Annotated in this window: 52 protein-coding genes and 6 pseudogenes (1 of these 58 only partly in view); 39 read left to right on the forward strand and 19 right to left on the reverse strand. The window is 68.8% G+C overall.

Features of this window, described 5'->3' with window-relative positions:
• The gene (locus tag ACY0PA_RS00290) for an IS3 family transposase (RefSeq protein WP_473081889.1) occupies nt 1-243 on the forward strand; it begins 1,010 nt to the left of the window's first position. Within the gene, nt 1-243 belong to an annotated coding region that runs on past the window's edge; the region does not span the whole gene.
• Here the strand turns inward: ACY0PA_RS00290 and ACY0PA_RS00295 are convergent.
• The 3 genes from ACY0PA_RS00295 to ACY0PA_RS00305 form a co-directional block, all read right to left on the reverse strand.
• Entirely contained in the window at nt 233-2,356 is a 2,124-nt protein-coding gene (locus ACY0PA_RS00295; RefSeq protein WP_473082770.1) for an ATP-binding protein, read from the reverse strand. The genes ACY0PA_RS00290 and ACY0PA_RS00295 overlap by 11 nt on opposite strands.
• A gap of 148 nt (nt 2,357-2,504) precedes the next feature.
• Complete coding sequence (locus ACY0PA_RS00300; protein ID WP_473082771.1) at nt 2,505-3,005, reverse strand: cupin domain-containing protein; 501 nt, start codon at nt 3,003-3,005, stop codon at nt 2,505-2,507.
• Between the two features lie 663 nt (nt 3,006-3,668).
• Nucleotides 3,669-4,172: a MarR family winged helix-turn-helix transcriptional regulator gene (locus ACY0PA_RS00305; RefSeq protein WP_193510559.1), complete on the reverse strand. Its 504-nt coding sequence runs from the start codon at nt 4,170-4,172 to the stop codon at nt 3,669-3,671.
• 286 nt (nt 4,173-4,458) lie between these two features.
• Between ACY0PA_RS00305 and ACY0PA_RS00310 the strand changes: the two genes are divergently transcribed.
• The 8 genes and pseudogenes from ACY0PA_RS00310 to ACY0PA_RS00345 form a co-directional block, all read left to right on the forward strand.
• Nucleotides 4,459-4,869 (forward strand): cupin domain-containing protein, encoded by a 411-nt coding sequence (locus tag ACY0PA_RS00310; RefSeq protein WP_473082772.1) that lies wholly within the window; start codon nt 4,459-4,461, stop codon nt 4,867-4,869.
• Nucleotides 4,870-4,918: 49 nt separating this feature from the next.
• The gene (locus ACY0PA_RS00315; RefSeq protein WP_473082773.1) at nt 4,919-5,494 is read left to right on the forward strand and encodes an NAD(P)H-dependent oxidoreductase; all 576 of its coding nucleotides are present in this window, start codon (nt 4,919-4,921) and stop codon (nt 5,492-5,494) included.
• Nucleotides 5,495-5,592: 98 nt separating this feature from the next.
• Nucleotides 5,593-6,537 (forward strand): NADP-dependent oxidoreductase, encoded by a 945-nt coding sequence (locus ACY0PA_RS00320; RefSeq protein WP_473082774.1) that lies wholly within the window; start codon nt 5,593-5,595, stop codon nt 6,535-6,537.
• 32 nt (nt 6,538-6,569) lie between these two features.
• On the forward strand, nt 6,570-7,520 hold the full coding sequence (locus ACY0PA_RS00325) for an alpha/beta hydrolase (RefSeq protein WP_473082775.1): 951 nt from the start codon (nt 6,570-6,572) through the stop codon (nt 7,518-7,520).
• 319 nt (nt 7,521-7,839) lie between these two features.
• Nucleotides 7,840-8,256: a hypothetical protein gene (locus tag ACY0PA_RS00330; protein WP_473082776.1), complete on the forward strand. Its 417-nt coding sequence runs from the start codon at nt 7,840-7,842 to the stop codon at nt 8,254-8,256.
• Nucleotides 8,181-8,780: an alpha/beta hydrolase gene (locus ACY0PA_RS00335; RefSeq protein ID WP_473082777.1), complete on the forward strand. Its 600-nt coding sequence runs from the start codon at nt 8,181-8,183 to the stop codon at nt 8,778-8,780. The genes ACY0PA_RS00330 and ACY0PA_RS00335 overlap by 76 nt, the downstream gene beginning before the upstream one ends.
• Nucleotides 8,781-9,090: 310 nt before the next feature.
• Nucleotides 9,091-9,666, forward strand: a complete 576-nt coding sequence (locus ACY0PA_RS00340) for an SRPBCC family protein (protein WP_473082778.1) — start codon at nt 9,091-9,093, stop codon at nt 9,664-9,666.
• 94 nt (nt 9,667-9,760) lie between these two features.
• Nucleotides 9,761-10,147, forward strand: a pseudogene (locus ACY0PA_RS00345) (transposase); the annotation flags it as partial.
• Nucleotides 10,148-10,177: 30 nt separating this feature from the next.
• On the opposite strand, the gene ACY0PA_RS00350 reads toward ACY0PA_RS00345, so the two are convergent.
• On the reverse strand, nt 10,178-10,663 hold the full coding sequence (locus tag ACY0PA_RS00350; protein WP_473086194.1) for a hypothetical protein: 486 nt from the start codon (nt 10,661-10,663) through the stop codon (nt 10,178-10,180).
• A gap of 98 nt (nt 10,664-10,761) precedes the next feature.
• On the opposite strand from ACY0PA_RS00350, the gene ACY0PA_RS00355 reads away from it, so the two are divergent.
• From ACY0PA_RS00355 to ACY0PA_RS00380, 6 genes and pseudogenes are all read left to right on the forward strand, one after another.
• A complete protein-coding gene (locus ACY0PA_RS00355; protein WP_473082779.1) occupies nt 10,762-11,637 on the forward strand; it encodes an aldo/keto reductase family oxidoreductase in 876 nt (291 codons plus the stop codon).
• A gap of 353 nt (nt 11,638-11,990) precedes the next feature.
• Complete coding sequence (locus ACY0PA_RS00360) at nt 11,991-12,635, forward strand: isochorismatase family protein (RefSeq protein ID WP_473082780.1); 645 nt, start codon at nt 11,991-11,993, stop codon at nt 12,633-12,635.
• 102 nt (nt 12,636-12,737) lie between these two features.
• A complete protein-coding gene (locus tag ACY0PA_RS00365; RefSeq protein ID WP_473082781.1) occupies nt 12,738-13,205 on the forward strand; it encodes a cupin domain-containing protein in 468 nt (155 codons plus the stop codon).
• Nucleotides 13,206-13,348: 143 nt separating this feature from the next.
• Complete coding sequence (locus ACY0PA_RS00370) at nt 13,349-14,227, forward strand: LLM class flavin-dependent oxidoreductase (protein WP_473082782.1); 879 nt, start codon at nt 13,349-13,351, stop codon at nt 14,225-14,227.
• A 211-nt stretch (nt 14,228-14,438) separates the two neighbouring features.
• Entirely contained in the window at nt 14,439-15,338 is a 900-nt protein-coding gene (locus ACY0PA_RS00375; RefSeq protein ID WP_473082783.1) for an alpha/beta fold hydrolase, read from the forward strand.
• A gap of 140 nt (nt 15,339-15,478) precedes the next feature.
• Nucleotides 15,479-16,639: pseudogene (locus ACY0PA_RS00380) on the forward strand (xanthine dehydrogenase family protein molybdopterin-binding subunit); the annotation flags it as partial.
• A 48-nt stretch (nt 16,640-16,687) separates the two neighbouring features.
• Here the strand turns inward: ACY0PA_RS00380 and ACY0PA_RS00385 are convergent.
• The 4 genes from ACY0PA_RS00385 to ACY0PA_RS00400 form a co-directional block, all read right to left on the reverse strand.
• Nucleotides 16,688-16,795, reverse strand: coding sequence for a hypothetical protein (locus tag ACY0PA_RS00385; RefSeq protein WP_473086195.1), 108 nt, complete (start codon nt 16,793-16,795; stop codon nt 16,688-16,690).
• Nucleotides 16,771-17,037: a transposase gene (locus tag ACY0PA_RS00390; RefSeq protein ID WP_473082784.1), complete on the reverse strand. Its 267-nt coding sequence runs from the start codon at nt 17,035-17,037 to the stop codon at nt 16,771-16,773. Before ACY0PA_RS00390 ends, ACY0PA_RS00385 begins: the two co-directional genes overlap by 25 nt.
• Before the next feature lie 24 nt (nt 17,038-17,061).
• Nucleotides 17,062-17,448 (reverse strand): winged helix-turn-helix domain-containing protein, encoded by a 387-nt coding sequence (locus ACY0PA_RS00395; RefSeq protein ID WP_473082785.1) that lies wholly within the window; start codon nt 17,446-17,448, stop codon nt 17,062-17,064.
• A 279-nt stretch (nt 17,449-17,727) separates the two neighbouring features.
• Nucleotides 17,728-18,936, reverse strand: coding sequence for an amidohydrolase family protein (locus ACY0PA_RS00400; RefSeq protein WP_473082786.1), 1,209 nt, complete (start codon nt 18,934-18,936; stop codon nt 17,728-17,730).
• Between the two features lie 108 nt (nt 18,937-19,044).
• Between ACY0PA_RS00400 and ACY0PA_RS00405 the strand changes: the two genes are divergently transcribed.
• Nucleotides 19,045-19,659: a TetR/AcrR family transcriptional regulator gene (locus tag ACY0PA_RS00405; protein ID WP_432947335.1), complete on the forward strand. Its 615-nt coding sequence runs from the start codon at nt 19,045-19,047 to the stop codon at nt 19,657-19,659.
• Between the two features lie 460 nt (nt 19,660-20,119).
• On the opposite strand, the gene ACY0PA_RS00410 is transcribed toward ACY0PA_RS00405, so the two are convergent.
• From ACY0PA_RS00410 to ACY0PA_RS00435, 6 genes and pseudogenes are all read right to left on the reverse strand, one after another.
• Nucleotides 20,120-21,085, reverse strand: coding sequence for a helix-turn-helix domain-containing protein (locus ACY0PA_RS00410; RefSeq protein WP_473082787.1), 966 nt, complete (start codon nt 21,083-21,085; stop codon nt 20,120-20,122).
• A gap of 433 nt (nt 21,086-21,518) precedes the next feature.
• Nucleotides 21,519-22,232: pseudogene (locus ACY0PA_RS00415) on the reverse strand (ISAzo13-like element transposase-related protein); the annotation flags it as partial.
• A 17-nt stretch (nt 22,233-22,249) separates the two neighbouring features.
• Nucleotides 22,250-23,608 carry an IS4 family transposase gene (locus ACY0PA_RS00420; protein WP_473079566.1) on the reverse strand — a complete coding sequence of 453 codons (1,359 nt, stop codon included), beginning with the start codon at nt 23,606-23,608 and terminating at the stop codon, nt 22,250-22,252.
• A gap of 59 nt (nt 23,609-23,667) precedes the next feature.
• Nucleotides 23,668-24,585, reverse strand: a pseudogene (locus ACY0PA_RS00425) (ISAzo13 family transposase); the annotation flags it as partial.
• Nucleotides 24,586-24,961: 376 nt separating this feature from the next.
• Complete coding sequence (locus ACY0PA_RS00430) at nt 24,962-25,144, reverse strand: hypothetical protein (protein WP_473082788.1); 183 nt, start codon at nt 25,142-25,144, stop codon at nt 24,962-24,964.
• Complete coding sequence (locus ACY0PA_RS00435; protein WP_473082789.1) at nt 25,141-26,457, reverse strand: hypothetical protein; 1,317 nt, start codon at nt 26,455-26,457, stop codon at nt 25,141-25,143. Before ACY0PA_RS00435 ends, ACY0PA_RS00430 begins: the two co-directional genes overlap by 4 nt.
• A 143-nt stretch (nt 26,458-26,600) precedes the next feature.
• On the opposite strand from ACY0PA_RS00435, the gene ACY0PA_RS00440 reads away from it, so the two are divergent.
• Entirely contained in the window at nt 26,601-27,695 is a 1,095-nt protein-coding gene (locus ACY0PA_RS00440) for an NAD-dependent epimerase/dehydratase family protein (protein ID WP_473082790.1), read from the forward strand.
• A gap of 5 nt (nt 27,696-27,700) precedes the next feature.
• Here ACY0PA_RS00440 and ACY0PA_RS00445 read toward each other — a convergent pair whose 3' ends face one another.
• A complete protein-coding gene (locus tag ACY0PA_RS00445; protein ID WP_473086196.1) occupies nt 27,701-28,531 on the reverse strand; it encodes a glycosyltransferase family 2 protein in 831 nt (276 codons plus the stop codon).
• A gap of 221 nt (nt 28,532-28,752) precedes the next feature.
• On the opposite strand from ACY0PA_RS00445, the gene ACY0PA_RS00450 reads away from it, so the two are divergent.
• Together ACY0PA_RS00450 and ACY0PA_RS00455 are read left to right on the forward strand one after the other, a co-directional pair.
• A complete protein-coding gene (locus ACY0PA_RS00450; RefSeq protein WP_473082791.1) occupies nt 28,753-29,349 on the forward strand; it encodes a hypothetical protein in 597 nt (198 codons plus the stop codon).
• 10 nt (nt 29,350-29,359) lie between these two features.
• Nucleotides 29,360-30,685 (forward strand): hypothetical protein, encoded by a 1,326-nt coding sequence (locus ACY0PA_RS00455; RefSeq protein ID WP_473082792.1) that lies wholly within the window; start codon nt 29,360-29,362, stop codon nt 30,683-30,685.
• A 117-nt stretch (nt 30,686-30,802) separates the two neighbouring features.
• Here the strand turns inward: ACY0PA_RS00455 and ACY0PA_RS00460 are convergent.
• The 3 genes and pseudogenes from ACY0PA_RS00460 to ACY0PA_RS00470 form a co-directional block, all read right to left on the reverse strand.
• Nucleotides 30,803-31,899 (reverse strand): annotated as a pseudogene (locus ACY0PA_RS00460) (ISL3 family transposase); the annotation flags it as partial.
• A 201-nt stretch (nt 31,900-32,100) separates the two neighbouring features.
• The gene (locus ACY0PA_RS00465; RefSeq protein WP_473082793.1) at nt 32,101-32,367 is read right to left on the reverse strand and encodes a hypothetical protein; all 267 of its coding nucleotides are present in this window, start codon (nt 32,365-32,367) and stop codon (nt 32,101-32,103) included.
• Complete coding sequence (locus tag ACY0PA_RS00470) at nt 32,339-32,779, reverse strand: ATP-binding protein (protein WP_473082794.1); 441 nt, start codon at nt 32,777-32,779, stop codon at nt 32,339-32,341. Before ACY0PA_RS00470 ends, ACY0PA_RS00465 begins: the two co-directional genes overlap by 29 nt.
• Nucleotides 32,780-33,814: 1,035 nt before the next feature.
• Here ACY0PA_RS00470 and ACY0PA_RS00475 point away from each other — a divergent pair.
• The 5 genes from ACY0PA_RS00475 (at nt 33,815) to ACY0PA_RS00495 (ending at nt 38,536) form a co-directional block, all read left to right on the forward strand.
• Entirely contained in the window at nt 33,815-34,696 is an 882-nt protein-coding gene (locus tag ACY0PA_RS00475) for a helix-turn-helix domain-containing protein (RefSeq protein WP_473082795.1), read from the forward strand.
• On the forward strand, nt 34,693-34,890 hold the full coding sequence (locus ACY0PA_RS00480; RefSeq protein ID WP_384267789.1) for a DUF397 domain-containing protein: 198 nt from the start codon (nt 34,693-34,695) through the stop codon (nt 34,888-34,890). Before ACY0PA_RS00475 ends, ACY0PA_RS00480 begins: the two co-directional genes overlap by 4 nt.
• A gap of 807 nt (nt 34,891-35,697) precedes the next feature.
• Entirely contained in the window at nt 35,698-36,300 is a 603-nt protein-coding gene (locus ACY0PA_RS00485; RefSeq protein ID WP_473082796.1) for a hypothetical protein, read from the forward strand.
• A 275-nt stretch (nt 36,301-36,575) separates the two neighbouring features.
• On the forward strand, nt 36,576-37,502 hold the full coding sequence (locus ACY0PA_RS00490) for a type IV secretory system conjugative DNA transfer family protein (RefSeq protein ID WP_473082797.1): 927 nt from the start codon (nt 36,576-36,578) through the stop codon (nt 37,500-37,502).
• A gap of 32 nt (nt 37,503-37,534) precedes the next feature.
• Nucleotides 37,535-38,536 (forward strand): GNAT family N-acetyltransferase, encoded by a 1,002-nt coding sequence (locus ACY0PA_RS00495; RefSeq protein ID WP_398378793.1) that lies wholly within the window; start codon nt 37,535-37,537, stop codon nt 38,534-38,536.
• A gap of 51 nt (nt 38,537-38,587) precedes the next feature.
• Here the strand turns inward: ACY0PA_RS00495 and ACY0PA_RS00500 are convergent.
• Nucleotides 38,588-38,917, reverse strand: a pseudogene (locus ACY0PA_RS00500) (M4 family metallopeptidase); the annotation flags it as partial.
• Between the two features lie 1,699 nt (nt 38,918-40,616).
• On the opposite strand from ACY0PA_RS00500, the gene ACY0PA_RS00505 reads away from it, so the two are divergent.
• From ACY0PA_RS00505 to ACY0PA_RS00575, 15 genes are all read left to right on the forward strand, one after another.
• On the forward strand, nt 40,617-41,420 hold the full coding sequence (locus tag ACY0PA_RS00505; protein ID WP_473082798.1) for a hypothetical protein: 804 nt from the start codon (nt 40,617-40,619) through the stop codon (nt 41,418-41,420).
• 121 nt (nt 41,421-41,541) lie between these two features.
• A complete protein-coding gene (locus ACY0PA_RS00510; protein WP_473082799.1) occupies nt 41,542-41,796 on the forward strand; it encodes a hypothetical protein in 255 nt (84 codons plus the stop codon).
• Entirely contained in the window at nt 41,775-42,863 is a 1,089-nt protein-coding gene (locus tag ACY0PA_RS00515; RefSeq protein WP_473082800.1) for a conjugal transfer protein, read from the forward strand. Before ACY0PA_RS00510 ends, ACY0PA_RS00515 begins: the two co-directional genes overlap by 22 nt.
• Nucleotides 42,864-42,875: 12 nt before the next feature.
• Nucleotides 42,876-43,232, forward strand: coding sequence for a hypothetical protein (locus ACY0PA_RS00520; protein WP_473082801.1), 357 nt, complete (start codon nt 42,876-42,878; stop codon nt 43,230-43,232).
• The gene (locus ACY0PA_RS00525; RefSeq protein ID WP_473082802.1) at nt 43,229-43,804 is read left to right on the forward strand and encodes a phage holin family protein; all 576 of its coding nucleotides are present in this window, start codon (nt 43,229-43,231) and stop codon (nt 43,802-43,804) included. The genes ACY0PA_RS00520 and ACY0PA_RS00525 overlap by 4 nt, the downstream gene beginning before the upstream one ends.
• Nucleotides 43,801-44,025, forward strand: a complete 225-nt coding sequence (locus ACY0PA_RS00530) for a hypothetical protein (protein WP_473082803.1) — start codon at nt 43,801-43,803, stop codon at nt 44,023-44,025. The genes ACY0PA_RS00525 and ACY0PA_RS00530 overlap by 4 nt, the downstream gene beginning before the upstream one ends.
• 5 nt (nt 44,026-44,030) lie before the next feature.
• The gene (locus tag ACY0PA_RS00535; protein ID WP_473082804.1) at nt 44,031-46,652 is read left to right on the forward strand and encodes an ATP-binding protein; all 2,622 of its coding nucleotides are present in this window, start codon (nt 44,031-44,033) and stop codon (nt 46,650-46,652) included.
• The gene (locus tag ACY0PA_RS00540) at nt 46,649-49,222 is read left to right on the forward strand and encodes a hypothetical protein (protein ID WP_473082805.1); all 2,574 of its coding nucleotides are present in this window, start codon (nt 46,649-46,651) and stop codon (nt 49,220-49,222) included. Before ACY0PA_RS00535 ends, ACY0PA_RS00540 begins: the two co-directional genes overlap by 4 nt.
• Entirely contained in the window at nt 49,219-50,421 is a 1,203-nt protein-coding gene (locus ACY0PA_RS00545) for a lytic transglycosylase domain-containing protein (RefSeq protein WP_473082806.1), read from the forward strand. Before ACY0PA_RS00540 ends, ACY0PA_RS00545 begins: the two co-directional genes overlap by 4 nt.
• Nucleotides 50,422-50,508: 87 nt before the next feature.
• Nucleotides 50,509-50,997 (forward strand): hypothetical protein, encoded by a 489-nt coding sequence (locus tag ACY0PA_RS00550; protein WP_473082807.1) that lies wholly within the window; start codon nt 50,509-50,511, stop codon nt 50,995-50,997.
• Nucleotides 50,998-51,163: 166 nt separating this feature from the next.
• Nucleotides 51,164-51,502 carry a hypothetical protein gene (locus ACY0PA_RS00555; protein WP_473082808.1) on the forward strand — a complete coding sequence of 113 codons (339 nt, stop codon included), beginning with the start codon at nt 51,164-51,166 and terminating at the stop codon, nt 51,500-51,502.
• A complete protein-coding gene (locus tag ACY0PA_RS00560; RefSeq protein ID WP_473082809.1) occupies nt 51,502-54,288 on the forward strand; it encodes a type IV secretory system conjugative DNA transfer family protein in 2,787 nt (928 codons plus the stop codon). The genes ACY0PA_RS00555 and ACY0PA_RS00560 overlap by 1 nt, the downstream gene beginning before the upstream one ends.
• Nucleotides 54,288-55,238 carry a replication-relaxation family protein gene (locus tag ACY0PA_RS00565; RefSeq protein ID WP_473082810.1) on the forward strand — a complete coding sequence of 317 codons (951 nt, stop codon included), beginning with the start codon at nt 54,288-54,290 and terminating at the stop codon, nt 55,236-55,238. The genes ACY0PA_RS00560 and ACY0PA_RS00565 overlap by 1 nt, the downstream gene beginning before the upstream one ends.
• A gap of 82 nt (nt 55,239-55,320) precedes the next feature.
• A complete protein-coding gene (locus ACY0PA_RS00570) occupies nt 55,321-55,617 on the forward strand; it encodes a hypothetical protein (RefSeq protein WP_473082811.1) in 297 nt (98 codons plus the stop codon).
• On the forward strand, nt 55,614-56,630 hold the full coding sequence (locus tag ACY0PA_RS00575; RefSeq protein ID WP_473082812.1) for a hypothetical protein: 1,017 nt from the start codon (nt 55,614-55,616) through the stop codon (nt 56,628-56,630). Before ACY0PA_RS00570 ends, ACY0PA_RS00575 begins: the two co-directional genes overlap by 4 nt.
• Nucleotides 56,631-56,663: the final 33 nt, after the last annotated feature.

Consider the following 56,663-nt stretch of genomic DNA (forward strand, 5'->3'; position numbering starts at 1 on the left):
TCGGTCGGCGACGCGTACGACAACTCCCTGATGGAGTCCACGATCGGACTCTTCAAGACCGAGCTGATCAAGCCCCGCCGACCTTGGAAGACGCTGTCCGAGGTCGAGTTGGCCACTGCTGAGTGGGTCGACTGGTACTGCCACCGCCGACTCCACGGTGAGATCGGGCACATCCCACCCGTCGAATACGAGAACAACTACTACCGAGCAACCACGAAACCCCAGGTCACAGTCACAGCCTAGAGTCTCGATCGAACCCGGAACGGTTCAGTGTGGCGGAGCCTTCGCGAGTGTGGCGGGGTCGGGGTGATTGTCGTGGTTGGTTTCGCAGCAGTTGTTCGATGAGGCGTTCCTTGGCCAGGGCGAGGTGGCGACGGTAGGTGCCGTAGGGAACCCCGAGTCGCCGGGCGGCGGCCTTGTGGGTGCGGGAGGCCGTGATGTAGGTGGCGGTGAGAGCCTCGTGCGCTTTGACGCCCGCGGGATCGATCTGCAGCGCGTCGAGGGCGGTGATGATGGCGCCGCGCAGGTCCGCGGCCGGGTCGGGTGAGCCCGGCGGCACGAGATGGGAGTACAGCAGGACGCTGGTCGCGAATGCGCGGGGGGTGTGCCAGGTGCGCAGCGCCTCGAGCACGCCTTCCGCGAACGCGGCGCGCGCCGACTGGTCGCCCGGGCCACTCGCGGCGGCAGTCGCGGGCCATGTTGCTACGGGCATGACCGCGGTGCGAGCCCGGTGTTGCACCCACTGTTCCACTGTTTGCCGTCGCCAGTCCCGGCCGAAGACGTGCTGTTGCCTCCCCCCGACGTCCACGGCCGCGACCTCCGGCATCCCGGCCTCGGCGAGGTAGCGCCCCCACCGGTCGGCGTCTTCGAAGACGGTGAAGGTCACCGCGCGTTTGTGGGTCCGCATCTCCTCGCCGATGGTGCGCCGGCTGGTGAGCTCCATCAGGGGCGAGGGCCGCTGGTGCCCGCCGGGTTGCACCGCGAAGCGGCGGATGCCCAAGTGCTCGCCCGGCCCCAGGGGAGCGGCCGCCTCCACAAGGTCCCAGACTGCCGCGATCACCGGGTCCTCAGCGCGGTCCTCGGGCAAGGGTGCGTCCAGCCGCAGAATGGCCATGAAGGACGCGGGTGCGGAGGAGCCCGCATAGCGATGGACGCGGAAGGCCTCCGGTTGGCGGCGCACCCAGTGCGCGACCGCTGCCGCCGATGCCGGGCCCTCCGCTTCCTCGGCCATGCGCAGCACACCGGGGACGTCTTCGGCCCGGAGCGGAGTGTCTTCGATGTGCGGGTGCGTTCGGTAGTTGTACAGATCATCCGGTCCGCCCTGGTTACGGAAGAGGAACATCCACTCCGCGACCCGCAGCAGCACGTCCTCCTCGGCAGCGCCGCGCACGGCCTGCAGGCCCGCGAGCGATATGCGGGCGCGGACGTCGTCGTAGCGCTCGGGGTCCCGCCAGCGCAGGTCGGCCTCAAGGGTCGCCCGCACCGCGTCGTGCGGGTGCAGCCCTTCGGGTGTGGCCTCGATGTAGGGCAGCTGGCGCAGCCAGGAGAACACCGTGTCGGTGTCCTCGTCACCCAGCACTGCGCGCAGCAGGGGCTCGCGGGTGACGTAGGCCTGCGCGACCACCTCGAGAGCGCGCCGGTGGACGGCGCCGGGCAGGTCGCCCACCAGCCGCTCGACGAGGGTCCTCAGGACGTCGCCGGTCGGCTCCCACGGTGCGCCGGGTGCGGCCGGGGGGACGGAGGCGGCCAGCGAGAGAGCGAGCGGGCTGCCTCCGGCGAAGGCGACGAAGGCGCCGCGCTGCTCGGCGGGGACACCCCGGGCAGCGAGCAGGGCGTGGGACTGAGCGGCGTCGAACGGCCGCACGGCCAGTGCGGTGAACAACTGCGCCCATCCAGGGTCCAGCGACCATTCGGCGTCGGGGGGGACCCTGCTGGCTACCACCACGATCCCATGGTCGGCGAGCCGCAGCAGAAAGGTCTCGCGCAGCCATGCCTCGAGTGGCTGACACTGCTCGAAGGTGTCGATGAGCAGCACCGCACCGGGTTCGGCACACGCCGGGGCCGCAGTCTCCTCGAGCCGGCGCGGATCAGCGTCGAGGAACCGTCCGTCCACGTGCACCACGCGGCGGCCGGTGAGCTCGGCCTGCCGGGCGGCGTAGCGCACCAGCGAGGACTTGCCAATGCCGCCGGGACCGTGCATGTACGCCACGAGCGGAGCGTCCGCCGCGCCCGACAGCATCCGGTCGAGCACCGCCCGCTCCGGCTCCCTGCCCACCAGCGCACCGGCTCGAGCCTGCGCCAGCCGGCCCGCCAGGCCCAACGCTCCCAATCCAAGCCCCTCTCTGGTTTCCGTCATGCCTCCACGGTCGGACAGGAGACGGATGGTCAAGGTCCGGTCACATCCGTGACCAGAGCGGGACCGGGCCTGGCCGAGGTCGAGCTGTCGAAGGCCGCCCAGGCTCGGTGAGCTTCGGCCGACGGCCGGGCTTGTCGGCCCCTGCGGGCTACAGGAACTCGCTTCGGTAGGTCAAGGCCAGCTCGGCCGCGCGGCGGCGGCGTTCCGCGAGCTCGTCCTCCGACAGCTGCGGCGGCGGTGCGTCCTTGCCCGCGACGACATCGCCGATGCGCATGAAGTACTCGTCCTGGCCGGCGGGGGTGCACATGCACAGCATGCGGGCCGGCGCACCCGAGGCGTTGCGGAAGTTGTGCGGCGCGTTGGCCGGGATGTTGATCGTGGACCCGGCCCTTACGGTGTGCTTCTCGCCACGGAAGGTGAACTCGATCTCGCCTTCGAGGATCGTGAACATCTCCTCGAAGTCGTGCCGGTGCGGCGGTGGGCCGCCGCCGTCGGGGATGCGCATGTCGATCAGGCAGTATTGGCCGTTGGTCTGCTCGCCGGTGACCAGCATGGCGTACGTGTTGCCCACCAGAGAGATGTACGTCGTGCCGGGGTCGTCGGGGTTCGCGACGGTCAGCGAGCGGGATAGATCGTCGTCGGGGATCATCGCGGTCGTCTCCTCAGATGTCGGTCAAGGGGGAGTCGGTCGCCTGGCGCGACGACGACCTTGCCGCTGGGCAGAGCGCCCGCGGTGTCGGCGTGCAAGGCCCATGCTTCAGTTGGGTGCACCCGCGGGCGGTTGGTTGTTGACGGTTGAAGTGCAGCCAAGAGTAGGAACGGCTATGCGTAGTAAGCGTGTACGTCTGCGACACCGGATGGGATTGCGGCGACATCTTCGTCGGCGCGGAGGACACATGAGCAGCAGGGCGCGTTTCCTCGGCCCGGGCGACAGGATGGGCACGTTCACCGTCGACGCCGACTCCACCGGCACCGGCCGGGGGACGGGGAGCCGTTCATCGACATATGGAACACCGCTTGGGGGACCTGTGCCCCTTGCCGGAATTCAGCGCTTCCACGATCGACGGCTTCCAGGGAACGATGTGCTGGGTGACCCCGCAGCACACCGCTGCCAACGAGCGCTGAGCTCTTCGCCCTTGACTGTCTCCGAAGCCGCCGCACGCCGGCACTTCACCGACAGCAGCCACTTCATCCGCGCATTCAAGAAACACCCGCCCAGTTCGCCCGCCGACCAACCTGACGCCTCGGCTTCCCCCGTCCCGGTTGACCGGCGACTGCCGCGGCCAGCCCGGCGTCTCGCCCTGTCGAGTCCTTATGCTCCGCCTTTGCGGCGGCGAGGCGTGGCCGAGCGGGGCGGTGTCGAGCGCATATGGTCGCGTACCGGCGCCAGCAGGCTCGCGAGAGCCTTGACGTCGTCGCGCGAAAGCGGCTCGAACAACAGGCCGCTGACCACCTCGACATGCCCCGGCAGCACCTTCGCAAGCAGCTCACGCCCGGCATCGGTGATGGTCACGGTGATGCTCCGCTCATCGTCCAGCGAGGGAGCGCGGACGACCAAGCCCTCCTTTTCGAGTAGACCTACCTGGTACGTCAGGCCACTGCGGCTGTAGACGACGCCGTCGGCGAGGTCGGTCATGCGGTGGCTGCCCGTCGGCGAGTCTCCGAGGCGGGCCAGCAGCTGGAACTGTACATAGCTGAGATCACCGGTCTCGCGCAGCTGCTGCTCGACCGCATGCCGGAGCAGGCTGGTCACCTCGACGAGGTCGAAGTAGGCGCCGAGTTGCACACGGTCGAGCGACGGCGGTGAATCAGGCATGCCCGGAGTCTACTGCTTCGAATTCGAAGAGTGTGGAGTGCCGCCGTTCCAGCCACCTCGGCGGAGTCGGAACTGCACTTTTCCGTGAGTTCCGGTGCCATCCCAGGCGGGGGGACTGGGCGGAGGCGAGGGTCTCACCGGTCCGATGTGGTGGCCTCGTGAGCGCACGGTGTGGGCAGTGTTGGGCCCGAGTGAGCACCGCGGAAGGTGGAGACCGGGCAGTGGCGCGGTGCAGGGTTGCGGAAGGGAGGACGGCGCCGCCGCCCACGGATCCCGAGGACCGGCCATGAGTATCTCCAGTCTCGCGCAACGTGAGGACCAGCAGCAGCTCGAGTGGATCGGCGGGAGTGTCTTCAGCGTCCTGCTCGACGCCGAGGCGCCGCCATTCCACGTGCACAACAACGAGGATGTGGTCTTCCTGCTGCTGTCCGGTTCGGCGCTGGTGTGGGCCGGCGAGGAGGGGCACGAGTTGCGGGAGGGCGGCATCCTGCCCCGGCGCATTCCGCACGGCTACCGCATCACTTCAGAGAAGGCGGACCTGCTGTTCATCTCGACCCCCGGAGGGCTGGAGAAGATGTTCCGCCACGCGGGCCGTCACCTTCGTGAGCCGCGCCCGGAGGGCTTCGAGATCCCCGCTCAGCTGCTTGCCGAAGCCGCAGAACTGTCCGGCAACGTCGTCCTCGGCCCTCCCCGGTGACGGCACCACAGCCCGGCCGCGGGGAAGAAGCCGAGAACACGATGCCGAGATGAGCACCGCCGCGTGGAGTCCGGTGTCCTTGGCTGTGGTGAGCGCCGGTGCCGGCTATCCGCGTCCGACTCGCCGGCTCGCGGACTGGGTGGCGGAGGCTGTGTGCCGGTCGCTGGCGGCCGGAGGTGCGCGCGCCGAGGTGGAGGTGCTGGAGCTGCACCGGCTGGCGCCCGACCTCGCTCAGCACTTTGCCCAGCGCCGCGCCAGCCTCGACCTGCGGGAGGCGATCGCGGCGGTCGTGGCGGCCGACGGGCTCGTGGTGGCGACCCCGGTGCTCGCCGCATCCCCGAGCGAGGTATTCGACTCGTTCTTCGCCGTCCTCGGGGACGGAATCCTCTCCGGCATGCCGGTGCTGCTGGCGCTCAACAGCGGCTCCCGCTGGCAGCCGCCCGACCTCACGCAGGTGATGCGCAGACGCCTGACCGACGTGCACGCCGAACCCGTGCCCACGATCGTCGTCGCCGACCCCGCCGACTGGCAGGCCACGGCGCGCAGCGACGCGGCGCGGCTGCGCGCGTGCATCGACCAGGCCGCCGCCGAACTCGCCGGGGCGATGAGCTCGCACCGGCAGTGACCGACAAACACTTGCTTCGAATTCGAAGCAGAGGTACCGTCGTCAACAGTTGCTTCGAATTCGAAGCAACATCGATCGCAGTGAAGGCGAGAACCGAAATGAAGGCAGTACGTTTCCACGAGTACGGCGACCCCGACGTCCTGAGCTACGAGGACGTGGAGCAGCCCGTCCCCGGGGCCGGTGAGGTCCGGATCCGCGTCGCCGCGACGTCGTTCAACTCCGTCGACGGCAACATCCGCGGCGGCTTCATGCAAGGCCCCATCCCGGTGGTGCTGCCGCACACTCCCGGCCTCGACGTCGCCGGCACGGTCGACGCGCTGGGCGAGGGCGTCGACGGCATCGCGGTCGGCGACCAGGTTGTCGGCTTCCTGCCGATGGGCAAGCCCGGCGCCGCAGCGCAGTACGTCATCGCCCCGGCCGAGATCCTCGCGGCGGCGCCGAAGAGCGTCCCGCCGGCCGACGCCGCAGCGCTGCCGCTGGTGGGCCTGACCGCGTACCAGGCGCTGTTCGACCACGCCAAGCTGACGGCGGGTCAGCGCGTGCTGGTCAACGGCGCGGGCGGAGCGGTCGGCGGCTACGCCGTGCAGCTGGCCAAGAAGGCCGGCGCGTACGTGATAGCCACCGCCGGCCCGCGCAGCAGCCAGCAGGTCAAGACGGCGGGCGCCGACGAGATCATCGATCACACCACCACCGAGGTGACCGCGGCGGTGACCGAGCCGGTCGACGTCGTGCTCAACCTCGCGCCGATCGACCCGTCGCAGCTGGCCGCGCTGCCCGCCCTGATCCGTCCCGGTGGAGCGCTGGTGAACACCACGGTGTGGATGCCCGCACCCAGCGACGAACAGCGCGGCGTGCGCGGCATCGACCTGTTCGTCCGCAGCGACGCCGACCAGCTGTCGCGGCTGGTGGCACTGATCGACTCCGGCGAGCTGCGCGTCGACGTCGCGCAGCGAGTGCCGCTGGCGGAGCTGCCAGCAGTCCACGCCCAGGCCGCCACGGGCGAGTTGCACGGCAAGGTCGTCATCGTCGCGCCCGCCGCCTGACACCGACTGACCAGCCTCGAAAGGAAACGACCATGACACTGTCCCTGGATCCCGAAATCGCCGAGGCGCTGGCCCCGATGGCCAGCGCGATGGCCGAGGCCAAGCCGCCGGCTGTGGGCGACATCGCGGGCCGCCGCGTCATGTGGGAACCGATCATCGGCGCCGCGGGAGCCGCGCAGCCGATCCCGGCCGACGTGACGACCCACGAGCACTACGCGACCGCGGACGACAGCACACAGATCAAAATGCGCTGGTACGTCAAGGACGGCGCCAAGCCCGGCCCCGCCGTACTGTTCTTCCACGGCGGCGGATACATCTTCGGCCACATCGACCTGTTCGACGGCCCGGCCTCCCGCTACGTGTCCTCCAGCGGCGTGCCGATGCTGTCGGTCGAGTACCGCCGCGCCCCCGAGCACCCCTTCCCGACACCGCTCGAAGACGCCTACGCCGCACTGCGCTGGCTGCACGAACACGCCGCCGAGCTGAACGTCGACGCCAACCGCATCGGCGTGATGGGCGACAGCGCCGGAGGCGGCATGGCAGCCGCCCTGACCATCCTCGCCCGCGAGCGCGGCGGCCCGCAGATAGCCCGGCAGATCCTGCTCATGCCGATGCTCGACGACCGCACCACCACACCCGACCCCCACATCGAGCCTTATCTCCTGTGGTCCTACGACGACAGCCTCACCGCATGGCCGGCACTGCTCGGCAAAGCCGCCGGCGGCCCCGATGTCCCGCCCACGGCAGCTCCCGCCCGTCTCAAGGATGCGACCGGCCTGCCTCCGGCCTACATCGAGGTCGGCCAACTCGACGTCTTCCGCGACGAGGACACCGCCTACGCGACCAAACTCAGCCGCGCCGGCGTGCCCGTGGAGTTCCACCTCCACCCCGGCGCCCCCCACGAATTCGACTCCATCGCCTTCGACACCGACGTCGCTCGGCGTGCCATCGCCGATCGGGTCCGAGTCCTCAAGTCGATCTGAACCTACGCCGAGCGTGTTCACCTGTCCCGCTGGAGGCAGCGGGAGGGCCTGGCATGCGGTGGGATCGATCTGTTCGTCAACGGGGGCGTCACGCAAGTTGTCCGAACCCGTCACCTGTATCGACCCCGACGGTCTCGCCGTCGACGTCACTCAACGCGTTCCCCGGTGAACTGCCAGGGGTCCACGCCGCACAGCCGCCGGCTCAGGCCAGGTCAAGATCGTCGTCTTCCCGGATGTCGGCTGAACTCAGCCGCCCTCCTGCTCGACCTGGCCATCGACCCGTTCTACCACTCACACCACGCAGCGAAAGACCGAGATCATGACACTCAATTTGGACCCCGAAGTAGCCGAGGTCCTGGCTCAGATGGGCGGGATCAAAGCAGTCCAGCCTTCGCGCGACGATGTCGAAGGTCGTCGAGCCTTCTGGGAGCCGATCCTCGCAGCCTCCGGCGCCGCCCAGCCCTTCCCTGAAGAAGTCCAGACGCGCGACAGCTACGTCACCGCAGACGACGGCACACAGATCCAGATGCGCTGGTACACCAAGAAGGGCATCACACCGGGTCCCGCAGTGGTGTACTTCCATGGCGGTGGCTATTTCTTTGGCCACATCGACCACTTCGACGGTCCCGTCGCCGCTACGTCTCCGCCAGCGGCGTACCCATGCTCTCCGTCGAATACCGCCGCGCCCCCGAATACCCCTTTCCCACCCCGGTCGAAGACGGCTATGCGGCGCTGAACTGGCTGCACGAGCACGCCGTAGAACTCGGCGTCGACCCCGGCCGGATCGGAGTCATGGGCGACAGCGCCGGCGGCGGCATGGCCGCAGCCGTGTCGATCCTCGCGCGAGAGCGAGGTGGGCCGCAGATCGCCCACCAGATCCTCATCATGCCGATGCTCGACGACCGCACCAGCGCCCCTGACCCCCACCTCGCGCCCTTCGTCAACAACTCCGGTGACCTTGTCGCGGGGTGGCAAACGTATCTCGGCGACGCCGTCGGAGGGTCCAACGTCCCTGCCGCGGCTGCGCCCGCACGGCTCGAGGATGCAACTGACCTTCCCGCGGCCTACATCGAGGTCGGTCAACTCGACCTGTTCCGCGACGAGGACACCGCCTACGCGACCAAGCTCAGCCGCGCCGGCGTGCCGGTGGAGTTCCACCTTCACCCCGGCGTCCCGCACGAGTTCGACTCCATCGCCTTCGGCGCCGACGTCGCGCGACGTGCCATCGCCGATCGGGTCCGGGTGCTCAAGTCGATCTGAGCCGTGACCAGCGGCCTGCTGTCACTTGCCAACCCACATCTCCAGCCACATATCGCTGCACCCCGCCGGAATGCCGGGCTGTCCCTACCTCGACGTCGCCGCTGAAGCGCCTCGGCGCCGGCACGCAGGTGCTCGTCCACCCCGTACTGCGCCAGGCTGCTGACCGCCGTCAGGAGGTGAAGCAGGCACTCGATATTCAGGCCGGTGGTCGGATCACTCACGTCACGAATGTGCTTGCTTCCCATTCGAAGCATTTCATGTTCGTTAATGCTTCACAGTGGATTCACATCACCAAGACAGGAGAACATCGATGTCCGACAAGAAACCGATCGCGGGGAAGAAAACGACCGAGCCTCAGGGGGCCGCAGTGGTCCAGGCGATACCCCTCCTTATCGGCTCAACCGACAACACTGTTCCGATCACAGTCCAACGGCGAACTTCGGTGGCGCCCGCCAACGCGTTCCGATTGATCGTTCCCATCGACCTGTCGAGCGTTTTCCACCGGGTGGCACCCTTTCCCGGTGTCAAAGGTGTGGCAAACCAGACCGAAGCATGGGATCACGTCGGTCCCACCAGGAACCCGCAGTTCGACGACGGGTCACAGGCCGACGAACAGTTGATCGAGTACACGGAAGGCTCTAGTTTTGCGTATCAGCTGACGGGATTCACGAACATCCTCTCTCGACTCGCGGCAGGCGTTCGAGGTGAATGGAACTTCAATCCCGACGGCGATGGCACCCTCATTCGGTGGACCTACGAATTCAAGCCTCTTCCGGGTCGTCGCTGGATTCTCGCCGGTCCATTCACTCCCCTCTGGCGCCGATACATGGTGGCCGCCCTCGAGAGGTGCCTGCAAGTGATCGAATCGGAAGAAAGCCGCTCGTAGGGGTAGTTATCGAGCCCTTCACAATCCAGGGTGCAGTCGTGGCCTGAAGCCGCCGATTTCCATCCTTGACCAGCCCAAACTCTTCGCTACGAGGATCGAGGAACTACTGGATACCCACCCTCTTTCGAAGGTCCTGATCTCCATGCCAGGAATCGGAGTCAGGACCGTAGCCCGCATCCTCATCGACGCCGGCGACGCCAGCACCTTCCCCACCGCCGGCCCCCTGGCCTCCTACGCGGGCCTGGCTCCCGCGGCCAGAAGTTCGGGCTCCTCGATCCGCGGTGAACAGCCCTCCCGCCGCGGCAACAAACAGCTGAAACGGGCCTTCTTCCTCTCCGCCTTCGCCGCCCTGGCCGACCCGGCATCACGGGCCTACTACGACAAGAAAATCGCCCAAGGAAAGCACCACACTCAGGCCCTGCTCTGCCTCGCCCGCCGCCGGGCCGACGTGCTCGTCGCGATGCTCCGCGACGGCACCTTCAACGCAACGAACCACAGTCGGCATCAGCGGTCAGCTGACCGGCCGTTCAGCCAGGAGAACGACCCAATCGGCTTCAACATCGAACCCGAGAACCGGATACCCGTAACCGCCCTCCGGATCCATCAGCACCGGCTTGCCCAGCCGTCGCCCGATCGCCCGCAGAAAGCCGCAGAACACATCGAGTCGCTGCTGGCCCTGCAACTCACGCAGATCAACATCGAAATCGATCTCCTCCGGCGCATGAAAGCGGAAAATCACCAGCACATCGGCTGCCGGCCAGACCCGCAGGTCCGGGCACTCGGCGTCGGCCGGGCGGGACAGCACTGCCTCCGCCCGGGGCACCGGCATCACGACCTCGCCCTCGGAGTACCGGCACTTCCAGCCACTCGCGCTGATCAGATCGAGAACCGCCTGCCGGTCCTCCACCGAGGTATCAGGGACGCGCACGTCCGGCAGCGTCCCCATCTCATCCAGGTCGAAGAAGTACTGGACGTCGTCCCACGGCAGATCAGACACACCGCCATGCTGCCTGGGCTCACGTCTCTGATGCAGCCCGATTTCCTTGACGAACCACATAGGGGCACCCCCCCACGTGCACGACGAAAGGCAACAGCATGAGCACCCCCTCCCTCTCTCTTCCCGGCGGCACCTGGACTCTGGGTGACCTGTTCGTCACCCGGTTCGGCTACGGCGCCATGCAACTGGCCGGCCCGTGGGTCATGGGGCCGCCCACCGATCGCGAGGGCGCCCTGGCCGTTCTGCGCGAAGCGGCGGTCGACCTCGGTATCACCCACATCGACACCAGCGACGCCTACGGGCCGCGCGTCACCAACGAGTTGATCCACGAGGCACTGCACCCCTATCCCGAGTCGCTGCACATCGTGACCAAGGTGGGCGCGACCCGCGACGAACAGGGTGGCTGGCCCACGGCCCGGCGACCCGAAGACCTGCGCCGCCAGGTCCACGACAACCTCAAGTCCCTCCGGCTCGACGTACTCGACCTGGTCAACCTCCGACTCGGCAACGCCGAAGGTCCCCAGCCCGGCTCGCTCGCCGAGGCGTTCGAGACGCTCGTGGAACTCCAGCAGCAGGGCCTGATCCGCCACCTCGGGGTCAGCAACGCCACCGAGGAGCAGGTCACCGAGGCACAGAGCATCGCGCCGATCGTGTGCGTGCAGAACATGTACAACCTCGCCCACCGCCACGACGACAAGCTCATCGACCGGCTCGCCACCGAAGGCGTCGCGTACGTGCCCTTCTTCCCCCTCGGGGGCTTTACCCCGCTCCAGTCCTCGGCGCTCTCGGCGGTCGCCGCTCGATTGAAGACGACACCGATGTCCGTCGCACTGGCCTGGCTGCTGCAGCGATCACCGAACATCCTGCTCATCCCCGGCACGTCATCGACAGCGCACCTGCGCGAGAACATCGTCGGCGCGGGACTCTCCCTCTCGCATGAGGACTTGACCGAGCTGGACGACATCGGCCGCTGAATGCCCCGTAGCTGAACGGCCCACAAGCCACAAGGAGTCGTTGCCGCCGCTGAGGGTCATGCGTCGGACGTATGAGCGGGCTCTGCGCGTCGGCATCGACTTGGGATCGCCGGCCACCTGTGCCATCAGCGTGCGGGGACTGGGCACCGCGGCCCGTCGGCGGCTCGACGATCTCGCCGCTCGCGGTGTTGCTCCCTGTCGGCGATGGTCCCTCCATACCGAAAGTGCACATCCGGTTACCAATTCATGCCCGAGTGGAGAGTGACTGGTCAGACAAAAAGCTTACAAACCCGCCCACCGCTGCGCGATCAACGCGTCGCTGTCCTCCTCTTTGATCAGAAAGAAGTCATGTCATGACTCCTGAGCCCCTCACCCCCGCCAACACCACCGTCGTTCTCGTCGACTACGCAGTCGGTTTCGCAAACCTTCTGCGCTCCCACAACCTCGCTGAACACATCGACAACGTCGTGGGCCTGGCGAAGACGGCGAAGTGGTACGAAAGCGGTCTGGTCGTGACCAACGGCCAGTCGAGCAAGCCGTCCGGCCCGCTGTACCCGGAGCTGTTGGAGGCCATCGGTGACCAGCCGGTCATCGAGCGTGCCGTCGACTTCAACTCCTTTTTGGATAAGTCGTTCGCCCAGGCGGTCCGGGAGGAAGGCCGGGAGAACCTGGTGGTCGGTGGCATCGCCACGGACGGATGCGTGCTGCAGACGGTGCTGGGCGGCCTGCGCGAGGGCTACCGCGTGCACGTGGCCGTCGACGCCTCCGCCAGCCCCTCGCTCGAGGCACACAACGCGGCGGTGCAGCGCATGGTCCAAGCCGGCGCAGTACCGGTCACCTGGTTCTCCTTGGCCGCCGAGTTCCAGCTCGACCCCAAGTTCCACGACGCCCCGCACCGCATGCGGCTGATGCAGGAGAACGTGCCGTCCATGGGCATGAGTGCCCGGACCTTCTTTCACGCCCTCGAACTGGGCAAGCGCGCCGTCACGGCCGTCTGAACCCCTGGGGGTGGGCTCCGGCCCGCCCCCACCCTGCGGGGCCCGCCCTCCCCCGGCCTTCAGGAACCAGTTTCCCCGCCGACCTCCAAGAACGGACTTCTCATGACGATGGCCTATCTGGCGCAGCCCGAACAGCAGCAGAAGCTCGAATGGCTCGACGGGGGAACGTTCTCCGTGCTGCTCGACAAGGAAGCCACCGAGGGCAAGCTGACCGTGGGCCGCTTCGACGTCGCCAAGGGCGAAGCCCCGCCGTTCCACCTGCACACCCGCGAGGACGAGGTGTTCATGCTGATCAAGGGCACGGCCCTCGTGTGGTCCGGGGAGGAGGAACACGAACTGAGCGAAGGCGGGATCGTCTACCTGCCCCGCAACGTCCCGCACGGCTACCGCATCACCTCCGACCGCGCCGACCTCCTGATGATCACCACGCCCGGCGGCATCGAGGGCATGTTCCGCCACGCCGGACGCGACCTCACCACCCCGCGCCCCGACGGCTTCGAGATCCCCAAGTCCCTCCTGGCGGAAGCATCCGAACTCTACGGCGGCGTCATTCTCGGGACGCCGCGCTGAACCGCTCACGGACCCAAGCGGTGCCGCCCCGGCTGCTGCCTGCTCTTGAAGGCGCTGCCTTCGGGACGACAGCGGGTCCGTTCCCTTCCTCACCTGCGACCACCGCCGGCCGGCGTCGAGCGCCGGTTGCTCAGGAGACCTTCATGCCCCTCCCTGTCCTGTTCGGCGCGAACGTAGAGCCGAACGCCCTACCCGTCGGCCGCTCCAGTGAGCAGGCACTACTCATCGACAGTCTCGGCCTCGACCTTCTCACCATCCAGGACCACCCGTATCAGGCGGCGTTCGACGACACCTGGACACTGCTCACCTTCCTGGCCGCGCGGACGCGACACGTCACGCTCGTCCCGACGGTCAGCTCCCTGCCGTTGCGTCCGCCGGCGGTGCTGGCCAAGGCTGCGGCGACCTTGGACAGACTGACCGGCTCCCGGGTCCAGCTCGGCCTGGGCGCCGGCGCCTTCTGGGAAGCCATCGAGGCCATGGACGGCTCCCGACGCACGCCGAAGGAGGCCGCCGACGCACTCGAAGAGGCGATCACCGTCATCCGAGCCATGTGGAGTGGCGAGCGCAGTGTGCGGACGCACGGCGCGCACTACTCACTCGCCGGCGTCCACCCCGGCCCGGCGCCGGCCCCCGGTCTGGGGCTGTGGCTGGGCTCGTACGGGCCCCGCATGCTGGCCCTGACCGGTGCAAGAGCGGACGGCTGGCTTCCCTCGCACGCCCACCTCGGACTCGACGCACTGCCCACGGCCGTCCGCCGCATCGACGACGCGGCTCTGACGGCGGGCCGCGATCCGGACACGATCCGCCGGGTCTACAACATCGCCGGTGTCATCCAATCGGAGTCGGCCGGCCCGTTCGAGGGGCCCGCCGCCCAGTGGACCGAGCACCTTGTCGCACTCGTGCGCACCGTCGGCATGAACGGTTTCGTCATCTGGCCCGAACGAGACCACAGCCGACAGATCAGCGCGTTCGCCGCCGAAGTCGTACGCGCAGTCCGCGAAGCCCTCGCACTGGAGGCCTGAAGGAGCACGGACCCACACGAGGGTCGGCGTCCCGCACGGCATCGGCTTCGAGAACGCCCCACCCGACGATGCCAGCCTCACTGCCCCGCACCGAACACACCGAAGCCTGCATCACGTTCACCGACCAGGTAACCGGCCGGGCTCTCCGCCGACTTCACCGGCCCCCGCGACCAGAAAATCCTGGTCTTCCTCTCCGACCCCAGGTGATCCCATGAGCGACGAAACACCCCTCCCCGACGGATTCGAGAGCATCACCGTCACGGCGAACGGCACCCGGCTGCATGCCGTGGTCGGCGGGTCCGGTGCACCCGTACTCCTTCTGCACGGCTGGCCCCAGACGTGGCGGGCCTGGCGACACCTCATGCCGGCCCTCGCCGCGCACGGTTACCGCGTCGTCGTACCCGACCTGCGCGGCATGGGTGCCTCTGACCGCCCCCCGAGCGGATACGACAAGGACACACAAGCAGAGGACATGCGCGAACTCCTCGCCCAGCTCGGCATCCACGGCGGCGTGCGCATCGTCGGGCACGACATCGGGGGCATGGTGGCCTTCGCCTACGCCCGCTGCCACCCCGAGGAAGTCGAACGCCTCGTCCTCGTCGAACTCGCCCTCCCCGGCTTCGGCTTGGAGCAGGCGATGGACGTGGCCTCCGGCGGTCTGTTCCACTTCGGCCTCTTCATGACCGAAGAACTGCCCGAGCTGCTCCTCGAAGGCCGGGAGAGCGACTTCCTTACCTGGTGGTTCGACTGGTTGTCCGCGGTACCCGGAACCTTCCCTCCAGAAGAGGTCGACACCATCGCCTCCTCCTACCGCGGATACGAGGCACTGCGCGCCGGCTTCGCCCACTACCGCACCCTCCTTGACGACGGCCGCGTCAACCGGGCCTGGCACGAAACCGGAGGAACCCTTCCCATGCCCGTACTCGCCGTCGGCGGCGAGCACAGCTCAGGCGCCCGACTCGCCGACAGCCTGGACACAGCAGCGCCGCACCTGACCGGTGCGGTGATTGAGGGCAGTGGCCACTTCGTGCCCGAGGAACGTCCCGATGCCTTCGCCCGCGAGCTGCTCCCCTTCCTGGCTACCCCGCCCCGGCCCGCTGGGCGCATCTGACTGGACTGGAAACCGCGACCTGTTGAACTTCTGATCGGCCGCACATCGCGGCGCGATGAGCGAGGCGATCCCGTACGGGATCTAGGCTTGAGCAGCCGGCCCACCGTCGGAGCACGGTCCGCATGGCGGAAGCCGCAAACTCCAGCGGTGCCTACCCCCTGGAGTCGGCGATGGATGAACTCGCCCATGAAATGGGCATGGACCCGATCCAACTGCGTCTGCGCAACGAACCCGTGGACGACCAGTCCAACGGTCTTCAGTTCTCCACCCGCCGCCTGCGCGAGTGCTACACCACCGGCGCCCGCGAATTCGACTGGAAACGGCGGAGCTTGAAACCTGGCTCCACGCGCGACGGCGACTGGCACCTCGGCATGGGCATGGCCGCTGGTGTATATGACACCCAGCGCGCCGCGGCCCAGGCCTCCGTGCGGCTGAATGCCGACGGTACCGCCCTGGTCCAGTCCGGGACCAGCGACATGGGGCCCGGCACCGCCACCTCCATGACACAGGTCGCCGCTGACGCCCTGGGCCTGACCATGCGCCGGGTGATCTTTCGGCTCGGCGACTCGACCCTGCCTCCGGCCCCGGGACACTTCGGATCGCAGACCATGGCGAGCGTCGGATCCGCCGTGCAGGACGGTTGCGACAAGCTGCGGAAAAAGGCAATCGCCCTCGCCGTCAGAGACGAGGGCTCTCCGCTGCACGGGGCCGACACCGCCAATGTCGAGGTGCGCGGCGGCCGGCTGTACGTAAAGGACGCCCCGGGGCGGGGGGAGACGTACCAGCGCCTGCTGGCCCGCAACAACTCCGCCTACCTCGAAGTACTCCGCTCATGGGCTCCGCCGGAAGGACCCGCAAGGTACTCCCTGTACGCCTACGCGGCGACGTTCGCGGAGGTCGCCGTGCACTCCCGGCTCGGCCTGGTGCGGGTCCGGCGCATGCTGGGCGTCTACGATGCCGGTCGTATCATCAGTCCCGCGCTCGCCGACAGTCAGGCACTCGGCGCAATGATCGGCGGATTGGGCGCGGCCCTGCTCGAACACACGATCACCGACCATCGCGACGGCCGAATCGTCAACGCCAACCTCGCCGACTACCTCGTTCCGACGCATGCCGACATACCTGATATCAGGGCGACCTACCTGGCGGGCGGCGAGGACCGCATAGCCGACCCGATCGGCGTGAAGGGACTCGCCGAGATCGTCTGCGTCGGTGTCACGCCGGCCATCTCCAACGCCGTCTTCAACGCCACTGGTCGGCGCATCCGCCAGTTGCCCATCACCCCCGAGCTCCTGCTCTAGCCCGGGGGCTGATGGGTTCGCCCGGTTCGGCAACGAGGGACGCGACCCCTAATGATCAAGGTTGTCGAATCCTTTGATCGCGAACAGGGGCAGGCTGTGCTTGAGGTCGGCGTTGGCGAACTCGTCGGGGTTCAGCTCGGGCGAGTGCGGGGGCAGGAAGTGTAATTCGACATCGTCGGGGTGGGTGGCGAGCCAGCCCGGACCTTCTTGGAGCGGTGGGCGGAGCGCCTGTCGACCACGAGGTGGATCTTGTGGTCGAAGTGGCCGACGAGCCGGTCCAGGAAGCTGCACATCATCTCGGCGGTAAAGCTCTCGGTGAAGACCATGAAGTGCATCCGGCCCTTGGTACTGGTGGCCGACATGGCGTTGACCGAGAACCGGTTCCCGGACCTGCGCATGATCGGGGTCTTGCCTTTCTCACCTCAGGTCCGCCCCGGTGCTTGGTCGGAACGGATCCCGACCTGGTTCGCGAAGAGGTTCTCGCCCCCGTCCGTCTTCGCCTTCACGCGGATCTCCGGCCAGGACTCCTCGTGCCAGACACGGACGGCCTCGGGGTCCTGCTCGACAGCGCGTTTGTCCGGGCGCTGAAAGGACAGCCCCCACCGTTTCAGGTACTTGCCCACCCCGGGCTCGGTCATCCGTACCTGGTACAGCTTCGCGATCAGGTCACCGATCAGCCGCCGCGTCCACAACTGCCCGCTCAACCCCACGTCGCAGGGGCGGTGATCGAGGACCGCCTGCCGCACAGCGGCCTGCTCGGCCTCCCCGAGCACCTGATGCACCCCGACCGGCTGACCGCGCGGACGCATGACCAGCGCCGCCCGCCCACCGGCCTGCCACTTCGCCCACCAGATGCGACCGCCTTCAGCGACCCTCCGAACACCGCCGCCACACCCTCACGGCCCCGCCCCGCCGCCAACGCGGCCACCGCGCGCAGCCGCAGGGCCTCCTGTGCTGACGGCGAAAGGCGCCGCGCATCCCCCACCAGATCGTTCACACTCCTCCAACGACCCAGAACCTGAACCGCTTCTGATCAATGGATGTAGTGCGAGGTGGTGAAGTGGGCGTGGATGTCAACCAGCGAGCGCTCAGGCATCTTGCTCTCCCGTCACGCCGGCCGGTGTCAGGCGGTGCCCCCGACGCCACACCGCGCGGGTGTTGAGCGTCGCGGAGAGCTGCGAGGTCGGGTCACCGTCCACGAGCACCAGGTCCGCCGAGGCGCCGGGCTCGATTCGCCCGCGGTCGGTAAGGCCGAACCGGTCAGCGGTACGCCGTGTCGCCGCAGTGAGCGCCTCGACCGGACTCAGCCCGCCGGCCTCGAGCAGGCGTAGCTCGTCGTGCAGGCTGGCGCCGTGAGCGAGGCCCGGGGCACCGAGGTGGGCCGCATCGGTACCGGCCAGGACCTCGACGCCGGCGGCGTGGAGCAGCCCGACCGAGCGCAGGGCGTTGGGCAAGTGGGCATTCCAGGCGAACTCGCGCCCCAGGTTGTCGCGCCATGCCGCGTTCAGGCGGGATGCCACACGCAGGTCGGCGGCCAGGCGTGGGCCGGCGCCGTCGGAGGCGCCGGAGGCAGTGACGGCCAAGGTGGTGATGACGAACATGCCCTGTTCGCGCATCCGGAGGATCAGGTCGTCGCTGATGACCTCGTCATAGTGCAGGTGGGTCACGCCGTCCGCGCCCGCCTCGACAGCCACCCGTGTAGCCGTGGCGCTGAGGGCGTGGACCAGGGCCATGGCCCCGCGCTCGTGAGCCGCCTCGACAGCCGCGGCGACGACCTCGGGCTGCACCACGGGCAGCGATGTGCCGAACGCGGTGCCGTCCTCGACCATGATCTTGATGTAGTCCGCGCCCTCGGACAGGCGTCCCTCAACGAAGGCAGGCGCCTGGCTCGGGACGGTGGCGGTGGGCCACACCGGGTCGTCCAGGTCGCGCCGCAGTTGGTGAGGATGTCCGTCGGGGTGGGCGAGGCCCCACGAGGCGGTGCGGACGTCGGCCAGATCGAACTCGGTCTGCACCTTCTTCCGTACCGGGTTCATCACGTCCGGTACCGACATCATGTCCAGCTCGGTTGTCACGCCGAAGCGCAGGGCCGTGCGCAGACCGTCCTCGTCTGTATGGGTGTGGGCGTCGATCAGACCCGGCAGCAGGGTCCCGCCCCCGCCGTCGAGCTCCTCCACACCCTCGGGGACCTCGTGGCCGACAGCGGCGATCGTCCCGTCCTCGACGACGACCACCGAGGCATCGGCTATGCGCGTCCCGGTGAAAACTCGTGTGTTCGTAACCGCGAACCGACTCACAGCTCCTCCTCGCAGACTGTATCGCTCAGTACAGAGCGGCCTGCGTCAGACTGTATCGGCAAGTACAAAGCCTCTGTACCGTGAGGCACAGAACACGGAGGAGGGGGCATGGGACACACACCGACCACCGCGCGGGGTCGCGCGACCCGAGAGCGCATCCTCGATTCGGCAGCAGACCTCATCCAGCAGCGCGGCGTCGCGGCAGTCACGCTGGACGATGTCGAACGCGCCGCGGGGGTCGGCCGCAGCCAGCTCTACCACTACTTCGACGACCGGGACGATCTCATCCGCTCCGTGGTTCATTCCACCGTGGACACGGTGCTGGCCGCACAGGAACCGCTGCTCCTGGAAGTCGACTCACTGGCTGGCATCGACCGCTGGTTCGACGCGATCGTGGCCAACGGGACGCGGCAGGACGCGGTGGGCGGCTGCGCGATCGGCTCGTTGGCCAGCCAGCTCAGCGGCCGGGACGACCTCACCCGACAAGCGTTCGTGGACGCCTTCGCACGCTGGGAAGCCCCCCTCATCGCGGGCCTGCGCCGGATGCAGGAGTCGGGCGAGCTACGCCCGGACGCGGACGTGACGGAGCTGGCCGACCTCACCATGGCCGCAATCCAGGGCGGCCTCCTGCTGGCCCAGATCCGCCGTACACCGGACCAGCTCCGTCTCGCCCTGCGCGGCGCGCGGGCGGCGCTGGAGGACGCACTCACCCCGCTGCCCTGAACGCGGTCCACCTCCCGCTCAACGCGGGCGACCCACCACGCTGTCCAGGGTCTCAGCGGTCGGCGGCGACCCCGCCCAAGCCTCCTCGACGATTCGGGTCACGACCCGAGGTCGACGGGACGCAGATTCGCCTACGGCGCGGCACACACCTCCGTTACGCCCTGAACGAGAACCCCATGAGTTTCTGATCAATACCTGGGCGGCAGGTTCTCACGGAATGTCTGGATTCACGGGCCTCCAGATAGTGGAGCGAGCCGGTCTGGGAGTGGAACGCCATCATCCTGGTTGAACAGTCCAGGCCGACGCCGCCGAGCTTGTCCTGACGCTGCGGCGGTTGAGGTTGCTGGGCAAGTCTTTAACTCGTGGTGTTCTGCGGGGTGGTGACATTTGGTAAATGCAGTACGGTCAACTTCCCGGCGTCATCGGTCAGTTCATGCGTCAGGCCCTGCTTCAGGTCCGTTCAGCGTGCGGCCGATCCCGTCGAGCGGGCATATTCGGTGGGCGTCTGGCCGTAGTGTTTCTTGAAGGCGCGGATGAAGTGGCTGCTGTCGACGAAGTGCCAGTGGGCGGCGAGTTCCGAGATGCTCCACCGGCCGGATGGCGATGTGAGGGCGAGCCGGGCTTCTTCCAGCCGCCGGTGGCGGATGTAGGCGGTCGCCGACTCTCCTACCGTGGCGAATGCCCGCTGCAGGGTGCGTACGGAGACGTTGAGCTCGCGTGCCAGCATCGTCGGGGATAGCTCGGGATGGGCGAGATGGCTGATGGCGAGGTCCTTCGCGGCCCGGGTGAGTGCGGGAGCCAGCTGTGGTTCCACGTCGTCGAAGCGGCGCACCGCCACGGCCTTGGCCAGTTCGATCAGGGTGCTGTGGGCGGCGTGCACACCGGCCGGGCCGAGGTCGGTGGCCGTCTGCTGGATCATGTTCGTGTGGGCCGTCAGCAGGCGCATCTCGGCCGAGTCCGCCGGCCCGATGACAGTCCGGTTCCCGAGCAGGGATCTGAGCGTCGCGGAGGGCAGGAAGAGGAACTGCGCCGTGGTGTGCGGCGCCGTCTCGAAGGGCATCTGCCGCCCGAAGTGTCGGAAAAGGAACTGCCCGGTCGATACGGTGTGCTCGTCGCGATCGGGCAGGCCGCCCAACTTCCATGCGCCGCGCCGCAATACGTGGATCTCCACCAGGTCCCGATCGCCGCCCGCGGGGTCCGCGATCCGGGTGGCCGACGCCATGTGGAGATCAGCGATCACCACATCGCGCACCCGGGCGACGGATCCCTTGAGCCGGAAGTCGGCGATCGTGGCCGGGCTGAAGGCCGGCAGGGGGAAGACATCGCCGATCTGCGTCTGCCATTTACGACGGAAGGCATCGAATCCTCGCGGTGCCGCTGGGACCCTGGAATCCACGGCGAACGCCCCAGGCGCCAGGTCGGTCACCGATCCAGTGCTGTTCATCTCCGGTGATCCACCTCGTGTCCGATGTTCCGACGCCTTCTTGTGGCGTACATGTTCTGTCCCGACGTCGCTGCGGTTCAAGTGCCTGCCGTGCCGAGTTCCTAATGCCGTGACCGCGAACGTTCACGGTGTCGGCGGCCATGCCGTCGGCCTGCCGGTGTGGCGGTGGGAGTTCAGCCGACCTCATTGCGGACGGCGGAGTCGAGGTCGGTGGCGGTCAGGCGGAAGGTGTCACCTGTCTCCGTCGCGTCCATGTGGAACGGCGCGTACCACTGGTAGTCCATCTCGGCCATCCCGCTCTGGTCGCCAGCGCCCGAGCCGCCGGAGTCAGATCCTTGATCACCGCCGCCCGAATCTTCCCTCGGTACTTGCTGCAGGGGCCTGCCGATCAATAACTCGTCGATCTTGGTGGGGATTACGGGAGGGTGGGGTCGTGCTCGGCGATCGCGGCGAGTTGTTGTGCCGTGGTCACGGTGAGGGCGCCGGCCGGGATCTTGTGCCCGAGCGCGGTGAGCACGGGGGTGACCTCCTGGAGGGTCGCGCCGATTCTGCTCTTGGCCAGGCTGGTCGCCTCGGCGAGAACGGCGTTCGTCATCGACCAGCGCCTCTTGAGGAGGAAGACGACAAGCTGGTCGGAGACGGAGAGCCGCCTGCCGCCGGCGCCGGGGCCGCCGTCGGGGCGTTTCCCGGGCAGGAAGATCGGCGGGTGCTCGGCACGCCAGGCTCGGTAGCGGACGGCGAGATCGTCAAAGGCAGCGGGCTCGAGTCCGGTGAGGCTGGGGTGCCGCAGCCAGGCGGGGAGCTTGTCCCCGGTGGGAAAGCGCCCGAACTCGGCGCTGGGCGGGGGCGGTTCGGGAGCCAGCGGTTCGGGGCGCAACGTGTAGTTCCACGTGCCGTGCCACTCGTGCGGCGTCAGGGGCAGGCGCTCCATGACGGTGTCGGGGACGGTGACGCCAGTGGGGTAGGCGCCGGGGTCGAGCTCGGCGTGGACGGACAGCCCGCTGCGTGTCGTGGTCGCTCCGATGGTGCTGACGACGACTTCGTGGCTGGTCAGGGGCCTGCCACGCCAGTTGATGCTGATCTGTGAGAACAGCCGGTGGTCTATTTTGTTCCACTTCGATGTTCCCGGTCAATGCCGTTGTTTGACTACTGAACTATCGTCGCCTGCAGTGTGATGGTCCTGGCGGGTACGTGGCGTGGTGGGGCTTTCGGTTTGTTCTTCGGCCGGTAGGAGTACAGCGAGTTGGGCCGTTTCAGGAAGCGGTCTGCCTCTCGCAGTCGGCGGGTGCCGCTGTCGAGTTTCCGGCGGACCTTCGCCGCCAGCGCGGTCAGGAACCTGCGGATCTTCGGCGGGGTGTCGGCGAGCTGGCGGACCACGCTGCGTCGGGTGTGCTTGAGGACCTTGACGAACGAGATGCGGTCCGGGTCGATGCCGTTGTTGTCGGCGAGTTGCATGATGATGCCGGTCAGGCAGTGGTGCACGACCAGGTGCGCCCACACTTCCTGGCTCACCAGCTGTGGGTCGGTGGATCGCAGAACTTCCTGCCGGCCCCGCTGGAAGGTCTTGATCTGCCGATAGGCCGATTCCACCTCCCATCTTTCGTGATACAAGACCGCCAACTCCCTTGCTGGGTAGGCGTCGTGGTCGAAGAGGTCGGTCAGTAGGCGGATCACTTCGCCCCCGTCGACGCGGTACTCGATCACGCGCACCAGCACACCGCCCGGATGGGCGCCCTTCTGCCCCGCGAGGTTCATGCGTGCCAGGTAGGTGCCGTCGGGCAGGTGTCGTACTGGGCTGCGTGCCACACACGAGCGGGCCCGCAGCAGGAGGTGGGCACCGGCGCCGGTGTAGGCCTTCCACAACTCCACCCCGGGGAACCCCCGGTCCATGATCACGAGCATCCCGGAGGCCGAGGCAGCCATTGCCACGGCTGGGTCGCGTTCACCGCTGTTGTAGCCGCCCACCCGGGCGTCGATGGAAGAGTGTGTGCCGGTCTCGGTCAGCGTCACGACTCTCACCTGCGGAAACCCGCCCGGTTTCCCGCTGGAGTCTTTCGGGCCGCCGAAGGCGAGTCGGTTGGCCTCGTTGTCCGGCACGTCCAGCAGGAACCCGTCGACCGCAGCGAGACGCATCCCCCGGTAGAAGGACCCGGCCAGCCCCGCAGGGGCCCGCGGACCGGCCAGACGGTGGAAGATCCGCTCGACAACCTCCGGTCCCAGGCGCTCCCGAGCCCGGGTGAAAGACGCCTTGTGCGGGATGTGCTCGCTCAACTCCTGTATTCCACCTACCAGTTGTTCTGCGACATCGTCGTAGGAGTCCTGGTGGAAGAGCGCAAGCGCGAGTGTGAAGTAGACCATGAACCCCGCCGGCAACGCTCCCGGCCGACGGTCCCGTTTGCGACACTCCGACAGGACCTCGTCCACCAACTCGGGCGTCACCCACTGTGTGATCAAGCCCAGCCGCACTCGCTCAGATACCCCGCTCCACGGATGCACACCCCGCATAACGGCGCGACGCTCAGTCCGTCACTACCAACTCAATGAACCTTCAAACAACGGCATTGTGTTCCCGGTGGAAAGTGACAGACAGTCACATCAAGGCCCGACTCATAGGTGAAATCGGCGAGTTCCTTCTTCCAGGCACGCACACGGTAGCCGTTGGAGCCTCCGGCGTCGGCGGTGACCAACAGGCGAGAAGCGTGCGGGTAGCGGCGGCGCCCCTCGCCGTTCCACCAGCGGCGCAAAGTGGCCACCGCGAAGGCAGAGGTGTCCCCGTCGCAGCCCACCGACACCCAGCCGGTATCCGCGCCGATGTCGTAGATCCCGTACGGCACCGCTTTCTGGGCACCCTTCTCGGGGAAGTCGTGCGCGCGGACCTGCACCGGCTGCCCGGCGCGATGCCACTCGCGTCCGATGACCGCGTAGTTGCCCAGCGTCTCCTTCTTCTTGGCATCCACGCTGATGACCGGCTGCCCGTCGGCAAGGTACGCCGTGACCTGGTCGTTGATGTAGCGGAACTGGGCGTCCCGGTCCGGATGCCGGGCCCCCTCGGTGGTCCTCGAGGTGCCCTGCAGGGAGAAGCCCTCCGCCTTCAACAGCGTGGCCACCGTGTCCGAAGCGACCCGGTGCCCCTGGCGCGTCAGCTCGGCCGCCAGATTCCGGGTGGACTTCACCGTCCACAGCAGCGGAGATTCCGGGTCGCCGCGCTGGTCCGGCTCGACCAGCGCCAGCAACGCGGGCACCAGCCCCGGATCGGCCTCCCTCAAGGGCTTCCGACCCGCGCCCGGTGCCCGGACCCGGCCAGCGGGCTCCTCCGCGTGCTCCAGCTCCCGCTTCCCGCGCGACACCGTGGACTCCGCCACCCCGGCCGCTCCGGCCACCATGCGGATCCCGCCGTGGCCCAGAACGCGGGCCGCGGCGCCCAGCGTCAGGCGCTGCTGGCGCTCATCGAGATGCGGCAGCAACAGCCCGAACGCATCCACCAGCTCTGCCTTCGTCCCCTCTGACACCCCCGCATCCTACGACCCAACAGCCCACGAAAACCTAAGAGTTATTGATCGGCAGGCCCCTGGCTCCGCGCCAATGATGTGGGCGATCTCCCCTACCCAGCCGTCCTCTGCGGTGACGAATCGTGTCGTGCACTTTGGGTCACCCCATGCGCACTCGTTCCCGGAGAAGACGAATAGTTGCCGCGCGACATCCGGCAGCGGCGTCCGCCGGTTCTTCTCCGTACCGTCTTTCCTCCGCGCCACGGTTGTTGCCCCCCTGCCGATTCCATCCTGGCGGGCGTCAGGTTACCCAGCACCGTTACGACAGACGTGCCAGGGCCACCGGTGCTGGGCCGTCGGCTTGTCCCGGTCACCGCCGCCAGACGTTGACCTTCTCCGTCGACAGCAGTGGCGCACCCTCCGGGCCCTTCACATAGGACGGGATCCACTGCGGGGAGTTCCGCAACTCATCGCTGTAGCGGTCCGACTTGTAAGTCCGCCAGTGCCCGGACACGACCCACGGTGGCCGGTTCCCTACTGCTGGTCGGATCATCCAGCGAGTCGTTCCCGGGCATACTCGCGCAGCTCGATCATCGGGCGCTCGGTCCGGTCGTTCAGGCGGCGGATGAGTGCGGAGGCGAGGTCGATGCAGCGAGTGGCGCCGGAGTCGAGGGCGGTGTCGAGAGCGGCGCGGGCATCGGCTGCGGTGGCGGAGGCGTCGCGGTTGTGGAGGGAGCCTTCGGCCCGGTAGGTCAGGAACACCGCTTTGGTACGGGAGCGGTGTGGATCGAGTTCGCTCAGTCCGGAGTCGATCGCGGTGCCGGCGCGGTCGGGGTCGCCGAGGTCGAGCCAGCAGCGTCCGGCATCGGCGTTGACGTCTGCCATCGACATCCAGGAGACCACGGGGGGTGTGTCATGCGGGTGCATCCGGTTCAGCTCAGTCTCGGCGGACGTCAGCGCGCGCTGGGTTCCTGTGCGGTCTTGGAGTACGGCGCAGGCACGTGCGCGGCGTACGTCGAGCAGGGACCGGGCGGCTGGCGTACGGGTACGGGAGCGGGCATGCTCCAGCACTTTGATCGCATCGGCGGGCCTGGACAGCCAGGTGGCCTGGTAAGCGAGATCAGATAATGCGACTGCGGCGAGATCGCGGTCACCGGCTTGGTGGGCGGCGTGGACGGCGGCCTGCCAGTGGCGTTGGGCATCGGCGTGCCGGTCGGCGTCGAAGCGCAGCCATGCGGCGCAGTGCGCGAGGTCGGCGGCTACGGCGTGGAGGCGGCGGCCTGTTGCCTGGGTGTAGCGGTCCTGGGTGATCATGTTGATCGCGGTGTCCAGGTGGGCGTCGATGAGACCAGGGACCTGTCGGTGCGGCCCGGCGGCAAGGGCGCGGAGCTCGCCGGAGCGCTGTTCCAGCCATGTCAGGAGTTCTTCGTCGATGTGTTGTCCGTCGAGGGCTTGGGACAGATGGCGGGGCTCGATGCGGGCCCAGTCGGCGGCGACGTCGATGAGGGTGCTGCTGCTGAGTACCAGGAAGGATCGTCGGTCCATGCGGGTGATCTGTACCTCTCTCAGGGCGGCCCAGCTTCCCGAGGGGCTGAACGGGGCGGGCTGTTCGAAGGCGGGCAGCCAGTCGGGCCATCTCAGATGCTCGATCGCGGCGGCCGGAACGTCGAGGAGGGCTGCCAGCAGCAACTGGCTCTCCTCGCTCGGTGTGGTGGCGCCGCTTTCCCAGAGCCAGATCCGGTTGCGGTCGATGCCGCTGCGCAGGCCGCGTCGTCGGGCCTGGTCACGGAGCAGGCGGGCGAGGTCGTTCATGGACCAGTGGTGAATGCGGCGCAGGTGCGCCAGCGGATGACAGTCCAGATCCATGTCGCCCCCTCGGATACCGATGCCGCTCGTCCACCATGCCGTACCCGGGCGGCGGTTGAGGAGGCTTCACCGGGTCCGGGCACACACCGGCCACACAGTCATCCCCTGGAGCGCGACAGACGGCCGGTGGTGTCCTCGAGGGCGTGACGCCGCGCATCGGTGTGGCGCCGTCGAGAAGGGCTGGTCCTCGCGTGAACACAAGGGATCGCTTCGCTGATCTGTCCGGCGCCACCGTCACGGTGACTGGGGGCTTCGGGCTGGTCGGAAGCCGCATCGTGCACCAGCTGCGTGCGCTGGGCGCCAAGCCGCTGGCCGTGGGCCGGCTGGATGCCTACGGCAGTTCCGTTTACTCCTCCGTGTTCGGCATCTCGCCCGGGGATGTGGACGTCGTCGCCGGCGACATCACCGACGCCGCGCTGATGAACGACCTGGTGTCGCGCAGTGATTACGTCATCCACGCCGCGGCGCTGGCCGACGTCGCGGAGTGCACCCGTAATCCGGCGGCTGCGCTGGAAGCCAATATCCGCGGTACCCAGACCGTGCTGGATGCCGCGGCCCGGCACAGCGGCACGCTGAAGAGGCTGGTCTTCGTCTCCTCGGCCAGCGTCTACGGCGTCGGCAACGGTTCGACAGACGCGGCGGCCCGGTTCAGCGAGGAGGATGCGCTGACGCCCGGGTCGGTCTACGCCAACACCAAACTGTGGGGCGAGCATCAGACTGCCCTGGCCCTGGGCGGCGCCGACGACTCATACGCGATCGTGCGGTACTTCTCCGTCTACGGGCAGCCGCAGGTGGTCAAGGAGAACAGCCACAGCTGGGTGGTGGCCTGGTTCGCCATGCGGGCCGCGCTCGGCCTGCCGCTGCACCTCAACGGCGGCGGCCACCAGGTTCGGGACTTCGTGCACGTCGACGACATCGCGCAGGCGACCCTGCTGTCGGCCGTGACCGAGCGCGCCCACCGTACGACGCTCAACGTCGGTACCGGCCGCGCCACCTCCATCCGGCAGGTCGCCGACCTGGTGCGCCGTCACCATCCCGGTGCGCCGGTCATCGAGACTCCGCGGCCGCAGGGTGATCCGCTCGGCGCCTGCGCCGACATCACCCGCATGGAGAAGGTGCTGGGTTGGGTTCCGCGGGTGGACATCGAGGACGGGGTGAGCCGCTACCTTCAGTGGCTGGAGCGGACCCCTCAGGCGATTCCGGCGTGGCTGCACGCCGAGGCCCGGACTACTGCGTGAGGGATTCAGATCACCGGGGGGCGGCCGAGGCGGGTCAGCCGGAACACGGTGCGCCAGTGCATTGGCTTCCGGCGCCCGCACTCGGTGCGCCAGCCCTCGGCGAAACCGCCGAACCAGGCCCGCAGCCCGGCAAGGCTGCGGGTGCGGGCCAGCGTCATAGCCACCCACACGCCCAGGTAGACCGGCACCAGCACCGCGGGCAGGTGCCGGCGTGCCAGGTAGACCCGGTTGCGGGCATTGACCTGGTAGAAGAACGCGTGCCGGGCCGGGGAGGTGCGCGGGTGCTGGAGCAGCAGCCGCGGCTCGTAGCGCACCCGCCAGCCGGCGTCGATCGCCCGCCAGGCCATGTCGGTCTCCTCGTGCGCGAAGAAGAAGGCGTCCGGCCAGTAGCCGACCTGCTCCAGCATCGTCGTGGACAGGACGTGAGCCCCGCCGAGGAAGCCGGTCACCTCCCCGCTGTGCATCGGATCACCGGCCCGCAGCCGGGGCACGTGGCGGCGCTGGGTCACTCCGGTCTCGTCCGCGATACGGAAGCCGACGATTCCCAGCTGCGGGTCCGCCTCGTACAGGGCGTGGATGGTGGCGAAGACGTCGTCGGCAACCAGCAGGCCGTCGTCGTCCAGGTCCAGCACCAGGTCCATGTCCCGCAGGTGTTCCAGGGCGGCGTTGCGGCCGCCGGTCACCCCCAGGTTCTCCTCCAGCTGCACCGTCTCGACCCACGGCGGCAGATCGGGCATCGCGCACCCGTTGGCCACCACCACGGTGCGCGCCGCCGAAGTGGTCTGCGCATGGACCGAGGCCAGCAGCTCCGCCAGCTCCTTGGGCCGGGTGCCCATCGTCAGGATCGCCACGCCCAGCTTCACGCCTTTTCGTACCCATCTGTGTGAAGGACGCCATGACCGATACCACTGAGCCCGGCCGCGCCTGCCTGCATGAACTTGCCTCTCAGCGCCGGCTGCCCGCTCACCAGCCGATGGATCAGATGACGCTCGGGTGGATTAGGGACAACCGTCCGGCAAATTTTGATGCCGCGCCCAGCTTCCCACGCCCGGGACTCATGCTCGTACCCGCCAGATCGTGGTTCGCGACCGCACGCCAGGCCGATGCCAACCACGGCGTCCGCCACAACGCCCGCGTCAGCCTGCTCGCCGTACTCCTGGCCCAGGAGTACGGGCTCGAGGGCGACGACGTCGCGGCCCTCTGCGCCGCCGGCGCCGTCCACGACTGCCGGCGGCGCGATGACCGCACGGATCCCGGTCACGGACAACGGGCAGCGTCGTGGTTCCTCCGCCACACCGTCATGGTCACCCGCGCGATGGGCCGCGAGGTCCCGGTGGCCGCACTGCACCGGGCGGCGCAGGCGATCGCCCTGCATGACGTGCCCTACGACCACTTCACCGCGCGCCAGGAGCGCGCCTACCGACGCGCCCCGCACCTCGTCGACGTCCTCAAGGCGGCCGACTGCCTGGACCGCTACCGCCTGCCGCTTCGCCGGTGGTGGCCGGACCTGGCCCGGCTGCGCATTCCGGTGCCCCACTGGCTGCCCCCGGCCGCCTTCGCCCTCGTCGTGCGCAGCGAGCAGGCCGCCCTTGCCGGAACCGCCCACCCACACGCCCTCGCCGACGCCCGCCGCTTCCTCACCCCCGGCCAGTAGGAGACCTTCCGTGGACACCGACCTCGACGACGCCCACACCGACTACACCCACCCCCGCACCCGCCCCGTGGCGACCGGGTGCGCCGAGAACGAGGACGACTGGCGCCGCCGACTGCAGCACGACACCCCCGGCGGCCATCTCCTCGCCCACAACGCCATGACCCAAGCGCTCACCAGCGGCCGCCCCATCCATCTGATGCACACCACGAACGCACTGGACGCCATCCGTGCCAGCGGCCAGCTCTACGGCTCCTCCGGATGCCTGCTCGCCGCGCTGTACTGCGCACCGCTGACCGAGACCCCCGCCGGCCTGCGCCCGCACAACCTCGGCGCCTACCTCCTGCAGACCAAGCCGCACACCCAAACCCTGATGATCGAGATCACGCCCAACGCCCCGGCACCGGCCAAGGGCATCGAATACCTGCGGCTCGGCCCCCTCCACCTACGCACCTACCTGAACCACCGCAGCTTCCTCACCGAGGCCGAGGACCATCGACTACGCGAAAGAGCGCTGCATCAGATCCGCAAGGCCGCCCCTTTCCTGGACGCAGTCCTGGCCAACGCCACCGGACGCCGGACTGAGCCGGGCCCGTTCGTGGACCAGCTCGCCGCCGCCGTCCGGGACTTGCCGTTCCTTGGCTACGTGTACTTCGAGGTGCTGTCGGAGTACCTGATGCTCCACTCCACCAGCACCGAGACGAAGGCGTTCGCGGAGTTTGGCGAGATGAACAACCACCTCTACAAACGCCTGGCGTTCTCCGCCGTCAACGGCATGGACAAACTGTTCGACCTGTCCCGCTTCCACCCCGACCACCAGCGCCTGCACGACCTCATCGCCGACATCGAGCCCCCGCTCGCCCCCGCCGCAGCGCAGTACACCCGCGACCGCCTCTCCCACCTGCTCACCGCTCTGGCCCTCGACCCCGGCCAGGACGCGACCACCTTCACCTTCCAGGGCCAGGACTTCGACAGCCTTGCCCACAGTGCGCCGTCCCTGCTGGGACAGACGCTCTTCCGCGAGATGCGCATTCTTCAGCGCTATCCGCAGCTCTACTTCGCCTTCGAGCAGACCAAGGCCCTTCGGGCCTGGAACTACTGGAACCATCACCAGATCGCGACGCCGTTCAACGGGTTCCTCCCCAAGGGCGAGATCGGGGTCAACCCCGCCTACCCCGCCGACTGCACGGTGTGGCTGGCAGAGACCTGCGAACGGGGCCTGCTCCACCCGGTCGACAAACTCAACGTTGCCTTTGTGCCCCGCATGGCGGACCTGGGCATGACCGCCATGCGCCGGGACGCCACCGGCAAGGCCGCCGGGCATCCGGCCGCTGCCTGAACCGATCGACCGGCGCCATCACCAGGCCCGCCCACCTCGCTGGACTGCTCTGGCGCATCAGGGACTGTAAGAAGAACGGCCCCGTCTCTCATTCGGTGGTGACGGAGGGTGCCGATATCCGAGGAGGATGCGGTGGCGAAGAAGGGTGAAGCCTGCTCGTCCGTGCATCTGGCGCGCGATCCGCTTGGTCTTGGTGTTGACGCCCTCGGTCGGACCGTTGCTGTAGGGGAGTGTGAGCGCGGCGATCACGGCGTCGAGGTCCCGAGTGAAGGCATGCAGATGAGGCAGGTCGACTCCGCGGACCTTCGTGATCCAGCGTGTGAGCGCGTCGGTATTTCCGGCGCGAGGCGTCAGGAGCTGAGCGAAGTCCCCAATGCTGGAGGACAGTTGGGTCATCTCGGGGCAGGCGACGGTGCGTCGTGTCAGGAGCTGGTGATGCTCGGTCTTGAGGTTGTCGGGCCTGGTGAGGAGCATCCGGGCGATCTGCGCGCGGAGATGTAGCTGCGGTCGGCATCCGCGCGGCCTTGGTTGATGTATTTGTGCAGGAGGTTGAGACAGCCCATGAAGCCGAGAGCCTGGATCTCTTCGAAGAGGTGCTGGACGGGGACGGCGGGGTCCTCGGTCCGGCGTTTGCGCAGGTGCTCGCGGTAGGGATCGACAAGGCTGGCACGGTACTTGGGGACGCGGAGCATCCGCTCGGGCCGATCTGCACGGGCATCGCGTTTGACGGTGTTCAACGCCAGTTGCAGACGGCGGGCACATTCGAGCAGCCCCACGCCCTGGTCAAGCAAGCCGTGGACCTGGTGCCAGCGTTCCAGGGTGGTCTGTGCGCGGGGCCCGTCGTACAGGGGTGCGTCCAGCACGGTGGCCCAGCAGTTGCTGTGCGCCTTCACCTCGCTCAGCGCGGCTTCGCACAGGTTGTGCCACAGATGCCAGCGGTCACCGACCTGCACCGCGTCGGGCAGGGCGCGGCGGATGGCCTCGGCGTAGGTTGCGGAGCCGTCACGGCACACGACCTCGACGCTCGGATGCTCACGCAGCCACGCCTCCAGGGTGTCGGCCGTGCGGTGGGGCAGCACGTCGACCCGCTCATGGGTCTCGGCGTCGATCACCACCGTGGCATAGCGGTGACGCCGGCGCAGAGCGAAGTCGTCGACGCCGATCACGCGGGGCACCCGTCCGGTGAGCAGCGGGATGCGCAGCAGGGCGCGCAGGGAGCCGTCTACGCTGCCGCTCCCTGTGGTGCCGGCGAAGCCGACGACCACCAGGGCGAAGGTGGCCAGGACACTCATCTCCCGCCGCGCGCCGGCGGCGTCTAATCCCCGGTGTCGTTCCCCATAGGGAGGCCGGCGCGGGGGGTGACCGCTGGGACGTGTGCCCCGGGCGGCCATCCGGAGGCGCAGCAGGTCGGCAAACTAGACGAAGGTGGGGCATCGGGAAACACTCCTGCCACCGTTGAGTGCAGCGGGCCGCAGCACGACACAATGTGCCGCGGCCTGCTGCCGTGGGGAACCAACCGCGCCTGCCATGCCGGCCGTGTGCAGGGTGAGGCCCCATGCCTCGTAGGCGTCGGCCACCGCGTCACGGGTGAGGTCCTGGGCATACCAGGTGGCCGGCCACGTCCAGGTCATCTGCTGGCGGATGGCGGGCAGGTCACCCGTGAGCGCGGGGCGCGTCATCATCGCTGGTGCCTCCCCTGCCGGTGTCGCGGGCGTGGCCGGAGAGGGTGACCGCTGCCAGCACTTCGGTGGACTGCTGGTGCGCGAGGACTTCGAGCCGGTCGGCGAGAGCCTCGACGAGTGCGAGCCCGCGGCCGTGCTCGTCGTCAGGGAGGGTCTCGGTGCGGACGGTGGGCAGCCCGGACAGTCCCCGGTCCGTGACGGAGACAACCGCCTCGTCTTCGGTGACCGACACCCGTACGTCCACCGTGTCGTGATCGACGTGTGCCAGTGCATTGGTCGCGAACTCACTGACGGCAAGCGCCAGAACCTCGACGACGGACTCGGGGACGTTCCACTCACGCAGGAAGTCGCGGACGTAGGCACGGGCGCGCCTGGGCGTATCGCGGCTGTAACTGCGACCAGGAAGCGTCACGGTCGCACAGCGCAGGCTCGGGCTGGCATCGGCCAAACAGGGCCGAGGCACGGGACGCAGCGCGGGCCGGGTCCACGGCGCGAAGATCGGCGGCCCGATCAAGGGCGTCGGCGGCTTGTCGTCGGTCATAAGCGCCCCTCTTCTGGGTGGGGGTGCACGGCACCGAGCAAGGGCGCCGCGAGCTGGGCGAGAGCGACGGTGACGGCCTCACACAAGGCGTCCGGATCTGTGGACACCGCGGCAGTGGGGCCGGTGGGTGAGATCCACGCTCGGGACGGGCCGGGGAGGCGGGCGCCGGACACGCACCGCGTACCGGGCAGATCGGGCCACGTGGCTGCGGTGCCAGCGGGTACGACCATCTCCACGGCACTGCGGGCGCGATTGTCGAGCACCGGCCCGAGCGGGGTGCCCCATTCATCGAGGACGATCAGGACGTGATGGCCGAGACGACGCCTGATCCGTAGAACCTCATCAGCAGCGAGCCGCGCGGTCACTGTGTCCCCCCGGTGTTGCGGCAGTGCCTGCACGTCTTGACCCACCAAGCCAGACGGCCCCGGCCGCTGCCGGTATGCGCGATGCCGTTGTCTTGGAGGTCCTCAGTGCCGCTGCATCGAGCGCACCGACTCCCCCGGACTCGCTGCCTTTCATCAGGCGTCATCTGTAACGGATCGATCTGCCGCGCGCGTACGTCAGCGGCCGCGGGACGGGTAACCGGCTGGCTCGCTGCCGTGCCGGGAGTTGTCGCGGACATGAGTCCTCACCTCTAGGTAATGACTGGTGAAGAGCACCAGCCGGAAGATCACCATGCGCTCACGCATGGGTACTCGTCGTGCTGCCCAGATGCAGCATGGCAGAGCAAAGGCGCCAGTGGAACTGCTCTGGCAGAATTCTGTTGAGAGAAATCTGTTCGCAACTTGCCTTCAGCAGAAGTGAGTTGACGATGATTTGGAAACGTTCGCTTCTGACGCGGAAGATGCGTTGCCACCGGCGAACGTTCGCGGCGAGACTGAAGCCATGCAAGGGGAGGACAATCGGATGAACGAGGCCATCGAGTCAGCGACACCGGCACTGTGCCGTCTGCAGCTCGGCAGCGAACTTCGCCGGCTCCGAACAGAGGCCAACCTCAAGGCGGCCGAGGTCGTCCGGGAGCTGGCCTGGGCCGGGTCGAAACTGACCCGCCTGGAGACGGCGGACAACGGCATCGTCGAGCCTGCCGACGTGATGGCCTTGTGCCAGATCTACGAGGCTTCCACCGAGACGACCGCGATCCTCAAGGGCTACGCGACGGTCACCAAGACCAAGCGGGACTGGTGGCAGTCCCCCGAGTACCGCGACGTCATCTACCCCGGGCTGAAGGCGTACCTCAGCCTGGAAGCCACCGCCTCCGCAATGAACACCTACGCCTCGGAGTTCGTGCCGGGCCTGCTGCAGACCGAGGAGTACATCCGCACGATCCACGCCGACGACCGTCTCACCCAGGACGACATCGACCGGGTCGTAAAGGTACGGGTCACCCGCCAGGAGATCCTGCACCGCACCGATGCGTCACCCAAGTTGTCGGTCGTCCTCAACGAGGCCGTCCTGCGACGTGCGGTCGGCGGCGACAAGGTGATGGGCAATCAACTCGCGCACATCGCCGAGCTCGCCACATCACTGCCCAATGTGAAGGTCCAGGTCATCCCCTTCTCGGCAGGCCACCACCCGGCCATGAACGGACCGTTCACATCGCTTCGGTTCCGCCACCCGATCCTCAAGCCCATCGTCTACCTGGAGAACCTCGCCAACGCCGGTGTGTCACGGCGCGAAGACGACGTGGACAAGTACGAGGAAACCTTCCGGGACCTGCAGGTGCTGGCACCGGCCATCCCGGAGTCACTGGAAATGATCAAGAATGCAAGCAAGGAGTTCCGCAGGTGACGTACAACGCAGCTGACGACCGAGCTTGGGTCACGTCGAGCTACAGCAACGACCAGGGCGGCGAGTGCGTCGAAGTCCGTCTCACCCCGCGTGTCGGGGTCCGCGACTCCAAGAACTCCGGCGGCCCGGCCATCTTCATGAACGGAGAGGCCTGGCACTCCTTCCTGAGCCTCGTGACCCGTCGCCAGGCCTAAGCTCCCGCGTCGCCTCCCAAGCGGCACCTGATTGATCAACGGGACGCCCCCTGTTCCGGGCAGAGGCAAGGGGACCATCTACGCGGTGGTCCCCTTCTTCATGTGAGAACGCTGGCAGGGCGGGCCCGGCGTTCGAGCGGCGCGCGAGGAAGAAGGAGGAGAGCCTCTCTTGGTGAACAAGAGAGGTATCGGCATCGGCGCGCAGTACCCTGTGCCGCCCCGAACTGCGAAGACGCCCGCACGGTGTATCAGGGATGGGCTGCCATTGGGCAACACCTGTAGGGCAACCCGCCACCGAGAACTGCCGCCGCGGTCGGTGACGCCGATCGACGCAGACAAGCCTGCGCCGTGAGGCGTGGATGATGATGTCGACCGGTACCGAAGGGACGTCCGCGCACCAGGTCGAGGGCGTCCTGCACTCAGGACTCATAGCTTGCTCCTCGTCTCCACGGCTGTGGGGACCTCCCTGGGCCCGAGGGCGAGCCTGGCCCGCGGCAGCCGAACGATCACGACGCCGAGCCGGGAGAGTCCGATCGATCAGTAAATCGGGCTGGACGTGATGGGCGGATGGGCCAATGCGCTTGGCCTGAGCCTGTGGCTGCTTGGTTACCACTGGGATCGTCATTCCTCCGTGACCCCGGGGGCGTCACACGGTGAGTGCTGCGGTGAGGGCCGACGGCCATCATCCGCTTCGGTGGCTGCGGTGCGGCAGCTGCCTCAGCCGATGTGAGGAGACGTGACCATGGTCCCGCCGCCGCCTCTCCTCCGCGAGCGGATGATGGGCAGGGGGGATGGATCGCCTCCTGGGTGATCCCGCTGCTGCCCAACACCATGGAAGAGCTTCAGATTTGGGTGGTCAGCGTCGCTGTTGCCGTCGGAGTCATGGGTGGGCTCGGCTCGCGCAGGCTCGCGACGCAGGGGAAGAAGCAACGGCCTGGGTTCGACGGTGCAGCTGACGTACAGCTTGAGGGGCTGGGTGTTGTGATCGGCGGACTGGGGCGTTTCGTCGCCGGTCAGCCACTGTGGGGCGAGCCCAGGAGCGACGCGACGTTTCTGCGCCGGGGCGTCCTCCTGGACCGCGGGCCGCTGAGTGACGCCGGCGCCATGGGTGGAGGAGCCGACGTCGCGGACGGAGCCACGTCCGCCGTCGAACAGTCCGACGTCGGCGAAGCAACCCCGGGCGGGGCGACCCGGCTGGGATTCTGGCACCAATGGCCGGGAGTGGCGCGCTCTGTCGTGCGCCTGGGTGCGGTGGCCGCCGGAATCGGCCTGTTGCGTGCCCCCGTCGAGACGCTCGTCGGTCTCGCGATGGTCGTGCCCCTCGTGCTCGTTCTGGTGAAGGTGATGGGTGGCCGGAGTGCCGACCGGACCGATGGCCAGATCTACAGCCCGGGCTGTGGGCCGCACTGATCCAGGTCCTGCGCCTGTCCGCTGAGGATCAGCAGCGCGGCGAGCGCTACTGGTTGGACCTCTCCGACGACCTGCACAGTGACGAGGCACGCATCGTCATCCGGCTGCCGCTGCAGTAGCTCGGGCACGAGAAGGAACGCGCAGCGCTGGCCCTCGCCATCGCCACCCGCATCCCCGGTGAATGAAAGGGCGCCTACTTCCAGCGTGGCCGGTGCCACTACGCCCAGTTCACGCCGAAGCCGGCGCCGAAGCCTCGGCCACAGCTGTCGGACTCGGTGCCGTGGAAGTCGACGGGCAACCCGTTCAAGGTGTTCGTCGGGCAGGCCATCGAGGGTGACCAGGTCGTCGACGTGGTGGTGTCCACCGAATCAGACACCCCTCACTGGGGCGTTGCCGGGGACACCGGCGCGGGCAAGAGCACGGTCCTCTACATCCCCGTGGTACACGGGCGCCTGAACGGCTGGGTCGTGAACATCCTCGACAACAAGGAAAACTCGATGATCGAGGCGGAAGGGCACAGTGGCGTACGGGTCCACAAGACGACCCGCGCCTGCATGGGCGCCATCGCCGAGTTCATGACGTCGGTGATCGCGGCGGAGAAGGCCAACGGCCTGGACGGAGACCCGCAGCTGAGGCAGCTGCTGGTGCCCCGGCTCCTCGTCATCGACGAACTGCCGACCCTCATCCGGTTCGCCTACACCTGGTGGAAGTTCGGGATCCGGCAGAAGGGCACGCCGCCGTTCATCGACTGGTTCACCATCATCTTGATGATGGGGCGCTCTTCGGGGCACCACGTCGTCGTCGGCGCCCAGCAGTTCGACAACGCGCTGTTCGGCGGCACGATCGGCCGGAAGCAGATCGGCACGAAGATCACCATTGGTAAGCAGGACATGGCGAGTTGGGGCGTGGCCTTCGGGCAGAACGCGCCGCGCTTCGGATACGACACGGACGTCAAGGGCCGCGGGGCGTACGCCGACAAGAAGACCGACCCAGACGGCGGCGACTTCGCCTGGGTGCGCGAGTTCCAAGCCGCCCACATCACCCAGCACGTCAAGGAACTGCTCGCCGAGGCACCCCAGGCACCGGAGTGGTTCGACTGTGGAGAGATCGCTCCTTGGATCGCCCCACCAGGTGCACGAGATCGACCTCACGGAATACGAAGGCTGATCCACTCGCGGACAACTTCCTTACGCAGAAGGTAACTTGGCCTCACGTCCAGCAACGGGGGTCAGGCATGTCCACGGCGGGAACCGCCACCATCGAGATCATCCGGGCCGGCGAGGCCCACCTCCAGAGCATCGTCGAACTCGCCGCGGACCGGCGGCTCGACGTCACCGATCCGCAGCGGGCCGGACGCGACGGATTCCTGGTGTCGAACTACACCCTGGCCGACTACCGGGCGCGGCTCACCACGGCCGAGCACTTCTGGGTAGCCGTCAAGGGCACCGAGGTGCTCGGCTATCTGATGGCGTACAGCGACGAGCAGATCGAGCCCGACGAATGGCTGAACCACCGGATCAAGTCGACGCTCGGCGCGTTCCTCGTCATCAAGCAGATCTGCGTCTCGCGCCGGGCCGCCCGCAGCGGGGTGGCGTCCCGCCTGTACCACCACGTGCTGGAGCAGTGGTCGACCAGTCCGGTGATCGCGGCCGTCGTCAGCGAGCCGTACAACGAGGCGTCCACCCTCTTCCACCGCAAGCTCGGCTTCGAGGAGCTGACCCGGCTCACGCCGCCCGACGGCAAGCAGCGGATGGTCTGGGTGTGGCGCAAGCCGCGCGAGGCGATGCTGCAGGCCCAGTACGCGGTGGCCATCGACCTCTACAAGCACGAGGACACCACCAACTGGCACAAGCTGAACAACTTCTTCTACATCACCGCGGGCCTGGCGGCGGCGCTCGGCTTCACCCTGGGCAAGGAGGGCGAGCCGACCCGGTCCATGGAGGAGATCTCGCAGAGCCTCGCGATGGTCATCTGCGTCATCGGGCTCGGCTCCGCGCTCGCTTTCTCGCAGATGCTGCGTTACGGCCGCCGCTACCTCGGTGCCCGTAAGCGGGCCGCGATGGAGCTGGAGGAGTACATGGCCTGGCACGGCGGGCAGCGGATAGTGGGCCGCGAGACCCAGGCCGACGGCAACGCCTGGCTCAAGCAGTCGCCGACCGGACTCATCATGATGCTGCTTCCGGTCCTTGTCGCCCTGTGCTGGGCGGCGATGATCGGCATACTGATCGTGAACTGAGAAGTGGGGCGGCACCCAAGGTGCCGCACCACAACTACGGTGCTTCAGACGTCACTTGACGTTGACCGCGGCCCACGCCCGGTCGACCGCCTTGTACTCCGCCGAGTCGGCGCCATACAGGCCGGACGCCGCACTCAGCGCGCCCTTGCGGGCGCCGGCGTAGTCCGTGTTCGTCGTGAAGTACGACGTCACGGCCTTGAACCAGATCTTCTCGGCCTTGTCGCGGCCGATGCCCGCGGCCGGCTGACCGTCGGCGGTCGGGGAGTCGTACGAGACTCCGTTGATCTCCTTCTTCCCGCTGCCCTCCGACAGCAGGTAGAAGAAGTGGTTCGCGATGCCCGACGAGTAGTGCACGTCGACGTTGCCCGCGCCGCTCTTCCAGAGGTACCGGGCCGCGAGCTGCTCTGTGGTGGGGTAAGCCGGGGGTACCACCACCACAAGCGAGTCACTGATCGTCTGGTGCTCAGCCACCCCGGCACCGGCCGGCTCCAGTAGCGGCACCGTCGCCTCCCCCACCCGTGACAAGCGCCGGCGCCAGTTGTCGCGCGCCAGGTAGCCACGGTGGTAGCACCACCACAGCAGCCCGCCCACGGCGGCTGTCGCGGCCAGCGGGTTGCGCACGGCGAGGACCACCAGGTGGTGAGCACCCGCGCCGAACAGCCGGAGTGCCAGCTCGATGAGTACCAGCGCGTTCGCAGCGGCGGCCTCCAAGCCGGCCAGACGCAGCAGGCCCTGTGCGACGGGGATCCATTCGACTGAGAACGATGGCACGGCGGGCCCGGCGTTCGAGCGGCGCGCGAGGAAGAAGGAGGAGAGCCTCTCTTGGTGAACAAGAGAGGTATCGGCATCGGCGCGCAGTACCCCGTGACGCCCCGACCTGCGAAAACGCCCGCACGGTGCATCAGGGGTGGGCTGCCATTGGGCAACTTGGAAAGCAACTTGGAAGGCAACCTAGAAAGCAAGCTGAAAAGCCACCTGTAGGGCAACCCGCCACCGCGGTCGGTGACGCCGATCGAGGCAGACAAGACTGCGCCGTGAGGGCGTGGATGGTGATGTCGACCGGCATCGGAACGGGCAGCTCGTCGCCGGCCACCTCGTTCACCACCGTCTTGACCGCCATCACCTTCAGCGCGGTCTCCAGCAGTGGCCGGGCGTCGCGGGTGACGTAGAACTCGACGATCAGCGGGCCGTCGCTTGTACGCGGACGACTGTGCCCCTTCACACCGCTACGCGGTGCGTGGGGCCTCACGGCCCGGTGCGCCGCCCCCGGCCGGTACCCGGCGCCATGGCGTTCGCCCATCGCGTCGGAGCCGTCTGAACTGCCGTCCCGTTACAGGCGCCCCGCTTCGGCGAGAGCCGTGCCGCTCAGCGCCTCATGGGAGAGCTCGGAGTTCGACTGTAGGTGCGCAGCAGCGCGCCCGCGGCAGCCCGTGCAGCGGGGACGTGTGCTTGTACGCGCCGAGTGGAACCGGGTCGGCAACGTGTTCTGCACCCGGCACCGTTCCACTGGGGTGGAACGGTGTGAGCTGCGGTTTTCCAGCGTGGGTCACTGTTTGGGGCATAGCTGACTGTGCTGCGGAACGCGCGTGGCTGCGTCCGTTGCCCGGGGTGGAACGGCTCCGGCTGCAGCGGTAAAGCGCACTCCGTTCCACCCTCAAGCACGGCTCCAGTCAGTGCCCCGTGCGGGGCGCCCGTTTCGCCTGTTCGGGTGGAGGTGGGACACGCCGTCGACCGGCCGCGCTTCACTGCGGTCTCGCGCCCTCGGGCCATAGGGCGCGGACGGAGGCTGGCCTCACCGCTGAGGCCGGAGCGTACCGACCGCGTGCCCGGCCTCCCCGCCCTGTCCGTCTGCGCTCCCTGACTGCGCATCGCCTGGATCGTGGCACGTGCCCCGCACCCGACGGGTCGGGCGGCTGTGAGAGGGGAGCGTCGGGTGCCTTGCGGGGCGCGGGTCACTGCGTTTCGGGGTGGGTCACTCTTTGGGCAAGCGCCTGACCTGCGCATTCGGGTGGTTGGGGTATTCGGCGGGGCAGTGGTGCTGAGGAGAGTCCACGACACGCACTTGAAAAGGGGTCGTGTCGTGGGAGCTACGCAGCGGGTTTTCGTGGGACTGGATGTGGAGTGGGCGCTGGTGTGCGCCGACCCGGCGAACGGCGCCCTCGTGCGTGGCTGGATCGAGGAGGCCGGCGTCGCTGCGGCCGGGGAGGTGTCGCAGGAGCTGCGCAAGCTCGTCGCCTGCCTCGCTGTTCGGCGCGACGTCGCGTTCAGCGATCGGTGGCTCATCACTCTGCTCGATCGCGCCGCAGGTGAGGGACAGGAAGCGCAGCTGGCCGCGCGCGTCATCGTGCAGGCGATGGTGCCGGGCATGGTGCGCCTGACGCAGTCGCTGCTCACCCCGCGGCGCGACTTTGACGACGTGGCGCAGGTGGTGGTCGGCTGCCTGTACGTCGTCGCGCGGACCTTCCCGCTGCGCCGTCGGGCGAAGGTCGCCGCGAACGTGATGTTGGAGACGCTGCACCTCGCGACCCGGGAGCTCGGCTCGGACGAGGCGCGCGAGCTTCGTCTCGATGATCTGTGGGACGTTGCGGCCTCCGACGACGATGTCGCCGACCGGGTCGCGCAGGGCCTGCTGATCGAGCGGGGCCAGGCCCAACAGGTCGCCGGCACGGCGGAATTGGATGGCGCCGAGGGCGAGCTAGTGGCGCTGCTGGCGTGGGGCGTCGATCACGGGTCTCTGCCACTGCAGCAGGCCCGCTCGGTCGTGAGCGTGGTCCATGAGGAAGCCGAGCGCACAGGTGCGGCGACGCCGGCCGCACGCAAGCGCCGCTCGCGGGCGGTCAGCTTGCTACGGCCGGTGGCGGCCGAGTGGGTGCGCGCCGCATGACGCGAAGCGTGGAAATTGGTGCACCCCTGGCGGTCACGTTTTGCAGGGTGCGGCTCCTTGGGGATGTGTACGGCGGCGAAGGGCCCGCCGAACACCCCGACTTGAGGGAGGAACCGTGGCGATGACGCACACGGTGCACACGGCAACGGCGTCGGCCGAGCAGGCGGATCTGGACCTGCTCGCCGCGGCACGGCGCCGGGTCAAGCAACTGGTTGGTCTGCTGGAGACGCTGCCGTTCACCGAGCACACCGCGCGGATCGCGCGCGAGTACCTGCACGAGGCAGACCCGGCCCGCGAGGCGTTCGACCGCTTCGCGCAGCTGGACCCAGCCGAGCAGCAGCGGCAGCTGCGCGTGTGGCAGGGGGCGACGTCGTAAAGCGCCGCAGCCGGAAGGAGCGCACCCGCCACGAGATCGTCGACGTCGCCGACCAGGAGCTGGACGAGCAGAGCGGTTGGTGGACGTCGCCGTCGACCGGGTCGGTCGCGGTGGCGACCAACGTCGTGCGGCGCCTGGCCTGGGCCCTGCTGATCTCCGGCCCGCTGCTGGGCGGTTGGGCGATCGTGTCGCAGCCGGCCGCGGACGCTCACCCCGCCCCTGCCGTGCAGTCCTCCACCGGCGACACGACGGGCCCCGGCGGGTTCGCGGAGATGTACGTCGCCGCGTTCCTGCGCGCCGGCGAAGGAACGCAGGGCGAACTCGCCGCCTTCTACCCGCGGGCCGAGGACCTGGAACTGGGCGGCAAGCCCGACGCGGTGCAGGTCGGCCAGATCGCCGCGGTGCGCGTGCAGGAGGTGGCGCCGGGACGGTACTGGTCGGTGACGGTCGCCGCCCGGGTCCTGGAGCCCGCGGCCAAGAACACGGCGAACTCCACCGCGAGTGAGCAGCCGCTGATCCGCATGCGGTTCTTCCAGGTGCCCGTCGAGGCGGACCGGGACGGCGGCCCGCTGGCCGCGCTCGCGCTGCCCGCCGAGATCTCCGCCCCCACCGGCAGCGCGCCGAAGGCGGAGCTCGCGTACGGCACGCCGCTGCCGGCCCACGTCTCCGACCCTGCCGTGGACACGCTGTCCGCCTTCTTCGCCGCCTACCTGTCCAGCAGCGGGGAGTTGGGGCGCTACGTCTCACCCGGCACCCACCTCTCGCCGGTCAGACCCGCCCCGTACCGGTCGGCAACCGTCACGCAGGTCGCGGTCGAGGCCGCTTTCCAGGACAGCGACGGCGACGGACGGATCGGTGCCCCGGCGGGCCGTGAGCGGCTGCGCCTGGTGGTCGCCATCAAGGCCGCCCGCCCCGACGGCATCGCGCGGCCGCTGTCGTACGCGCTCACCCTGGCCGGCCGCGATGGCCGATGGGAGGTCGCCGCCCTGGACCCGACCCCGAAAGTCACCCTCCCCGACCTGCCCTCAACGTCGACGGCCTCGCCGTCCACCTCCCCTGCTCAGTAAGGAGAAGCCCTCATGTCCTCCACTCCGTTGGCCGCGGTCGGCATCATCGACGACTTCACCGGCATGGGCAAAGACGTCAAGACCCTGCTGTCCGTGGTCGTCCTCGGCATCATCTACGTGGGCAGTATCGGTGCGACCTGGGCCGCGACCCGCTCCATGCTCAAGGCCTTCGTCGCCGCCGTGGGCGGCGCGGTCGTGATGGGTGTCATCGCCTCCCAGACGGTGCTCAGCAACAAGACCGCCGAAGAGCTGAAGAAGGACCACACCGTCGGCCAGGGCGCGGCTGTCGTCCGCGTCATCGCCGCTCCCGAGCCCATCGTGTTGACCGCTTCGACTGCGGGCCGTGTGCATCTGGGTCGGGACGCATGAGCTCCGCGGACGAGGAGGATCTCGTCGGCCGCTGCTACACCAAGGCTCGCCGCCACCCGAGCATGATCGGCCAGTGGGAGGGACGCCGACTGTGGGGCGGCCCGTACAGCGTGCCGCAGTTCATCACCATGGGCGTCGTCTTCGCGGTCGTGATCGTCGCTCTGGTCGCCGTGCCCAGTCTGTGGGCGACGTTCGGGCTCTTCAACCTCGTCGCCCTGGCCCTGGTCCCCTATCTCGCCTCGCTGCTGGTGCGCCGCCTGCACATCGACGGCCGGCACCCGTTCGCGGCGTTGGCGAGCACGGCGGGCCTGGTGGCAGGCGGGCAGCGGCCCCGGCTCGGTGGCCGGCAGCTGCCGCGGATCACCACGCAGACGCTGCAGGGCACCGTCACCCTCACCCCCACCGCGCAGGCACCAAAGCGGCGCGCGGCCGCATCTGCTGTGCCCTCGGAGATGCACGTCCTCGTACGACGCCCGTCGCGGCGCGCGACCACCACGCCCGTAGGTACCGCCTCCACCGCACTCGCCCAGCTCGCCACGCACCGCTCAAGCGCTTCGAGGGAGCACCGATGACCACCCCCAACCTCAGCCCCGGGCCCGACAAGCCCGTGCGCATCGTGCGGGACGAATGCTGGGAACTGGTGACCCGGCTCCCGGAGTTCACCGCCGCCCAGGCCGCCTTCCCCGGGCTGCTCGCCCGCGGCAAGAGCCTGCCCATGCGCCTCGCCCTCGTGCAGTGCGGCCGCGTTCACTACCCGCCGTCCACGCACCTCAGCGAGCGGGGGGAGCTCTAGTGAAGATGCCGATCCGGCACGTGGCCGGGAACGTCGTGTGGACCGTGCACGGCACGGCGTGGGCGCTGTACCGGGTGCATGGCGTAGACCAGGTCCACTCCAGCAAGACCGCGAAGCTGCGCCGCCTGAAGGCGCTCGAGGCGCTGGTGAAGAAGCTGGTCGGCGAGTCGATGTGGCTCTCTCTGTGTCCGCAGGTCGACCCGCGCGCGGTGGTGCGGGCGATGACCGAGGACATCGAGATGCAGGCCAGCGACCACTACACCCAGGTCGCCCACCGAGTCCTCGACACGCTCGAGGGCCTGGAGCTGACCGGGCGCACCGACTGGCTCGGCGTCCCGCTGCCCGCAGCCGGCCGCCGTCAGCGCCTCGCGGACATGGCGAGCGCTGCGAAGGCGGAAGTCGCCCTGCAGCTCGGTCTGTTGCCCGCGCCGATCAGCCGGGAGGAAGAAGGACGCCGGCTGGCGCAGGCGGCGCAGATGGCGGCGACGTGGCCGGGCACCGTAGCGATCCGTCCGGCGAGCGAGGCGGAGATCCTGTGGATCTACGGGCACTCGGCGCGGCGCGGGGTGCTGGAGCCGCTGCTGCCCGCCGCCGACGCGCTACGCGGGCTCGTCAACCGCGGCCGCACGGTCGCCGCGCTCGGCCAGGCCGTGCTCACCGAGGGGGCCATCGACGGCGCCCTCGCCGACGAGGTGGAGCGGCGCGGCGCGGGGGTGTTCAAGCGCAGGTGGCTGGAGGTCGCCACCGAACACGGCGCCTCCTACCAAAGCTTCTTGACGCTCTCGGAGATGCCGGAGGCGTTCCGCTTCCCCGGCTCGGAGTACCTGGCTGCGCTCGATACGTTCGCCTTCCCCGTCGACTGGGTGGTGCGCCTGAACGTCACGCCCGGAGCCGTCGCGGAGGCCAAGACTCGTCGCAAGGCCCGTGACCTGGCGGGTCAGCCCGAGGAGTGGGCGCACGATCCGGCCGGGGTGCCGGCCTCGATCGGGAAGGCCGCTGACAGCCTGGCGGAGAACCGGGAGCGGTTGACCGCGTCCAAGGGCGAGGTCGACGTGCGGGCCATGGTCGCCTTCTGCGTCTGGGGGGCGAGCCCGCAGGAGGTGGAACAGCGGGCCGGACAGCTCATTGCGGAGTTCGGCGGCGACGACTACACCCTGGACCGTCCGCTCGGCGACCAGGAACACCTCTTCTACGGGATGCTGCCCGGCGCGCGGACCCCTCAGGCAATGGCCTCCTACGCCCAGTACCTGCTCGCCCGCGACTTCTGCATGGCCGGTCCCTGGGCGGCGACCGAACTCGGCGACGAGCGCGGGCCGCTGTACGGGTGGCAGCTGACCGGCGGCGGCGCCCGCCCCGTGCTGATGGACTTCACCCGCGGCCCGAAGAAGCGGACCTCCGCGTCGGCGGCGTTCCTCGGCGAGCTCGGCGGCGGCAAGTCGTACGCGATGAAGTGCGCCGTCTACTGGACACTCGCCGCAGGCCGCAAGAAGGGGGTGCCGGGTAGTCGCGGTCGCACGGTGATCGTGGACCGCACCCCGAAGCAGGAGTGGCTGCGCTTCGCGCGTGCCTGCCCCGGACGCACCGAGCTGATCACCACCGACAGCAGCGCCGCCGTCTGCCTCGACCCCTTCCGCGTGTTCACGCAGCAGCGCGGACAGGCGCCGGTCGACATCTCCGAAGCCCAGCGGCGCTGCGAGTCCTTTCTGCACATGCTGCTGGGCATCCAGTCGATGGACGAGGCAGGCGATGTCCTGTCCGAGGCCGTCGCACACGTCCTGGCAAGCACGAAGCCGAGCATGCGCGCCCTGATGGCGCACCTGACCGAGCGCGGCGTGCGCGACGACGACCCGACCTGCCGCTCGTTGGCCCGCAAGCTGAACATGCACGCCCGCCGCGACATCGCGCGTGCCGTCTTCGACGAGAGCCTGCCGGTCATCGACACCGACGCCGACTCCGTGGTGTTCTCCGTCGCTCAGCTGGCACTGCCCAAGAAGTGGGAGCTGGAACCGGGCCATTTCGAACGGCTCAGCCCGGAGAAGGTCTTCGGGCGTGCTGCCCTGTATCTGATCGCGGCGATCTGCCGGCACATCGCCTTCGACCCGCGCCACGAAGCGGAGTTCTGCCAGGTCGTGTGGGACGAGTGCTGGTGGCTCACCTCCGCGCCCGAGGGCCTGGACCTCCTCCTGGAGCTGGTACGCGACGGCCGCAAGCACAACGCCGGCGTGCTGGTCGGCAGCCACGACCCCGACGACATCGGCCCCGACACTGAGGTCGGCCGCATCGTGCGCGGCCTGTTCCCCCGCCGGCACCTGTTCCGCCAGACCAACAAGGAACTGGCCCGCCGCGGCCTCGATTTCCTCGACCTCGACACAGGCGACCCCGAACTGCTGGAGATGGTCACCACCCGGCTCTCCCCACTGGACGAGTCCGACGTGGTGCAGGCGCAGCGGGCCGGTGAATGTCTGGTGCGCGACCTGTTCGGACGGATCGGCGCAATGCGCGTGCAGATGCCGCTCGACCCAGCGCTGGCCGACGTCATCCACTCCGACCCTGAACAGGCCCGGGCCGAGGAAGGCCCGGACGGCGAGGAGCTGGCCGCGGACGGGACGGAGGCGGTGACGACATGACCATGCGTCGGGGATGGTGCGGCGGGATCGCGGGTGCGCGGCGTCATCTGGCGGGCGGACTGCTGCTGGTCATCACGGCGCTGACCGTGATGATGCTGCTCGCTCCCCGGGTCGGTGCCGCCCCCGGGGACCCCGCGCCTACGCCGTCCCCGTCGGCGTCCTTCCCGAAGTACGAGCCGGGCATGGAGCCGACCGCGCCCGGGCTGCTGCCGCCCGAGTCCGTCAACCCCACCGCCCCCAACGACAAAGACAAGACCAGCGGCGCTACGAAGGACGGCAAGAAGAAGGACAACGGCCAGGACCGAACGGGCACGTCGAAGAAACCGTCCGCAAAAGAGAAGAAGGCGGCCGCGCAGGAGAAGCTGCGCCGCGAGATGCGGCAGCGGGTCAAGGAGTACAAGGCCAAGCACGGCGACGGCGGCGTCCTCAACGCGTTCGAGGTCACCGACGAGAAGGGCCTGCCGGTATCGGCGTACCGGATCGTCTCTGCCACCGGTGGCGTCACTGATTTCTCGGGCGAGCTCCAACAACTTGCCACGCAGTTCCTGTTCGAGCTCACCAAGTGGGTCGTGGCGTTCGGCTGCTGGCTGATCTCCTGGGCCCTGTCCTGGGCTTTGGCCTCGCTGTTCCTCAAGCCCGCCATGAAACTGTCGGATGCCCTGTACAACCAGACGATCGTCCAGCTCGGCGTACCGGGCCTGATGATGGCCTACTCCGGCGTGGTCGCGTTCTGGAACATCACCTTCGGCAGGACCTCCCGCGGCTGGGGCGAGATCGCCGCCTCCACCCTGATCGGCGCGCTCGCCGTGTCCACGTTCGCCGCTTCCCCACAGCTGCTGCTCGGCCAGCAGGACGGTGCCGTCGGCAAGGCCCGCGATCTCGGCATCGCCATCTACGCGATCACCACCGGCCACGAGGACGCGCTGTCGAAGGCCGGGCAGATCACCGAGCCCAAGGCCCGGGAACTGACCCGCACCGTCACCGACGGGATCGTCGAGGCGTTCGTGGTGCGCCCTGCGTTCCTGCTCTCCTACAACCAGCAGCTCAGCGACAAGTGCGTTGATCTGTACAGCGACTCCCGCGTTAAGCAGGCCTTCTTCAACGAACAGGTCGACAAGACCAAGGAGCTCATCCAGAAGAACCCGTCCGGGTTCGGGTGGGTGCCCAACCCCGTCCAGGGCCTCCCGGACGCTCTCACCGACAAGGCGACCGACTACGTCGCCAACGACCTGCTCGGCCTCAACCCCAACAGCGACTTCGAGAAGGCCTGCGTCAAGGACGCGGCCACAGCGAAGAGGACCGGCTGGGACAAGGTCGGCGGGGCGCTGTTCATCCTCATCGCCGCGGTCCTGATGACGGTGCTGCTGCTCATGACCGCGTTCTTCTACCTGTCCACGCAGATGCGTCTGGTCATCGAAGCGGTGCTGGCACGGGTCGCCCTCGCGGCAGGCATCATGCCCGGCCCCGGCCGGGCATGGCTGTGGGAACGGGCAACGAACATCGTCCGCCTGCTCGGGCTCCTCGTCGCTCTGGTCACCGGCCTGGCCATCGCCATCACCCTGGTGACCGCGCTGCTGAACGCGCCCTTCGGCGACAACGCCGGGGCCCTGCCCGCCCGGTTCGCCGCAGTCGACGTCGCCGTCATCGCCTGCTTCAAGTTCCGCAAGCGCATCACCCAGCGGTCCAAGGCCTGGGCCATGAACGCCCGCACCAGCCTGGCGGGCAGCCCGCTCGGCGGCAGCGCCCCCGCCGCGATGAACCAGGACGCAGGCCGCAAGCGGTCGCTGGCCGCGACGCTTGCCACCACCGCGCTGATGGTCGGCGCGATATCCGCGACCGGCGGAGCAGCCGCCGGCGGCGGGGGCACTCGCTCTTTGATGTCGCTGGGCGGGCGCGGGGCCACCTCACTGGCCGGACGCCTCGGCGCCCGCATGGCCGTGCGCGGCACCACCGCCATGGCCAAGGGCGCCACCAAGGCCGTCGCCGGAGGCGCGAAAGCCGCATACGGGGCAGGCAAGTTCGGGCTCAAGTACACCCTCGGCGCGCCCGTCTACCTGCCACAAGCCGCCCGCGCCGCGAGCACGGCGATCAAGGCCGCACCTGGCAATATGGCGCGCTCCGCCGCCCAGCTGCGCTCGCGTCTCACCCAGCCCGTGACTCGTCAGCTGCCCGCCGTCCGCGACTTCTCCCAGACGTACTGGAACAACGTCGGCGGCCGCTGGGCCAGCAACAAGATCCGCATGCACCGCGGGCTGCCACCTCGCCCGCAACCGCGCACCCCGCCCCGCGTCATCAACCGGCCGCTCGTCCCGGCCCCCGCCGCACGTCGCCCCGCAGCCGCTCCGGCGCCGATGCGGGCACGGCCGCCGCGCCGGGCCGCCCGGCCCGTGGCGCAGCCGGCCGCGTCCTCCCAGCAGCAGGCCCTGCGCCAGCGGCTGTACCGAATGACTACAGACACGGCCCGCACGCACGGCGCCGCGCCCAGTCCGGCTCCTCAGTCTTCCGCAGCCCCAGCCGGACCCCGGCCCCGTACGACGCGGCCCGCGCCAGCCCGCCGGAGAACGCCGTGACGAAGAAGGGATGGCTCGCGCTCGGCGCGGCCGCCGCCGTCATACCGCTGCTGCTCGGTGTCGGCGCCTTCGTGGCCCTCACCGGGGCAGTGGCCGCCGACCAGGACGAACAGAGGCGACAGGCCGCCTACTTGTCCGGGGGCGTACAGGATGCGCCGGCCTCGGTGAAGGGGATCGGGCCGGTGATGCTGTCCGCGTACGCGAACGGAGCCTCCCGGACCACCAAGCTCCGCCCGAAGTGCAAAGGCATGCGCTGGTCGGTACTGGCCGGATTCGGGCAGGTCGAGTCCCACCACGCCGCCGGCCACCGCGTCGCAGACAACGGGACGATCACCCCGCGCATCATCGGCGCCCGCCTCGACGGCTCCGGCGCCGGCGGCAACACCAGCAAGGTGCCCGACACCGACGGCGGCACATGGGACGACGACACCTCCTACGACCGCGCCGTGGGCCCCATGCAGTTCCTGCCCTCCACCTGGAACGGCCCCACCGGCCAGGACGGCAATAGCGACGGCATCAAAGACCCTCACAACGCGTTCGACGCGGCGCTCGGCGCCGCCGTCTACCTGTGCGGCACCGGACACAGCGACCTGAGCGACGACGCCCAGCTACGCAAGGCGGCCCTGCGCTACAACCATGCCGGCTGGTACGCGGACGAAGTACTGCAGTACGTGCACCAGTACGACCAGGCCGGCGACGTCCTCGGCAACACCGGCAGCAACGGCCCCGTGCCCGTCTCCGTGTCCCTGCCCGGCCCCCCGGCCGCCTACCAGGGCGGAGCAACAGCCTGCTCGTACGCCGACCCGACCGGGGGCCGCTGTCTGACCGGGGCAACAGCCCACGGATACCAGGAGATCCTGAACAAGTGGCCGCGCTGGCACGGCGGAATCGGCTGCCAGACACCGCGCTCCGAAGGCGGCGAGCACCCACTCGGCCGCGCCTGCGACTACACCCCCGGCACACTCGGCACACGCGCCTCCGGCACCGCACTCGCCCAGGGCTGGGCCCTGGCCGCATGGCTGCGGAAGAACGCCGGCGCGCTGGACGTGCAATACGTGATCTGGCAGGGGCGCATCTGGAGCATCAACCACCCCGAGGACCAAGGCGGCTGGGGACGACCGTACGACCACGGTCTGAACAATCCACACACGGTCACCGGCGGGCACTACGACCACGTCCACGTCACCTACAAGGACTGACGCGCGGTCCAGAATCAGGTCGGTGCTACTTTCCGCGGCCGCCGCCGGACAGGCGGCGGAAGCTGCCGAAGCTAAGGGAAGAGCACCATGAACATTCACATCGAACAGTCTGCGTTCGGACCAGTTAGAGCTGTCGCGGCCGAGCACGTCGTCGCACACTGGCTGGCGAGTCAGGGTGACAGCCCTGTCCTGAAGGGCGGACGTACTCCGGGGCACGACATCGTCAACGGAGACCAGCTCATTGACGCCAAGCTGCTCGTCGCTGCCTCGAACACCGAGCAGAAGAAGTTTCCGGGGTGCACGCACAAGCTGCGCCGCGACCTCTGGCGCGCCTTCGATCCGGCCCGTACGACGCACCTGATGTTCGTGGAGTTCCCTGCGGACTGGACCGGCACGAGCAGCACCTCGTTCACTGAGACGGTGATCAGGATTCGACACGAGGGCATAGGCCTCTTCCTGTTCAGCGTCGATGAGTTCAACAAGGTCCTCGCGTCGGGGCGCACTGAGGCCCAGGAGGAGCGGTGGGCCTACATCATCCTCGACCGCGAGTGGCTCGAAGAGCATCGGGTCTACTGAGGCGCCTGCACGGCGCGTCGATCGGGAGCATGGGCCGCCCTCGAGTGGCCCACGCTCCCGGCCGAGCAAGATTCCTTCCCGCTGACGGTCACGTTTTGAGGGCTGGTGCTCCTTGGGGGTTCAGGTGGGCGGCGCAAGGCCGCCCGAATCCTGACGGGAGTGCCCTGTGAAGACCACACTGCCGGAGTCGCCGCGAGATGCAGCAGTCGTCTTGCTCGTGGAGTTGTGCGGCTGGCTGATCGCGATCATCTTCGCCGTGGGCTGCGTGCACGGCTGGTGGTGGGGCGGCGATCTGCAGAATCTGCCGCTCATAGGTGATTCCGCGGCACGCGCGGCCGCAGAGCATCGCGGCTGGCCGTGGGTGCCCCTCCTGGTGATGGGGCTCGGTGGCCTGGCTGTACGACGCCTGTGGCGGTCGGCAGCACACCGCGTGTTCACCGTCGGAGAGGCGAAGCGCGAGGGGCGGCGCACGCCTCGGTTTCGCCTGTCGCAAAGCAGCTGCTGATGGGCGACATCGTCTCCTCCGTGATCTCGTCCGTCGTTCCCGATGACGTGCCGTGGCCGCAACTGCTGTGCGAAGTGGCCTGGTGGCTGGGCTGGGTCGGCGGGGTCGGCGCTCTGGTGGCGGGCGCGGGCTCGCTGTGGTGGCGGTGGCGGGCGCGCCGGCTGCTTACGGAACGGGCGGTCGTCGAGCTGGTGCCGTCCCAGGGATTTGATCCCTCGGCGCAGGACATGGCTCCGCACGCGGCGCGTCTGGCGCGCGCCTCGCAGACTGCCGGTTGGGCGCCGCGGCGGGCGCAGGGGATGCGGCTGCGGCACGGCAGCGACGGACAGGGGCAGCTGTCGCTGCGGATGGAGGGTCCGGCGACGTCGGCCGCGCTGATGCGGCTGCCGTCCCTGCCCAACATCCAGGTCCGCAGCCGCCGGGACCGGCTCAGCCACGACCCGGTCGAACGCATCACGTTCGAGGGAGCGTCTCCCCTGCCCCGGCCCTCAGCCGCCAAGCGCGTGCAGCTGACCAAGGGCGTCAGGCAAGAGGCTCCCGCCGAGCCCGAGGCGCGGTATGTGGCGCGCGCCGAGCTGGTCCTGGCGCGCCCTGACCACAAGCGTCTCACCCCGGCCGCGCTGGACCCGGACCCGCTGCAGGTCCTCGCGGACGCGTGTGCGCAGATTGATGCCGAGCGCGGGGAGCAGGCCGAGCTGGTCGTCGACGCGGTGCCGGTGGCGAGCTGGCGGGTGGCCGCATGGCGGCGCCGCCTGGTCCGCCGCGCCGAGCAGCGCGGACCGTCCGCGTACGGCGAATCGCTGGGCTCGGGTAGACGCGGCGGCGGATCGTCGTTGATGTCGGCGCTGGTCGAAGGGCTCAACGGCGGCAAGCCGCTGTCCTCGACCAGCTCCTCCAAGCCATTGCCGCGGCAGAAGGACCTGGCCGACGGGGTGGGCAAGTTCCTGCCCGGCGCGGACGCGCAGGTCTTCGCCGTGCAGGTGCTGGTGCGGGTGACCGGCACGCACCCGGCACGGGCGCAGGCCCGCCTGCACCAGGTGATGGCCGTCATGGACGCCTGGTCCGGGGAGAACTGGTGGCGGCCGATCGGGCCGCGGCGTATGGGGTGGCGGCCGTACAGCAGCGTGTGGTGGCGGCGCCGATCCTTCGATCGCCGCTACGCCACAGGCGAGTTCGCTCCGGCGCGCCGACAATGGGCGACCTCGCAGGAGTTGGCGGCGCTGCTGCGGCCGGCGACCGTGAACTGCACGGCGCAGAACGTGGTGCGCACCGGCGGCACCCTCGCGCCGGCGCCTCGCGCGCTGCCCACCTGGACCGGGCAGCCCGGCGTGGTGCCGCTGGGCCGGGTCACCGAAGCCGACGGGCGTACCCGGCTCGCATGCCTGCCCCAGGCCGAGGTCCTGTTCGGTGCGTCGTTCGGCAAGTCCGGCTTCGGCAAGAGCGAGCTGGCGCTGCTGCAGGCCATCACGCTCACCTACGGCGGGTTCGGCGCCTGGTTCCTCGACCCGCACGGCGCGGCGATCAAGCGGGCGCTGCCGTATCTGACGCACCCGGCGGTCATCGGCCGCGTGCAGCTGATCGACCTGAGCGTGAAGAAGCCGGGGGCGATGGTCGCCGCGTGGAATCCGCTGTCGATGGAGGGCCGCGCCGAAGAGGAGATCCAGGACGTCATCGGCGCCGTGGTCGCCGGGCTCGCCGCCGCACAGGGCTGGGGCGACGGCGCACCGCGCGCACGGGCGATCCTCTCGCACGCGGTGGAGATCCTCGCCCACCTCGCCTACCGCATGTGCCAGCGCGGGCGCCCGGACCTGCAGCCCACCCTGTTCACCATCCCCCGCCTTTTGACGGACGAAGAGTGGCGCGAAAGCGTGCTCACCCAACTGCCTTTGCCGCTCCAGCAGTTCTGGCGCACCACGTTCCCCAAGTACGAGGGCAGCGCGGTGCCCGTGGTCACCCAGACCATCGAGCAGCTCGCCACCTCCACCTCGCTGCGCGCCTTCCTCGGCCAGCCGCGCTCCACCTACGACGTGCGGCGGGCGATGGACGAACGGCAGATCGTGCTGCTGCGCTGCTCCGGCACCGGCACCGGCGACCAGATCATCACGTCGCTGCTGCTGTTCGACCTATTCCGGGCCGGGCACTCCCGCGAGGGCACCGACCCTGAGCTGCTCGCCACGCTGTTCGCGTTCGCCGACGAGCTCAAGGCGATCGACGGCGCCGCCCGCGGCTACATCGCCGCGATCCTCGAGCAGCTGCGCAAGTACGAGGTGCGCCTCATGGCGATGACGCAGATGGCGATGCGGCTCTCGGAGGAGACCCGGCTCGCGCTGATGCAGAACCAGAGCCTGCTCACGGCCGCGGCCGCCGACACCGACGAGGCCACGTTCCTCGCCAAACGCCTGCCGGGCGCCGACGCGATGACGCTGACCGAGCAGCCGAAGTGGCACTACGCGGTACGCGCCACCCTGGGCGGCAGGCCCACGGCCACGTTCCAGGTCGCCGGCGTCCCCGTCCACGAGGTCCTCGCCGACTACCACCACCCCGAGCGCCTGCCCGATCTGGAGAAGGCCATGGACGCCACGCTGCGGCGCCGCCCGCTGCACACCGTCCTGACCGAGCTGGACGGCAGCGACGACGGGCGCAGGCCCTCCCTGGACGACCGGATCCCCGCCGAGCTCGGCCGCCGCCCCGCGCCGCCCAAACCACAAACCCCCAACACCACCGACGCCGACCCCGATGACGACTGCTGGCCCGACACCGGCGCCGGCTCCAGTGAGGTTGCCTGATGTCTTTGGACACCCCCATCACACAGACCGCCCCGCCGCGCCCCACGGGCCTGTCCCGCCTGGCGCAGGACCTGCTGCCCGCGCTGTATCAGCACCGCCTGATCGCGACCAGTCAGCTGCACCAGCTGTTCACCCCCCACGCCCGCCGTCCCGTCTACCTCCGCCAGCAGCTCAATGAGCTGCGCCGCGTCGGCCTCGTCGACGCCACCACCCGGCGCACTTCGCGTCTGGGAAACCCGGAGCTGCTGTGGTACATCACCGCGCGCGGCGCCGAAGCGGTCGCCTACGACCCGACGGTGCCGCGGCGCGGCTATCGCATCAGCCCGCAGACCGCGGCCTCCCAGCTGCAAGAGCACACGCTCACCGTGGTCGACACAGGCATCGCTTTCGTCGACTGGTCTCGCCGCCTGGGCCACGAGTGCTCGCCGCTGGACTGGGAGCCCGAGGTCGCCCACCGCATCCGCGACGGTGAATCGCGCGGTATCGACGACGCGTTCATGATTCCGGACGCCATCCTGCGCTACACCCACACCACCGAGGACGGGCGCCGGCGGATGCTCAGCTTCTTTATCGAAGTCGACCGCGCCACCATGCAGACCACCCGGCTCGCCGCCAAACTCTCCGCCTACGCCCGCTACCAGAGTTACGTCCCCGCGGTCGGCGGCCGCGGCCGGCGCTCCACCCGCGAGGCATGGCGCGACCACTACCCTGCCTTCCCCCGCCTGCTCATCGTGCTGACCGGAGCCTCCGACAGGGTTCTGGCCAACCGGATCCAGGACCTGCGCGCCCTCGCAGCCGCGGACCCGCGCGTCGGCCAACTCACCGCCGGAGTCACCACACTGCAGCTCCTGCAGGACAAGGGACCCTTCGCCCCGGTCATGACCCCACTGTCCAATGACGCAGCCCCGACCGACGTCTTCCTCGCCCCGACCGGAGGTTCCCGTGCTTGATGTGCGGCGCGCCCTTCTCCGGCGCGCTTCCTCGCCACCCACACCGGCCCCTTCGCCTCGAGGGCACGCCTGCGCACCCGTAGTGGACACAGTCCCGCTGCCGTCCCCGCTCCTCACCGAGCTGATCGCGCTGCGCGCCCATACCCGCCATCTCGGCTGGCTCAGCGAGCGCGAGCACTGCCCCGCGCAGTACCAGCGCCTGGCCCGCACCGTCCTGCAGGACCTCCTGGACGGATGGCTCGCCCAGACCGACGGCACCGGCCGTCTCGAGGATCTGATTCAGCCACTGGCACACACGCACCGTCAGGACCCGAGCACCCGCTGTGGATCACCGATGGCACAATCCCAACCCCACATGACCACAGGGGAGTTCACGTGAAGAGAAGGCGCCAGTGGGCCGTTCTGGTCACCGCGGCAACCCTGCTGTCGGGCTGTTCCGGGCCCCAGGACAGTGCCGAGGACTCGAGCCAAGCAGCAGCCGAGAGGCCTTCCACCGACCCCAAGTCCACACCACCCTCCGCCCCGGACCTGCCGGAGGGCATGCTGCGCCTTGGCTCGTCCTTCCCGTTTAGGGAGGAGGGACAGAGTGACTCCTGGACGGTCAGTGTCAGTGCACTTTCCTCGGCCGAGCCGAGCGTGAAGGCGTCCGCGATTCCCGACGGCTGGCGAGCGCTGACCGCCAAGGTCACCTTCACCAATACCGACAGCGGCATCGCGGAGCTGCACGGCTCTCTCGACGTCACCGCCCGCTACGGCCCCGAGGGCCGCACAGCAGCCGCGTTCGCCGACACCGGCATCAAGGGCCTCGCGTTCCCCGACATCGAATCTCACCCGATCCGAGTTCGCCCCGGTGGCACGTACACCACCACAGTCGGCTACGCGGTCCCAGCCGATACCGCCGGACAACCCCTGACCTTCACCATCGAGGGCGACGACCCCACCTACATCGAGGGCGCGATCCCAGGCGCCCCGGCCCGCCCCGTCGGCACCTCTCACGTTCAGCCCGTCGACACCGCCAAGGAGCTGAAGTTCGGCGACTGGGCGGAGGACTCGCCCTGGCTCCGCATCGGCCAGCCCCGCGCCGCCGACGCCACCGCCCAGGGCAAGCGCTACGCGGTCGACCTGAGCTTCTTCAACAACTTTGACGACACCCTTCTTGGCAACCGCCCGGAGGCCAACCTGAAGGTCTACGCCGGAACGGAGCTCACCGAAGGCGACTTCGAAGAGAACCTGTCCAATCTGCCATCGCTCGCCTGGATCGCGCCCCAGCGGATGGCCACCGTGACCGTGCACTTCACCATTCCCGGAAAACAGATTGAAGGTCCGGTCAGTATCGAAGTGGTCGATCCGTACGGCGAAGACCTCACCTACACCGGAGACGTGAAGAACTGACCGCGCAACGGGACCGCCATATACCGAAAGGAC

The organism is Streptomyces sp. DS1-CR2, from assembly GCF_055760475.1.

Excerpts from the sequence above, each read along its gene's own strand:
- ACY0PA_RS00295 (WP_473082770.1), bottom strand. The coding sequence starts at position 2,356 with ATGACGGAAACCAGAGAGGGGCTTGGATTGGGAGCGTTGGGCCTGGCG.
- ACY0PA_RS00300 (WP_473082771.1), bottom strand. The coding sequence starts at position 3,005 with ATGATCCCCGACGACGATCTATCCCGCTCGCTGACCGTCGCGAACCCC.
- ACY0PA_RS00305 (WP_193510559.1), bottom strand. The coding sequence starts at position 4,172 with ATGCCTGATTCACCGCCGTCGCTCGACCGTGTGCAACTCGGCGCCTAC.
- ACY0PA_RS00310 (WP_473082772.1), top strand. The coding sequence starts at position 4,459 with ATGAGTATCTCCAGTCTCGCGCAACGTGAGGACCAGCAGCAGCTCGAG.
- ACY0PA_RS00315 (WP_473082773.1), top strand. The coding sequence starts at position 4,919 with ATGAGCACCGCCGCGTGGAGTCCGGTGTCCTTGGCTGTGGTGAGCGCC.
- ACY0PA_RS00320 (WP_473082774.1), top strand. The coding sequence starts at position 5,593 with ATGAAGGCAGTACGTTTCCACGAGTACGGCGACCCCGACGTCCTGAGC.
- ACY0PA_RS00325 (WP_473082775.1), top strand. The coding sequence starts at position 6,570 with ATGACACTGTCCCTGGATCCCGAAATCGCCGAGGCGCTGGCCCCGATG.
- ACY0PA_RS00330 (WP_473082776.1), top strand. The coding sequence starts at position 7,840 with ATGACACTCAATTTGGACCCCGAAGTAGCCGAGGTCCTGGCTCAGATG.
- ACY0PA_RS00335 (WP_473082777.1), top strand. The coding sequence starts at position 8,181 with ATGCTCTCCGTCGAATACCGCCGCGCCCCCGAATACCCCTTTCCCACC.
- ACY0PA_RS00340 (WP_473082778.1), top strand. The coding sequence starts at position 9,091 with ATGTCCGACAAGAAACCGATCGCGGGGAAGAAAACGACCGAGCCTCAG.
- ACY0PA_RS00355 (WP_473082779.1), top strand. The coding sequence starts at position 10,762 with ATGAGCACCCCCTCCCTCTCTCTTCCCGGCGGCACCTGGACTCTGGGT.
- ACY0PA_RS00360 (WP_473082780.1), top strand. The coding sequence starts at position 11,991 with ATGACTCCTGAGCCCCTCACCCCCGCCAACACCACCGTCGTTCTCGTC.
- ACY0PA_RS00365 (WP_473082781.1), top strand. The coding sequence starts at position 12,738 with ATGACGATGGCCTATCTGGCGCAGCCCGAACAGCAGCAGAAGCTCGAA.
- ACY0PA_RS00370 (WP_473082782.1), top strand. The coding sequence starts at position 13,349 with ATGCCCCTCCCTGTCCTGTTCGGCGCGAACGTAGAGCCGAACGCCCTA.
- ACY0PA_RS00375 (WP_473082783.1), top strand. The coding sequence starts at position 14,439 with ATGAGCGACGAAACACCCCTCCCCGACGGATTCGAGAGCATCACCGTC.
- ACY0PA_RS00390 (WP_473082784.1), bottom strand. The coding sequence starts at position 17,037 with ATGCGCAGGTCCGGGAACCGGTTCTCGGTCAACGCCATGTCGGCCACC.
- ACY0PA_RS00395 (WP_473082785.1), bottom strand. The coding sequence starts at position 17,448 with ATGCGTCCGCGCGGTCAGCCGGTCGGGGTGCATCAGGTGCTCGGGGAG.
- ACY0PA_RS00405 (WP_432947335.1), top strand. The coding sequence starts at position 19,045 with ATGGGACACACACCGACCACCGCGCGGGGTCGCGCGACCCGAGAGCGC.
- ACY0PA_RS00420 (WP_473079566.1), bottom strand. The coding sequence starts at position 23,608 with ATGCGGGGTGTGCATCCGTGGAGCGGGGTATCTGAGCGAGTGCGGCTG.
- ACY0PA_RS00430 (WP_473082788.1), bottom strand. The coding sequence starts at position 25,144 with ATGATCCGACCAGCAGTAGGGAACCGGCCACCGTGGGTCGTGTCCGGG.
- ACY0PA_RS00435 (WP_473082789.1), bottom strand. The coding sequence starts at position 26,457 with ATGGATCTGGACTGTCATCCGCTGGCGCACCTGCGCCGCATTCACCAC.
- ACY0PA_RS00445 (WP_473086196.1), bottom strand. The coding sequence starts at position 28,531 with ATGGGCACCCGGCCCAAGGAGCTGGCGGAGCTGCTGGCCTCGGTCCAT.
- ACY0PA_RS00450 (WP_473082791.1), top strand. The coding sequence starts at position 28,753 with ATGCTCGTACCCGCCAGATCGTGGTTCGCGACCGCACGCCAGGCCGAT.
- ACY0PA_RS00465 (WP_473082793.1), bottom strand. The coding sequence starts at position 32,367 with ATGATGACGCGCCCCGCGCTCACGGGTGACCTGCCCGCCATCCGCCAG.
- ACY0PA_RS00475 (WP_473082795.1), top strand. The coding sequence starts at position 33,815 with ATGAACGAGGCCATCGAGTCAGCGACACCGGCACTGTGCCGTCTGCAG.
- ACY0PA_RS00495 (WP_398378793.1), top strand. The coding sequence starts at position 37,535 with ATGTCCACGGCGGGAACCGCCACCATCGAGATCATCCGGGCCGGCGAG.
- ACY0PA_RS00510 (WP_473082799.1), top strand. The coding sequence starts at position 41,542 with ATGACGCACACGGTGCACACGGCAACGGCGTCGGCCGAGCAGGCGGAT.
- ACY0PA_RS00520 (WP_473082801.1), top strand. The coding sequence starts at position 42,876 with ATGTCCTCCACTCCGTTGGCCGCGGTCGGCATCATCGACGACTTCACC.
- ACY0PA_RS00525 (WP_473082802.1), top strand. The coding sequence starts at position 43,229 with ATGAGCTCCGCGGACGAGGAGGATCTCGTCGGCCGCTGCTACACCAAG.
- ACY0PA_RS00530 (WP_473082803.1), top strand. The coding sequence starts at position 43,801 with ATGACCACCCCCAACCTCAGCCCCGGGCCCGACAAGCCCGTGCGCATC.
- ACY0PA_RS00535 (WP_473082804.1), top strand. The coding sequence starts at position 44,031 with ATGCCGATCCGGCACGTGGCCGGGAACGTCGTGTGGACCGTGCACGGC.
- ACY0PA_RS00540 (WP_473082805.1), top strand. The coding sequence starts at position 46,649 with ATGACCATGCGTCGGGGATGGTGCGGCGGGATCGCGGGTGCGCGGCGT.
- ACY0PA_RS00550 (WP_473082807.1), top strand. The coding sequence starts at position 50,509 with ATGAACATTCACATCGAACAGTCTGCGTTCGGACCAGTTAGAGCTGTC.
- ACY0PA_RS00560 (WP_473082809.1), top strand. The coding sequence starts at position 51,502 with ATGGGCGACATCGTCTCCTCCGTGATCTCGTCCGTCGTTCCCGATGAC.
- ACY0PA_RS00565 (WP_473082810.1), top strand. The coding sequence starts at position 54,288 with ATGTCTTTGGACACCCCCATCACACAGACCGCCCCGCCGCGCCCCACG.